The organism is Gilliamella sp. M0320, assembly GCF_016101635.1.
Taxonomy (GTDB): domain Bacteria; phylum Pseudomonadota; class Gammaproteobacteria; order Enterobacterales; family Orbaceae; genus Gilliamella; species Gilliamella apis.
In genome coordinates this window covers 1-57671 of record NZ_JACFQD010000009.1, presented here as the reverse complement: position 1 = coordinate 57671, position 57671 = coordinate 1, and the positions used below count along the sequence as shown (strand labels likewise).

The window sequence follows — 57671 nt, the reverse complement described above, 5'->3', positions numbered from 1 at the left end:
AAGATTTAATTGATTTTTATAAAAGTACTGTTATTGACCAAAAAGGTTTAGTAATAGCATCACAAGTGATAGGAAAAACGGAAAAAGGAGAAAAAGAACCTGAAGCTATCACTGACTATACTGAATTTAAAAATGCATCATCATTACAAAATGAATTATTAAAATAAAAGACTCAAACACGCATTTAATCTGAAATATCATTACATTAAATTGGCATTGTACCTACCATATGGTACACTGCCAAAATCCCAATAGTTTGAGTGTATTATGATTACTGGATCGATTGATTATTGTGCTATCGGACAGCGGTTGCGGGCTTACCGTATCGCTGCTTCTCTCAGAGCTGAAGATGTTGCAGAAAGTCTTAAAATTTCTAGAGCTGCGGTTTACCGTTTAGAAAAAGGCGAAATTGTTAAAATAGAAACACTTGAACGGTTAGCCTCATTATTAGATACTTCATTTGCTAGTTTGCTAGGTATTGATACCGAATACTATTCTAGCGGTGATGGTTTTTTTGAACGTATGCGTCAATTAGAAGAACAATCAACGCACATCTATTCTCATTTTGATCCTTTTTCTTTTCTATTAACTTCACCCGATTACCTTTCCCATTTAGGTATGATGTTAAATGAGTCGAGTGAATCCATTGCCGCGCAACGATATGCAACATCATTATCGATTTTAAATGAGCGTAAGACACAATTTTATCAATCTATACCTAAAGTGATTAATCTAATCAGTTTACGTAATGTTGAGCGATTTTTGCATATTGGTTTGGTTGGTAATTTAACCATTTCCCCAGGTAAAAAGTCTGAAAGAATGTTGTTGGCTCGTAAAGAAATTTATCATTTGATCAAATTGATAGAAGACCAAGCTTATGCACCAACAATTGCGATTACAGAACAAGCTATCCCATCCATCGCTTTTCAAATATTTTATCAAAATGAAGAGGCATTAGCATTGGCAATGAGTCCTTTCCGATTAGGTGAACTACCTAATATAACCACAGGGATTGCCTCAATAACATCTTCAGAAGATGCAATTAAGCGTTATCGCCACTTATTTGATAAGCTGTGGCAAAATAGCGCAAAAGATCATAAAGCAATTGATCTATTAAAAACCACCTTAGAAAATTTTTAAAGAATATTAAAATTACTAAAGAGAGTCATTATGTTATCTTTGACATTACAACCGATAAAAAAATTTAGTGGTACTATTAATTTACCAGGTTCTAAAAGTGTATCAAATCGTGCACTATTATTATCTGCACTTAGTCAAGGCAAAACAAGATTAACTAATTTACTTGATAGTGATGATGTTCGCTATATGCTTGACGCTTTAAAAGCGTTGAATATCAAATATCATCTGTCAGATGACCGAACAATTTGTGATATAGAAGGGGTTGGCGGTAAATTACATTCTGCTCATCCATTAGAATTATTTTTAGGAAATGCAGGGACAGCTATGCGTCCTTTAGCAGCAGCACTTTGTTTAGCCGATAATAATATTGTATTAACAGGTGAACCTCGTATGAAAGAGCGTCCAATTGGTCATTTGGTCGATGCATTACGTCAAGGTGGCGCTAAAATTGATTATCTTGAAAATAAAGGTTATCCGCCGCTTCATATCCATGGTGGTTTTACTGGAGGTAAGATTGCTGTAAATGGCTCGGTATCAAGTCAATTCTTAACTGCACTATTGATGGCAGCCCCTTTAGCTAGCAATGATACTGAAATTACTATTATTGGCGATCTAGTTTCTAAACCATATATTGATATTACAATAAAAATGATGGCAATATTTGGTGTATCGGTTATCAATAATCAATATCAGACATTTGTCATTAAAGCTAATCAAACTTATCAATCTCCTGGTAGCTATTTGGTAGAAGGTGATGCCTCTTCAGCATCTTATTTCTTAGCGGCAGCAGCAATTAAAGGCGGCACTGTTCGTGTTACTGGAGTTGGTAAAAAAAGTTTACAAGGTGATACTCAATTTGCTCATGTGCTGGAAAAAATGGGTGCCAAAATAACTTGGGCTGATGATTATATTGAGTGTTCTCGCGGGGAATTAAATGGTGTGGATATGGATATGAACCATATCCCTGATGCAGCGATGACAATTGCAACAACTGCACTCTTTGCTGATGGAACAACGACAATTCGAAATATTTACAATTGGCGAGTAAAAGAGACCGATCGCTTATCGGCTATGGCTAACGAATTGCGTAAAGTTGGTGCTACTGTTGAAGAAGGAGAGGATTATATTTCTATAACTCCTCCTGCAAAACTCAACCATGCAGAAATCAAAACTTATAATGATCATCGTATGGCTATGTGTTTCTCATTAGTTGCACTTTCTGATACGCCGGTAACTATTTTAGATCCGAAGTGTACAATGAAAACATTCCCTGATTATTTTGAACAATTTAAACGATTAAGTGAAATATAACATGACAAAAAATATTCCTGTTATTGCTGTTGATGGGCCAAGTGGTGTAGGTAAGGGTACATTATGTCAAGCGTTAGCAAATCACTTCAACTGGCATCTTTTGGATTCAGGTGCTATCTATCGAGTGTTAGCGCTAGCAGCGTTAAAGAAAAATATTGCTTTAGATGATATTAATCAGCTAACTCAGCTCGCATTGAATTTGCCGTTAACATTTGATAGCAGTCATGATGATGTCAAAGTATTGTTGGCTGGGGTTGATGTTTCAAAAGAGATTCGTACCGAACAAACTGGTGGAGCAGCTTCAAAAGTAGCTGCAATAAATGAAGTAAGAACAGCTTTATTACAGCGTCAACGTGATTTTCGACAATTGCCTGGATTAATTGCCGATGGCCGTGATATGGGTACAGTCGTGTTTAGCGATGCTCCCGTTAAAATATTTCTTGATGCTAGCGCTCAATCAAGAGCAGAAAGAAGAATGAAACAGTTGCAAGATAAGCAAATTCATGCTAAATTCCCCGAAATTTTGCAGGAGATAACTGCGCGTGATGAGCGAGATCGAAATCGAGCGGTTGCGCCCTTAAAGCCTGCAGTTGACGCATTAATAATTGATACCACATCTCTCTCTATCGAAGATGTTTTTAATCAAGCTATTATGTATATAAAAGAAAAACTTGCGCTATAAGTTTATATTGTAAGTAAACTTATTGTGTGAACGAAGCTCCATTATAAGGATATAAGTGGAGTAACATAAACAACCCCACAAGACAGGATGTAATGTGGACGTTAATATTAATTTAAGTATATAAAATATGACTGAATCTTTTGCTCAACTCTTTGAAGAGTCTTTAAATCAACTAGACACTCGTTCTGGTAATATGATCCGTGGTACTGTCGTTGCAATCGACAAAGATGTTGTTTTAGTTGATGCTGGTTTAAAATCTGAATCAGCAATTCCAGTAGAGCAGTTTAAAAATGCCCAAGGTGAATTAGAAGTTCAAGTTGGCGACGTTGTTGACGTTGTTCTTGATTCTATTGAAGATGGCTTTGGCGAAACAATCTTATCTCGTGAAAAAGCTAAACGTCATGAAGCGTGGCTAACATTAGAAAAAGCAGTTGAAGATGCTGCAACAGTTTTAGGTGTTATCAATGGTAAAGTTAAAGGTGGCTTTACGGTTGATCTTAATGGCGTTCGTGCGTTCCTACCAGGTTCGCTTGTTGATGTTCGTCCATTACGCGATACTTCTCATATTGAAAATAGAGAGATCGAATTAAAAGTTATTAAATTAGATCAAAAACGCAACAATGTAGTTGTTTCACGTCGTGCAGTAATTGAATCTGAAAATAGCGCAGAAAGAGAACAACTTCTTGAAAACCTACAAGAAGGTTCTGAAGTTAAAGGTATTATCAAAAATCTTACTGATTACGGTGCATTCGTTGATCTTGGTGGGGTTGATGGTTTACTACATATCACTGATATGGCTTGGAAACGTGTTAAACACCCAAGTGAAGTGGTTGAAGTTGGTCAAGAACTACTTGTTAAAGTTCTTAAATTCGATAAAGACCGTTCACGTGTTTCTCTTGGCTTAAAACAATTAGGCGAAGATCCTTGGGTTTCAATTGCTAAACGTTACCCAGAAGGTACTAAAGTAACAGGTAAAGTAACTAACTTAACTGATTACGGTTGTTTCGTTGAAATCGAAACTGGTGTTGAAGGTTTAGTACACGTTTCTGAAATGGATTGGACTAACAAAAACATTCATCCATCTAAGGTAGTTAGCTTAGGTGATGAAGTTGAAGTTGTAGTTCTTGAAATTGATGAAGAACGTCGTCGTATTTCTCTTGGTCTTAAACAATGTAAACCAAATCCATGGTTACAATTTGCTGAATCACACAATAAAGGTGATAAAGTTAGCGGTAAGATCAAATCAATTACTGATTTCGGTATCTTCATCGGCTTAGATGGTGGTATTGATGGTCTAGTACATCTTTCTGATATTTCTTGGAATATGCCAGGTGAAGAAGCTGTTAAAGCTTATAAGAAAGGTGACGATATTGAAGCTGTTGTTCTACAAGTTGATGCTGACCGTGAACGTATCTCATTAGGTATCAAACAACTTGAAGACGATCCATTCAGCAGCTTTGCATCTAACTTCAAAAAAGGCGCAATTGTTAAAGGTAAAGTTACTGCAGTTGATGCTAAGGGTGCAACAGTTGAAATCGCTGACGGTATCGAAGGTTACTTAAAAGCACAAGATATTGCTCGTGAACGTGTTGAAGATGCAACTACTGCATTAAATGTTGGTGATGAAGTAGAAGCGAAAATTGTAAATATCGATCGTAAAACTCGTGCAATTTCACTATCTGTACGTGCTAAAGATGAAGCTGATGAAAAAGAAGCATTAGCAGCTGTAAATAATACTGCAACTCAAGAAGATGCATCATTTACTAACGCAATGGCTGAAGCATTTAAAGCAGCATCAAAAACTGAGTAAAAAATATTTATTCAAAGAGTAAAGAGGGCTTGCCCTCTTTTTCTTTTGTGGTATAAAATGAATAAAATATATACCACATAAAATAAATTAGGAGTGACCATGAACAGATCCGATTTAGCAGAAAGAATAGTCAACTGGCGGGCACACCTTCCTGTGCAACTTGTTGATGATGCTGTTAGAGACATTATTGAACAAATTGCTTTAGCGATGGAAAGTAATGATCGCGTTGAAATACGCGGTTTTGGTAGTTTTAGTCTTAACTACCGTGCACCACGTAAAGCTAGAAACCCTAGAACAGGAGGAAATGTTGAGGTTAAACACAAATATATTCCTCACTTTAAACCTGGGAAAGAGTTACGTGAACGTGTAAATAATGCAGCTAAAGCATAATTTCAATCCAATTAATAAAATAGCCTTTGAGTAGAATCAAAGGCTTTTTTATTTGTTAATTAGATGAATGATTCTCAATAGAAACAGAAATAGTAATCTTTAAACTGGGATGTAGCTCTAAAATTAAAGATAAAATAATTCGTAGAAAGTTCGAACATATTAGATTGATTATTTAAACAATAATAATATGTAGAAATTGATGCGGCACTACGGTTCAATAGATTTAATGGCAATTGTATTTATCTTAGGATGTGTGCCATTAATGTTTTTGCCATCATTGCCATCTGAAACGATTTGGTTTGTTTTGGCTGGAGTATTCATTGTTATTATTTTAGTATGGCCGATACGGCGTCATTACTATCTTTGTTTGATTGCTGTGTTTATATTAAGCTTTCTCTGGTCTACAGCAAATGCAAAACAATACTTAAGTCTAATTGAACCATATATTGACCAGACATTAGTCGTTACTGCAAAAGTTGAAACTATTAATACTCAAATTCACTCCCAAAAACAAACCAATCCATATTATGCAGAATTTTCCATTTTAAAAATTTCAGATCAGATTTTATCATCACCAGTACCTGTAATTATTTATTGGCAACAATCAGATTTAATTAAAGCAGGGCAAATTTGGCAATTAACCATAAAAACTAAAGTGACGCATAGTTATTTAAATGAAGGCTCATTTGATAAACAACGTTTTGCGATTGCTAATCATACTTTGCTAAAAGCTAAAGTTATTAAATCAGTTTTACTCGAAAAAAAGTTTAATATTCGACAAAGTATTGCTGATAAATGTTTAGCTTATATTAATTTGTTTAGTTATCGAGGAATTTTATTAGCATTAGGATTTGGTGACCGTTCACAGATTTCTGATCATAATCGTTTAACTATGATGCAAACCGGTGTTGCTCATTTAATGGCAATTTCAGGAATGCATATTCTGTTAGTATTCTATATTAGTTATTTTTTGCTAAAAGGATTAGTGTTTTTTTTACCTCAACGCTATAGCCCTTTATTGTTACCCATATTAATTGGTTGGTTAATGACGTTATGTTATACATGGTTGATTGGTTTTAATCCTCCAGCATTACGTGCTATTTTAGCTTTATCAATTTGGATATATTTGCGCTATAAAAATAATCACATTAGCGCATGGCAGAAAATTAACCGTATTATAGCGTTATTATTAATTTTTGACCCACTAATGATACTATCTGAAAGTTTTTGGATGTCCTGTTATGCTGTGGTTAGCTTGATTTTTTTATTTGAATGGTTGCCACTAGCCAGCACGTTAAAAAATAAAAAACGATGGTATTTTATTAGATTATTACATTTACAATTTGGTTTAACATTATTATTGCTTCCTATCCAATTATTTATTTTTCATGGTATAAGTGTTGTTGCATTGTTAACTAACTTAATTGCAATTCCCATTGTTTCGTTAATCACCTTTCCTGCGATTTTATTGGCATTATTTTTTAGTTTAATGGACTGTTTTTATCTTGCTTTATGGTTATGGTTTGTTGCGCAAACTTCACTAGAATGGCTTTTTTATTGCTTAGAATATTTAAATATTTTATGGCTAAATATACCGGCGGATTTTTATTTGTTTAGTGGTATTGGTTGGATAACTATAATCATTATTCGGATAGAATTTTGGCGTCGATTTAGCTTTACTATTGTGATTATTATAATAATGTTATTTTCACCAATTTATAAACAACCCGATTATCTATGGAGAGTTGATATGTTGGATGTTGGACATGGATTGGCGATTGTGATTCACAATGGTAAATCAGCTATTTTGTATGATACTGGCGCAAAATGGGAAGATAGTTCAGCTGCAGAGCAAGTAATTATCCCTTTTTTACAATGGCATAATCTGAACGTTGAAGGAATTATTATTAGCCATAGTCATAATGATCATATCGGTGGCTTAAGCTATTTACAACAACGTTATCCTAATGCATGGTTAATGAGTTCATCTACTAGTTTGAGTAATGATTATAACTGTTTAGCTGATCATAATTTTTATTGGAAACATTTACGCTTTAATGTGTTATGGCCGACCCAATTAGTGAGCGATCCTAATAACGGCGATTCATGTGTAATACAAATTACTGATGGTCAATTTTCAGTGTTATTGACTGGCGATTTAGAACGTAAACAAGAATATGATTTAGTGGTTAAATATAAACGCAGTCTACACTCAACCATTCTACAAACTCCTCATCATGGTAGTACTACTTCATCAAGTTATCCATTCTTAAATTATGTTAATCCCTCTAATGCGCTAACTTCAACATCACGTTATAACCCATGGCGATTGCCTTCAAATAAGATAACTAATCGTTATAAAGCGCTAAATATTAATTATTATATTACAGGCAAGGAAGGGCAGATTAGTCTATTTTTTTATCCAACATCATGGCAACAGAAAACGATGCGACAAGATATCAATCCAAGATGGTATCATGATTGGTTTGGTAGTTTATCATTTTATGAGTAAAATAGAATTATTGTTAATATGGTGTACAAATTATATATTCATTCACTATATAAAAATAAAATTATTGGAACTAGCGAGCATAATAAAGTTATGATTGAGAAATTATGGTATGGTAAAAATAAATCATTTTGGTTGTTGTTGCCATTTTCATTATTGTATGGATGTATTAGCTTTATTCGTCGTCAATTATACAAGTTTGGTATATTCAAAGCATGGCAATCTCCAATTCCCATTATTGTCATTGGTAATTTATCAGCAGGAGGTAATGGTAAAACGCCTCTGGCAATTAGTTTAATTGAAGCTTTAAAGGCTAAAGGTCTGAAGGTTGGATTAGTCTCTCGTGGTTATGGTGGAAAATCCGACCATTATCCATTAATTTTAGATGAAAATACTACCACTGCGCAGGCTGGTGACGAACCAATTTTAATTTATCAAAGAACTCAAGTACCAATTGCGGTCGCACCTAAGCGAGTCGAGGCAGTTAAAGAATTATTAAAATCATATCAATTGGATGTTGTTTTAACTGATGATGGTTTACAGCATTATGCATTAGCTCGTGATATTGAGATCGTAGTCGTTGATGGTAAGAGACTATTCGGAAACGGTTGGTGGATCCCAGCTGGCCCGATGAGAGAGCGAATAAATCGGTTGAAATCAGTAGACTTAATTATGATAAATGGTGACAGTTTAGGCGATATATCAAATCAGTATCCAGATAAAACTTATACTATGCAACTAACCCCTAGTTACGCGGTAAATCTACTGACTAATGAAAAAAGCCAGTTATCGGCATTACATCATATTTGTGCTATTGCTGGTATTAGTAATCCAAAGCGATTCTTCGATATGTTAATTAAAATGAATGCAGATTTGTTACATACTGAATCTTTTGCCGATCATCAAAATTTTAGCTTGCCATTATTAGAGAAAGTTGCTGCAAGTAATCAAACACTTTTAATGACCGAAAAAGATGCAGTGAAATGTCGACAATTTGCATTACCTAATTGGTGGTATTTACCAATTGATGCTACGATACCCGATCAGGCTATTGAAAAGATTTACTCACTATTTGTAGAAAGAAAATTACAAAGAGAAAAAAAATGAAACAACTGTTATTAAGTGCTATTGCTTGTCCTAAATGCCATGGACAATTAGAATACGATAAGCAACACCAACAATTAGTTTGCCAAAATGATAGGTTAGTTTACTCAATAAAAGAAGGGATACCGGTATTATTAGCAAGCGAAGCAAATTCATTAAATCAATCTAATTGTGATAAAGAATAATTAAAGTTTTGAGGTAATTTTATGAGTTTTACAGTAATTATTCCTGCTAGATATGCTTCCAGCCGTTTACCGGGAAAACCCCTTGCTGATATCCATGGCAAACCGATGATAATTCGAGTGATGGAACAAGCACAAAAATCATCGGCTAGTCGAGTCATCATTGCGACTGATAACCAACAAGTTTTTGATGTAGTGCAAAGCTATGGTGGTGAAGTCGTTTTAACGAGTGATAAGCATAACTCAGGAACTGAACGTTTAGCTGAAGTCATTAATACATTTCAACTGGCTGACGATGAAGTTATTGTAAACGTTCAAGGTGATGAACCATTAATTCCACCGATTATTATTGATCAAGTTGCTGATAATTTAGTGAATTATAAAACCGGCATGGCAACTTTAGCTGTACCGATTGATTCTGTTGAAGAAGCATTTAATCCAGGTGCTGTAAAAGTGGTTATGGATAAAGATGGTTATGCACTCTATTTTTCACGGGCGACTATTCCGTGGGAGCGTGATCGTTTTGCTAAATTGAGTGAACAACATCAACTTGATTCGATTGGTGATTTTTACCTACGTCACATTGGTATTTATGCATATCGTGCGGGTTTTATTCGTCAATATATTCAATGGGCACCTTCTGCTTTAGAACAGATAGAAATGTTAGAACAATTAAGAGTTCTTTGGTATGGTGAGAAAATACATGTAGCGGTGGCCAAACAAGCTCCAGCTATTGGGGTTGATACCCAAGAGGACTTAGATAAAGTTAGAGCATTATATCAGGAGTAATATATGGCAAATTTTACTGGCTTTACTCAAGAAGGGTTAAATTTTTTACAAGATGCTTGGATTAACAATAGTAGAGTTTGGTTTGAAGAGCATAGATCAATTTATGACAATGATTTGATCAAACCTTTTCGATTATTGGTTGAGCAACTAACACCAACCATGCTTAAAATTGATGAATGGTTTGAAACGCGTCCAGCTATAGGTAAAACAATTTCACGAATTCATCGTGATACGCGATTTTCTAAAGATAAGTCATTATACCGTAGTCGTTTATGGTTGACGTTTAAACGCCCTAATCGTGATTGGAAAGAAGCTCCAGCCTATTTTTTTGAAATTGGTCCAGATAGCTATAGATATGGTTTAGGTTATTATTGTGCTTCAAAAACTACTATGGATATCTTTAGAGAAGAAATATTAAATGACCCTTCTAAATTTTTGGCGGTAGTTAATTGTGTTAAAAAACCATTTGAATTAGTAGGGGAAATGTATAAAAGACCATTAATCAAAGATCAAGATGAAAAATTATCGACATGGTACAATCGAAAGAATATTGCTGTAATGGTAACCAATAATCATATTGAAGATGTCCTAAATGGTGATTTACCGAATAAACTTGCTAAAGGTTTTAAACAGCTTTTACCTCTATATGATTATTTGATGCGAGTAGAAATGATAAAAAATATCCCAAATCTTTAGTTAACCAATACGGTAGTTAACCAATACGGTAAAAATTCGTAATAAAAAAATAGCCTTCCTCAAATATTTGGGAAGTTTAATATTAATTCTTTAACACCATTTATAATAAATTGTGTACCAACACAGACCAGTAAAAAGCCCATTATTCTTGATGTGGCTTCTATACCACTTTTACCCATAAAGCGCATTATATTACCAGCACTACGCATACATAACCATAAAATAATACATAATAATAAAGGTACAAGTATTGATGAAGTATAAACAACCCAAGTCGATACATTATATCCACCACTTTTTACAGTGGAAGCCATACTGATTATCATAGCAATGGTTCCCGGCCCAGCAGTACTTGGCATTGCAAGTGGTACAAATGCGATATTATTGGAAACTTCTTTCTTTTTTGCATCTGCTTCTAATGTTTTATGCGAGGGTTGTTGAGGAAAAAGCATTCTAAAACCGATAATGCCAACAATCATGCCTCCAGCGATACGTAAACCAGGGATAGATATACCGAATGTGCTCATGACCAATTGTCCACAATAAAATGAAACAATCATGATGATGAAAACATAAATACAAGTCATTTTTGACTGGTAATTACGTTCCTCATTGGTCATATCACCTGATAGACCTAATAGCAGTACAACGGTAGTTAACGGATTAGTTAATGGAATAAACAGAATTAAACCAAAACCGACTGTTTGTATAAGTTCCAACATAACTTCAATCCAAATTGTAATAAAAGTTCTAATTAAGTATAGATGAAATATATAAAAAAGATACATTAAGTTAGGTGAAAACTAAATAAATATTAGCGCAGTACTGGTTAGTTATGAATCTTTATCTGAAGCCTTTATTTTAAACAATGGCGCTTTTAAGTTTTGTGCTAATATTACGCCGATAAATGACATACCGCCACCTCTTCGTTTAGCACAAGTGTTAATCGATCAACTCTTAATGGAATCTAACCTTACATTCTATTTGCCAAGTTCGAACGATAAATATTTAGCTCCTATTTTAAAAGAGTTAGAATTAGATCCAGCTAATAATAAGACCCTTGAACAGTGGGCTCAAACAGTATTTACAACTGAACGAACCCTTGCAAGACGTTGCCAACAAAAATTAGGTATGTCATTTAGAATGTGGCGGCAACGGTTACGATTTTTGTATAGTATCTCGCTTTTAGAACAAGATAAATCGATTCAAGATATCGCATTTTCTGTTGGTTATAGTTCAGTATCCGCTTTTATTACTATGTTTAAAAATATCGCAGGAGTTACACCTGATCTTTACCGTGCTAACACAGGTTTTAAGAAAAGTTAAACATAATAAGTTGTCGTTATTTGAGAAAAGTATGAATGAATATGGATTGAAAAAAGGCGTAATTTATACGCCTAGATAATATAGAATTGAATAAATAACCATTAAAATGGAATATCGTCATCGAAATCCATTGGTGGTTCAGGCATAGTTGGTTGACTTGCTGCTGGTTCATTTGTTGTTGAAGGACGTGATGTACTAGGAGCAGACGAAGTATTATTAGCACTTTGTCCCCAGTTTTGTGAGCCATCATTAAAACTATCTCCTGAACGAGAGCCTAAAATTTGTAATGTTCCACCTACAGCATTGATCACTACTTCAGTAGAATAACGATCATTACCTGCTTGGTCTTGCCATTTACGAGTTTGTAATTGTCCTTCTAAATAAACTTGAGTACCTTTTTTAACATATTCGCCAGCAATTTCAGCTAATTTACCAAATACAACAACGCGATGCCATTCGGTACGATCTCGGTTTTCACCAGTTTGTTTATCTTTCCAAGTTTCTGATGTAGCAACACTAAAATTTGCGACAGCGTTACCGTTTGGCATGTACCGAACTTCTGGATCTTGACCTAAATTCCCTACTAAAATGACTTTATTAATACCTCTATTTGCCATTATACACTCCTAACAATTACATAAATATTTAATATGTATTATTGTATCATGAGACTTAATTAACATCACCGAATTTAATTTAAATTTGGAATTAAGTATCCAAAATTTTAAAATACAGAAAGATTCGCTTTATCATAGGAATTTTTTACTATAACGAGTATAATGCCTGCCATTTGTAGATATTATATCTTAAACATTTTTTCTCCTGGAGGCCTTATGATTAATGCGTTTGGATTAAAAAACAAACAATTAGTAAAAATTAATGAAGGCGATATTAAAAATGCGATCTGGATTGACTTAATTGAACCAGAAGAAGCAGATCGTGAAGTCATTTTGACCAATTTAGGCCAAAATCTAGCAACAAGTATTGAACTTGATGATATTGAGGCATCAGCCCGTTTTTTCGAAGATAATGAAGGACTACATGTTCACTCATTCTTCTTTTATGAAGATGCGGAAGACCGAGCCGGTAACTCAACAGTAGCATTTACGATACACAATGGTCGCTTATTTACATTGCGTGAACGTGATTTACCTGCTTTCCGTCTATACCGAATGCGTTCACGTTATCAAGGCATGAATGATGGTAATCCATACGAAGTATTATTGGATTTATTTGAAGTTAAAGTTGAGCAATTAGCTGATCAGATCGAAAATATTTATAGCGAGCTTGAAGAGTTAAGCTTAATTATTATGGATCGTTCATCTCAGGAACATTATGATGAGGCAATTACATCTTTAGCTGAATTAGAAGATACTGCTTGGAAAGTACGACTTTGTTTGATGGATAGTCAACGTGCGGTTAATTATTTAGTGCGCCGAGCAAAAATGCCTACAGATCAGTTAGAACAAGCACGAGAAGTAATACGAGATATTGAATCATTAGTACCACATAATGAATCTTTGTTCCAAAAAGTAAACTTTTTGATGCAAGCGGCTACCAGTTTTATCAATATTGAACAAAGCCGAATAATTAAAATTTTCTCAGTTGTTTCGGTAGTATTCTTACCACCAACAGTGGTTGCATCGGCTTATGGAATGAACTTTGAAAACATGCCTGAACTGAAGTGGGAATATGGCTATCCTTTATCCTTATTATTGATGTTACTAGCAGGTATTGCCCCTTACATTTACTTTAAAGTTAAAAAGTGGTTATAGTAGGTTATTTCCTTCAAATTCTAAATATCATCCGCTAACATTTTGTTAGCGGCAATAATTCCATTAGTGAATTCAGTTAAAGCAATCTAGTTAAATCAATCTAAATAGTCCATAATATTACTCATTATGTTATAGCATTAATTGAATTGATTAAATTAGTGTTTATCTAGAAAGATTTTATTTTTTAAAAGGGAATAACATGAGTAAATATGCACTAGTTACTGATATTGGTGGAACCAATGCCCGATTTGCACTTTATAATTTAGATAGTAATGAATTATCAGCGATAACTAAAATCCTCATTTCAAAAGATGATGTATTGCTTAATTTGATTAAGACTTATTTAACATCACAATCTGTAACTATTGAGATGGCTTGTATTGCTATAGCATGTCCAATTAATGAAGGTGATTTAATTGAAATGACGAATAATAATTTGTCATTTTCTCGCTCTGAATTGATTAGAGAATTGAATTTAACTAAGCTTGAAGTTATCAATGATTTCACTGCAGTGTCGTATTCCATCCCTCGATTATCATCAGATGATGTGATAAAAGTTGGTGGTGGTGAAGCTAATCTTAATTATCCAATAGCAATCTATGGTGCAGGAACGGGTTTAGGCGTTTCACATTTAATTAAATTAAACGAACATTGGCTTAGTTTATCTGGTGAAGGTGGACATACTGAATTACCAATGGTTAATGAAGAAGAAGATCGAATTTTACAACAGTTACGTAACAAATTTGGTCGGGTATCTTCAGAAAGATTTCTATCTGGTAATGGTATTGTTAATATCTATCAAGCATTATTACAAATCAATAATCAACCGATTGAAGATATCACGCCAGATATAATCGTTAATAAAGCATTGTCGAATAGTTGTCCGATTTGCTTAGCTACTTTAAATTATTTCTGTACTTTTATGGGACGATTTGGGGGCAATTTGGCTTTAACACTTAATACCCAAGGCGGTGTGTATATTGCGGGCGGTATTGTTCCTCGATTCATCGAATTTTTTAAGTCATCACCATTTAGAGAAGCATTTGAGCACAAAGGTCGTATGTCTTTTTTAGTTAAAAAAATACCTGTTTATGTCATAACGCATAACGATCCAGGATTATTTGGTGCTGGAGTTTATTTACAAAATAGCCTGAAATAATTGAGAGGTAAGATGTAATTTTATGATGTGGTGTTATATCTATAGAAGTAGCAAAAAAGAAAACTGTTATTTATATATGGAATGTGAAAATGATTTTTCACATATACCGGAAAAGATAATGTCAATTTTTGGTGCGCCAGTCTTTGTTATGAAAGTATTGCTTGATGGTAAAAGGCGATTTGTTGTTGGAACAGCAAATGAAATTGAAGAAAAGATCAAAGAGGATGGATTTTTTTTACAAATGTTAAATGAAGATGATTTTAAAGTATGATTGAACCTTTTTGGGAACATAAAACCTTAGATCAGATGAGTGATGATGAATGGGAACAACTTTGTGATGGTTGTGGTCAGTGTTGTCTGAATAAATTAATGGACGAAGAAACTGACGAAATCCTATATACGAATGTTGCCTGTAATTTGCTTGATTCAAATACTTGTCAATGTAAGCATTATCATACCCGTTTTGATTATGAACCTGATTGCATAAAATTAACACGGGAAAATTTACTGACTATCGAATGGTTACCAAAAACTTGTACTTATCGTTATTTTTCCGAAACAGGAGTATTACCAGAATGGCATCCGCTGATTGTCGGTAATAAAAAATTAATGCATAAGTTAAAAATATCGGTTAAAAATAGAATTGTTTATGAAAAGGATGTTATTTTCTGGGAAGATCATATTATTTAAAAGAGAGCATAGGCTCTCTTTTAATTTTTAGAATGCCAGCCACAAATTACCGAGAAGATCGATTGCCAATAAATTCAAAAACATCAATATAAAAACAACTACCATAAATGAAAGATCAATCATGCCAATTGGTGGGATAATTCGGCGAATTGGTGCAATTAAAGGTTCGGTTAGCTGAGCAAGCAATTCATCTGCGACTGATTGGCCTCGACTAACCCAACTTAAGATAGCCCTAAAGAATAATAACCAAAATAATAAATGTCCAAAAGCATGTACCATGGCAGCTAAAGCAAATAAAAGATAATAAGGGCTCCAAATAGGTGCATCAATGCCTTCAAACCGGTAGATAAACATAACTTTAAGTAATGCAATCAGATAAAAAACGAGCCAAGTTGCTGTATCAATACGCCCGATAGATGGAATTAATCTTCGTAACGGACCAATTACCGGTTGGGTAATACGTACAATAAACTGGGTAAATGGATTATAAAAGTTGACTCTTGCCTGTTGCATCCATAACCGTAGAATAACGACGTATAAGCAAAGAATTAAAATAGCTCTTCCTAAGAAGATTAACGATATCATTGATTACTCCTAAAATATAACTTACTCGGCAATATATCATACATATTGTCTGGCGCCAAAAATTGCGCTACCAATACGAACCATTGTACTTCCTGCCTCAATAGCAGCTTGCATATCACCAGACATCCCCATAGATAATGTATCTAAAAATGGATAATCAGTTTTTAAAGATTCCAAAAGCTGATTCATCTGTTTAAAAACAGCAAATTGTTTAGCAAAATCATTTTCAATCTCAGGGATAGCCATTAAACCGCGTAGTCTTAAATTCGGTAATGTAATAATCTGTTTTATCAAATCAGCTACTTCATCTATTGCAACGCCAGATTTGGTCTGTTCATTGCTGATATTTACCTGAATCAGGACATTTAATTTATCCATATTTGTTGGGCGTTGTGAATCAAGACGTTGGGCAATTTTGAAACGATCAATGGTATGCATCCAATCAAAATTTTCAGCTACTAATTTAGTCTTGTTTGATTGTAATGGACCGATAAAATGCCAAACAATAGGGGAATCAGGCATACTTTGTTTAAAGTGTGCAATCTTCTCAACACCTTCTTGAACATAATTTTCCCCAAATGATAATTGACCAGCATTTATCGCTTGTGAGATTAATTCTACAGGTTTGGTTTTACTAACTGCAATAAGTTCGATTGATTTGGGATCTCGGCCGCAATCTAGAGCAATTTTGTTAATTTTGTTTTTAATTGTTATTAAATTGTCATGTACTGTGTTCATGTGAATTCCCAATAAAAGAGTGGTTAGTTAAAAATAATGTTAAATTCAATGTTGGCCTTTAGTGTAACGCAAAAAGCCTCTGATTTGCATCTTTCTAGTGGTGAAGTGCCGTGCATTCGCATTAATGGAAACTTGAAATTTATCTCAAGTGATAAATTATCACCAATTAAGCTAAAAATTGAGTTATTAAATTTACTCGATGATGAGCAAAAAGTAACTTTACAACAACATCAGCAGATTGATTTTGCTTATTATCTTGAGAATGTGGGAAGATTTAGGGTGAATATTTTCTATCAACAACGGGGAATTTCAGCTGTATTTAGAATTATTAACCAACAAATCCCAACTTTATGTGAAATTGAGGCACCGGAAATATTGAAAAAACTGGTAAATGTAGAATCAGGAATTATTTTAGTTACTGGTGCAACTGGTAGTGGGAAATCAACAACATTAGCGGCTTTGATTCAATATATTAATCAGATTGCAGCTAAACATATTATTACATTAGAAGATCCTATTGAGTTTATTTATCAAAATGAAAAGTCTCTAATCCAGCAAAGAGAAATCTCACATTTTAGTGAAGCAATTGATAGCTTATTAAGACAAGACCCAGATATTATTATGTTCGGTGAATTACGTAATAAAACTACGATTCAAGCCGCATTAATTGCTGCTGAAACTGGGCATTTAGTTTTTGCTACTCTACATACTAACTCAGCAATTGAAACTATTAATCGTATAATTGATGTATTTGAATACGGATCACGTGAGTTAATACGAACTCAATTATCTAGTAGTTTACAAGCAATTATCTGTCAAAAACTAATCCCATATAATGATACTCGCAAAGCGATATTCGAAGTGCTTATTAATACACCTGCAGTGAGTAATTTAATCAGTGAAGGTAAAATAAAACAAATATTGTCGTTAATGCAGACTGGTCAAAAAAGTGGAATGAAAGTGATGAGTGGGGAAAAATAGCAACTTTAAGAATCTTAACAAAATTTAACAAATTGAGTTTGCTGGATTTTGCAAATTTAATTATAATTCATGAATCGAATAGTTTATGAAAATTTGATCAAGTCGTAAAATTAACATTATGACAAAGGACTGAAAATATGTTAAAATACAGTTGTTTAGAGGCCAGCCAGCCAGCCAGCCAGCCAGCCAGCCAGCCAGCCAGCCAGCCAGCCAGCCAGCCAGCCATAGTCCTTCATCGAGTTTAGTTTCTTCTTTTTATAGAATTTTAATTGAATTCCCGTTATTTTTACAAAAAAAGATAGTTTCAAAATTTAATACATATCTATTTTCAATATTTAATTCTAACATCTATTTTTTATTCAGTAGCTTTCTGAGCGACAAAATTTATAAATTTTGCTTCACATTGCAAAAAAGGGGGGAAAATAAGCGAAAATTTTCAATTGCATTATTTATCTTACTATTACTAAACTTATTAATGATAGAAGAGGTATTTGCTTTAACTTCCCAAACTGCGAATGTGGTACATGGTAGTAGCCCTTATATTAGTTTTGACGGAGGATATACAGCTACGGATTCCGTCTTACCATTAATATCAATAACATTACCAGAAAATAAGGTAATAAATTCTGTAGAGGATAGATCAACACCTTCAAATCCAATATTTATAAATAAAGTATCTCCAGTATTTAGTGATATTAATACTTATTTGCCTCATGATAAATATCCGTCAGTGGGGTTGTCTAATATAATATTAACCAATGATTTTTGGGCTGATAATGATGGAGATGAATTAAGTTTTATTACCGGCAATTTCAATGTGAAATGGCAAAATTCATTAGGTGAGGATGTAACTGAGTTTATCAAATCAAATCCAAATAGTGATTTAGACGCTTGTAAATCTCCTTATAAATTAACAATTACTGTAGATGACGGAATTTTAGTTACTAATTATGGTATTCCTAATCAAGGTACTTTTATCGGAGGTAGCCATAGTTATTATATTTCTACAAATTCACCAAAAGCATGTTATGCAAAACCAAGTATTTTAAATGGTACAGGAGTTTTTTTAGGTCCTCCTGAACAATGGGATGCAAATAAAGGTTTTAAACGTCAAAATATTACAATTCCTGATAGCAATTTTCCGACTACAGGTTCACATGGTTTGGATTTTGAACTATTGCTTGAGGGAGTAACTTCTCAACAAGTGATATTAGTTAATGGTACAACTATTTCGCCGATATCAGGAAATGGGGTTTCTTTATTATTAACACCTAAAAGTAATAATGTACTAAATATTAAATTACTTGGCCCTAATCATAAATCAGCATCTAAAATATTTTCACCATCATTATTTAAAATTTATGCTGATAATGCAAAAAAACAGCTATTGTATAGTTTTAATCTATCTCGTTGGTATATCGCTAATTCTGAAGGACCAAGAGAAAAAGGGGATGTCAATACAACCTTTGAGACTGCTAAAATTTATTGTCAACAGTTAGGCGCCTATCGATTACCTAGTGTTCGAGATTATAGCAATGGTAATAGTGCAGACTGGCATGAAGGGATACCTAACTTTAATCATTTTGAATATCAACGCCGCATTAGTTATAAAAATACTCAATCACAATGGGTTGGTGGAATTTTTAACGAATGGGGGATGACTTATACTGATGAAGGTGAATATATAGATAGTGATTGGCTTTATTGGCATGGCTATTGGAGTAGTGATGTATATGTTGATGGGAATCCATATTATGTAGATCCAAGTGTTTTAGGTGGAGGTAGTGGTATTGTTCATGCCTATCCTGCTACTTATCCAAATATCAGAGTTGCATGTGTAAATGCATATTAGTATATCAATTAGTAAGCTTGTAGTGCGTAGCACACCAAGCATTGAATTTAGTAACAAATGTATTACGAACCTTATTGTGCATAGCACGGTAAGGTTCGCCATGTCATCTACTTAAAAAATATACAGTTAAAATAATTAGTAATGAATATTGAAGATAAAATTAAATTAACAGAACAATCTTTAGCAATATACTTTATCAAGGATAGTGGGATATTTTGTCGAATGTATAATGAGTCAGCGTATATAGTGACCCATTTACTAAAGCATAAACTAAAATTGCAAGTCAAACAAATTAAAAAAATGAATAACCAATTTATTATAAGTTGTGGGCTTCCAATAGATAGCGTTTTAAGCCGTTTTCCTGATGTAAAACAGACTGACTGGGGATATATTTTATCTAAAAAGTTTGATATGAGTTGTTATCAGGACTGGCGTTTATATCAAATTCGTCAGGCTAAAGCTAAAATGGTAAAAGATAGCCAATACTCTCAATATGAGAACATATATAATAATCAAAAAATCAATGGGATAGAGTTATTAAGTGAAAACTTTAGATTAACAGCGGAACAAGTAGTATATTTATTAAAGCGAAAAGAGGGTAAGTATCCAACCAACTTTGATCATAACTTTTTATCGGAGCTAGCATTAAATATTAGATCATTTTCTCAAAAACATTTATCGGGTAAAACTAAATAGCAAACTTTGAGTATTTATTGAAAAATGTACTATAATTATCCAACTGACTTTTTTGATAGAGGTGTAAATAAATGGAACAGCGCATAGGTTTTATCGGTATAGGTAATATGGGGAATGCTATTTTACAAGGTATTTTGGTAAGTAATATTGTACCTGGCTCGCAAATTTATGTTTATGACCCTCACCTTGAAAAAGGCCAAGCTTTAAATCAGTCTTACTCAATTAATAATTTGGCTTCGGCAAGGGATGTTGCACGAGAATCGGATATTGTCTTTGTTGCCGTCAAACCTAACATTATTGCTGATGTATTAAGTGATATTCAAAAAGAATTAAAAAAGAATACTATTGTTATCTCCATTGCAGCTGGTGTAACAATTAAAACTATAGCGAAATGTGTAGGTTATGAGCAAAAAATAGTGAGGGTCATGCCAAATACTCCAGCATTAGTCAATGCCGCTATGTGTTCAATAACACCTAATACAGAAGTTACTGATGAAGAATTAGCTATTGTGCAGAAATTATTAAATTGTATCGGTGAAACAGAAGTCGTACCTGAATATTTAATTGATGCCGTAGTAGGAGCAAGTGGTTCCTCTCCCGCTTTTGTGTTTATGTTTATTGAAGCGCTTGCTGATGGAGCAGTTAAAGGTGGTTTATCTAGAAAACAAGCGTATAAATTTGCCGCACAGGCAGTATTGGGCTCGGCAAAATTGCTACTTGAAACAGGTAAGCATCCTGGCGAGTTAAAAGATATGGTTTGTTCACCCGCTGGTACGACAATTGAAGGTGTACAAATGTTAGAGGCAAAAGGATTTAGGGCTGCCATCATTGAGGCTGTAGATGCAGCTATTAAAAAATCTAAAGAATTAGCAGAAAAATAAAAAAATTAACATGATTAATAACAATTGGTTACTAATCATGTTAGGAAAATTTACAAATTAAAAAAAACATTGCTTGTATTGTTCATCTTTTTATGAGTTAATAGTCGCCAGCATATTACATGCAGATTTATTTTGTAACATTTAGATTTATGCAGTTTGTAGTTTACTTTAATCACGTTTGTATTAGTTTTCTTCAGTCTTGTCTTCTCTTTGTTAATAAGTAGTCTAGGTTTTATGTTTTCAAGTATTGCCTTTTATGGTAGAGATTAATTTATTTATTTATAGGAAGATTATTATGTCTAAAAAAACTGGTCAAGTTAAATGGTTCAATGAAAGTAAAGGTTTTGGTTTTATTTCTCCTTCAGACGGAAGTAAAGATGTGTTTGTTCACTTCTCTGCGATTTCTGGTGATGGTTTTAAAACTCTAGGCGAAGGTCAACAAGTAGAATTTTCTATCCAAGATAGTGCTCGTGGTCCAGCTGCTGCTGATGTTACAATCATCTAACTGATTATTTAATCTTGCCAGTAATTTTTTACTGGTAAGATTCTCTTCTATTATAGAACTTACCTTATTCCATTCTTCATTCTTATATTATCCCGATAACATCAATAAAATTTTAATTTTATAAAATTAGTGATTTAGAAATAAAGATTCAAAAAAATAAGTCCTATTTTTAACTTCATTTGGTTTATCTTCGGTCTGTATGGCTGAATTAATTCAAAATTGTAAAATTTATTTTGATAAAGTGGATAGTATCTGATGATGAACTTAATTAACGACAAACGGCTTTAATTAAGCAAAATTTAGAATTATCCAAATAACTGATTTCGGCGATTCCAGCTGAAAAACAAGGGGAAGGTTATAAACAAAAGAAACATTACAACCATTTGAAGCTATGTTATCTAGTAAAAAATAAAAAATTTAAAATCATTTATTACGATAACGAAATTCCCACGGCGCTATAGGATGTTTATCTTTCCATAGTCCTTTTTTATTTTGTTTAGCTTTTGACTCAAGTTTCAACATATCTTTATTTTTTACGACGCCTTTATAGCGATAAGCCCATGCAAAACCATTTTCTACCATTTTTGCATTAATATTGATTTTTGCTAGGTATATGGTTCCTAGTGTACGCTGATAGATATCTTTATTGCTTTCTTGAACAAAAACATTTTTTCCGGCAATTAATGAAGCTAAATATTTTCTTGACGCATTACCATATGCTTGACGGCTTTCTGGTGCATCAATATCAAGCAAACGAACGCGTATTTTTTGTTTTTTTAGCGTGAGTATATCTACAGTATCACCATCAATAACTTTAACCACTTTACCGTTAAAATCTGCTTGAACTTGACTAATTACAATTAAGGATAATACAAATGAGAGTAAAAATTTTCGAAAAAAGTACATTATAGGCCAGCTTTAGAATAGCAAATAAAAAAATACTCCCTGCCAATATTCAGTTAATCACTGACACTAAACAAGGAGTTATATTTTCAGGAATTAAAATTCAGAAGTATCTTTAAATAATCCTACTTTAAGATCAGTTGCTTCGTAAATTAATTTACCATCAACATAAACTTCACCATCACCGATACCCATAATTAATTTACGGTTAATAACGCGTTTAAAATTAATTTTATAAGTAACTTTTTTATTATGAGGTAATATTTGGCCTTTTAATTTTAATTCACCAACACCAAGTGCCCGACCTTTACCTTTACCACCAATCCAACCTAAATAAAATCCGACTAATTGCCATAATGCATCAAGCCCAAGACAACCAGGCATTACTGGATCATTTTTGAAATGACATTTAAAAAACCATAAATCAGGATTAATATCTAATTCAGCTTCAACATAGCCTTTACCAAAACTACCACCGTCTTCGTTCATTTCGATAACACGATCCATCATTAGCATTAAATCAGAAGGTAATGGAGGTCCATCATGACCAAATAATTCACTATTGCCTGATTTAATCAAATCTGCTTTATCATACGAAGATTTACGTTCAAATGTCATAAAAAAACCTTTTATTTTGTTGTCATTACATGATTGCATATAAAATAATTATCAAATATAAAACAAATAATTATTATAATCTGTAAAATTTTACATTAATATTTGATTGATTCCATCAATGGAATTTGGGTTTCAGTTTATTGTGTATTGTTACTTTTTGCAATTTTTTTCCAGCGACTGAGCCAACCATCGTGTTTTCTATCTTGAACTAACATTGATTGCATACGCGCATGGATCAATTTATAAAGACTAATTTGGTTTTCATCCTTAAAAGGAATACCGGTTAATAAATAGAGTGCCTCAGCGACATGTTCTACAGCCCAAATTGAAAATTTATCATTGTTAATAGCCTCAATAACCTCATCACTTAAACTCAAATGACGTTGATTGGTAGCTGGAATGATTACACCCTGTTGACCAGTTAAACCTTGATGCTGACAAACAGCAAAAAAGCCTTCGATTTTTTCATTTACACCACCAATTGATTGAACATGACCAAATTGATCAACCGAACCTGTGACCGCTAATTGTTGATCGATAGGTTGATTAGACAGTGCACTAATAAGAGCGCAAAGACCGGCAAGAGAGGCACTATCGCCATCAATTTCACTATATGATTGTTCAAACACCAAAGATGTAGAAAATGGCAGTTGATGATTAATGGCAAACTCCGACATAACAAATGCTTGCATAATCATCATTCCTTTCGAATGAATATTACCTGCAAGATCGGTTTTACGTTCGATATCAATCAATTCACCGTCACCAAAATGAACTAAACAGCTTAAACGTGTTGGTTCGCCGATGGCTTTAGGATAGCCCGGGTACTCAATAACCGATAAGCCATTAATCTGGCCAACTACTTGCGATTTAGTATCAATCATGATTTGATTGGTAAAGAATTCATCATGGAATCGTTCGGTTAAATAATTTTCTCGCCATGTTTGCTGTTCTAAAGCTTTGCTGACTGCTAATGTATCAATATTCTCATTTTGCACAAAATAAGATGAATTTAGTAATAATGATTGAATCCACTCAATGCTGAGCGGTAGATAATATTGATCACCGGTATATCTTGTTGCATGCTTGTAAATTTTAGCAAAAGCTGTTTTTTCAATTTTTGGTAATGCTAGTTGGCGACTAATAAATTGTAAGTAATTCATCCAATCATTGATTTGCCGAGGTTCAGTTACTTTTAATTCACTTTCAAATTCAGCATAAATAGAAGATGAATAAAATTCAGGTTCAAATTCCTGTAATTCAGCTAAAGATAATCTATCACCAACTAAGATGATGCGTAGATCTAACGGCATGGCTGGAATCGATAATGGTAATGGGTGCGAATCATCTGCTGAAAACCATTCAAAGGTTTGCGACATAACCATTTGTTTTAATTTAGACCAAACATGTGGTTGAGCAAGCAGAGAACGTAAGCCTAAAATTAAAACGCCACCATTAGCTTGGTGAACTAATCCCGCTTGTAATTTAACTGGACTGTTTTCTGGTTGGCGAACACAACCAAAAAGTTTTTCAATATCAACTACTGTTGCCGTTAAACAATCATCTTGAACTGCAAAATTATCTTGTTTACTTTTCGCTTGCGTTAGTGTGATTTTATTTTCACTAAAATAATAACTATAACCTAGAGTTGTAGTAGTTAAACTTGGTTTTACGGATTGTTTAAGGAGATCGAAAAAAAGTTCGTTTTCGGAAGCTTTTAGTAACATAAAACGCGAACGATAATGTGCATTATTATTTTTACATAATAGTGACACGGCAGCAGCAACGCGAGGTTGCCATGATAGTACATTTGTTAATCCTTCACTGAATAAATCGGTTTTAATATCGTTATTATTTAAAATGTAATTTATATCAGGTTGGACTTCTTGAGAGTTGAGTTGTTTGATTGCCAAAGTATTGTCTTTTCTATTAGCTATATTATTAAATTAAATTATAACAAGTATCGATTATAACGCCAACAAATAACCAATCCCTTTGTGCTAACAAATAAAAAAATTACAGAAAGATTTTTAAAAATCAGTTAAACTGTGGGGTAAATTTAGTTTAGTTTTTCTTGATTACTACCACTAACAACAATTAAATATGCTCAAACTCAAAAATAATCATATCAAAGACGACCAAACCTCGCAGATAGTCAGTTGGGGGCATTGGTTTACCCTATTTAATATTTTTGTTGTTATTGTCCTTGGTAGTCAATATTTGTTAATTGCTGACTGGCCTCGAACTTTTATGGGGCGTTTTTATGCAATCATTAGTGCTATAGGACATTTTAGTTTTCTCACCTTTATAGCCTATTTAATTTTACTGTTTCCACTAAGCTTTTTTATTCACTCTTCTCGTTGGCAACGAATCATTGCTACTGTCGTCGCTACAATAGGAATTAGTTTACTTCTGATTGATATTGAAGTGTTTTCTCATTTTAGAATGCACCTTAATCTATCTATATGGCAATTATTTACTTCGGACAAAACCTCTTTTTTAAATAGTGCTTTTATTCTTATCCCTTTTATTCTTTTAATTGAGATATTATTTGCCATTTGGAGTTGGAAAAAGTTACGTAGCTTAAGTAAACGGAAACGTTATGCTAGACCAGTTGTTATCGGTTTTATTCTTTGTTTTGTTTCATCACATTTAATTCATATTTGGGCTGATGCTAATTTCTATCGCCCAATAACTATGCAACGTTCAAGTTTACCACTCTCTTATCCATTAACTGCCCGTCATCTTTTGGAGCGTTATGGATTTATTGCCGAAAATGATTACCGAAATAGAACTATTCAGGAAGGTAATCCATTTGCAATTGCTATTGAGTATCCATTGGATCGAATTAGTTTTGATGAAAAACAAAATAAGCAGAATGTTTTAATAATCAATATTGATGGTTGGAATAATCAATTATTAGCGAACAATATGCCTTGGCTTAAGGAATTTGCTAATCAGAATATTAATTTTATTAATCATTATGCTGCCAGTAGTCAGGCTTATTTAAATAATTTCTCACTATTTTATGGTTTAGATCCTAATTACTATAATAGTATCCTTGCTGGTCATAAGACATCGGTTTTATTCGACACAGTAACAAAACAGCATTATAACCTCGGTTTATTCTCTGCTGACGGTTTTTCTGAGCCTCTTTACCGTTATGCATTATTGTCTAACTTCTCAATCCCTGATAGTAAAAAACAAAGCAATAAGCTTACCACTGATTATTGGATGGCATGGCATGACGAACAAAACAAACTTGAGAATCATGCGCCTTTATTTTCAGTCATACAATATTCTCTTGTTACTAAAAATAAAAAAATACCAGTAATGGAATTAGAATCAGAGGCTAAAAAACTCGATCAATATTTAGAATCTTTGATTGCTTATTTAAAATTATCCAATGCATATGAGGACACGATAATAATTATTACTGGTTCAAATGATCTAAAAATAGATGAAGCCAAAAAATTAGTACAACGTAATTCTGAAAATAGCTTTAATCGTGAGGTATTGAAAGTGCCATTGATTATTTCATGGCCAGGTAGGGAAATAAAACAAATTAGTACTATTACCTCACAAACAGATATCTTAAGAACATTAATGCAAGATGCATTTAATGTTACCACTCCAGCGCAGCAGTACAGTCAGGGTCGAAATTTATTTAATCAGTCTAATCGGGAATGGATTTTAGCTGGTAGTGAAAATCAAATTGCTGCGCTTTATGATCATAATACTGTGGTTATTGATGCATTTGGGCGGTCTAAAATTTATGATTTAAACGGTAAACAATTGAAAGGCGAAAAAATTAGCTTACCAATCTTCTTACAAATTGTTACCGAAAATCGTCGCTTTATTGTTGTTGATAATTAATTGCTAAATTTGTAAGAGGTGATATTTATTTCACCTCTTTTCCCATTGCTTGCAAATCGGCATGATAAGAAGAACGGACAAACGGGCCACAAGCAGCATGGGTGAATCCCATTGCTAAAGCAGTCTGTTTTAATTCTTCAAATTCTTGAGGTGAAACATAACGCTCCACTGGTAAATGATATTTACTCGGTTGTAGATACTGACCTAAAGTTAACATAGTCACGCCATTACTGCGTAAATCTTTTAGTACTTGAATGAGTTCTTCATTTGTTTCACCTAATCCAACCATTAAACCTGATTTTGTTGGAATATCTGGATGTCTTTCTTTGAAAGAAGCAAGTAATTTTAGCGATCCTTCATAATTAGCTCCAGGACGAATTTTTTTGTATAAACGAGGAATGTTCTCCAAATTATGGTTAAACACATCTGGTGGATTTTCGCTTAAAACCTCTACCGCTTCATCAATACACCCTCTGAAATCAGGTGTTAATGTTTCAACTTTGATATTCGGACTTAATGCGCGAATTTCTTGAGTACAAGATGCAAAATGGCTAGCCCCTCCATCTTTTAAATCGTCTCGGTCAACAGATGTTATGACTACATAACGTAATTTCATCTCTTGAATCGTTAAGGCAAGTTTATTTGGTTCTTCACGGTCAGGTGGTAATGGACGGCCATGAGCAACATCACAGAAAGGACAACGGCGAGTACAAATATCGCCTAAAATCATAAAAGTAGCGGTACCGTGATTAAAGCATTCGGCCAAATTTGGGCAAGATGCTTCTTCACACACTGAATGTAATCCATGCTTACGCATAGTGTTTTTAATATGGGCAATATTATCGTTATGAGCAGATAATTTAATTCTCATCCAATCAGGTTTTTTTAATGGCGCGACTTCCTCAACCGTAATGGTTGGGATGAGGCGCGTTTTATCAGCGTCACGATATTTGGAACTACGGATTTGATTTTCAGTATTTTGCATATTTAATATCTTAGTTGTTTGGTAACTGATTAATAAAATTATCAGTTAATAACTGGTTAATTTCTTGACGATCAATTTGTGCAATATGATGCTTCATATGAGTCATTTTTAAACCTGCATAACCACACGGATTGATATAATTAAACGGTGTTAAATCCATATCAATATTCAACGCTAAACCATGTAAAGTGCATCCATGTTTAATATGCAATCCTAGTGAGCAGATTTTTTGTTGATTGATGTAGACACCAGGCGCATCTGATTTTGAATAGGCGGTAATACCAAAGTGTTTTAATGTTTGAATAACACTATTTTCTAGATAATTGACGACATCACGAATACCTATTTTACGCCTTTTTAAATCAAGTAAGATATACATAATTTGCTGTCCGGGGCCATGATAGGTAATTTGACCGCCACGATCAGTTTGTACCACTGGAATGTCAGTAGCGATTAGTAAATGTTCAGGTTTACCTACTTTACCTTGAGTAAAAACCGGTAAATGCTCAACAAGCCAGATTTGATCTATAGTTTGTGCATCACGCTGATTAGTAAAATCGTGCATAGCTTGATAAGTCTGTAGATAAGGCAACATACCTAATTGTTTAATAACAACGTCTTTATTTGGCATATCTAACATTGGTTAAGTTGTAATTTATCAATAAATTTACATCTATATAGCAGATTTTACTATAACTTGACAACCATCATATATTCAATGTATAACTCTTAACAAGAGATTCTTACTATACCCACAAATTAAATTTGATTTTTATCAAATAATTATCATTTTTATCAAATTAATAATTGAAATGGTTGATTAATTTAATAGGAATTAACATTCTTTTATAACCGTCAGTTTACTTTACTTTTTAATGGAAAATGGCAGACTGATATCATTAAAGCATCCGTAATGCGAAAGTTGGAGCTTGTAATTTTAGTTATGGCGTCTGTTATAGCTAAGGATAGCAAAAACTGCATTTTTTAAAACAAAAAAGAGGTTTTTATATGTCGGACATGCAAATGAATGATATCGATCCAGTTGAAACTAAAGATTGGCTGGAAAGTTTAGATTCTATTATTCGTGAAGAAGGCGTCGAACGTGCCCAATATATTATTGAGCAAATTGTCAATAAAGCTAGAGATGGAGGCGTTCCTTTACTGTTCGGTTCATCAACTAGTAACTATATTAATACTATCCCTGTCGATGAACAACCAGTCTATCCCGGTGATTGGGAAATTGAAAGACGTATTCGTTCTATTGTCCGCTGGAATGCAATGATGATGGTTCTTCGAGCTTCTAAAAAAGATTTAGAACTGGGTGGTCACATGGCATCATTCCAATCTGCAGCGACATTTTATGAAGTCTGTTTTAACCATTTTTTCCGTGCTCGCAATGAAAAAGATAGTGGTGACTTAATTTATTTCCAAGGTCATATCTCTCCAGGTATTTATTCTCGCGCATTTATTGAAGGCCGATTAACCGAAGAACAATTAGATAATTTCCGTCAAGAAGTGCATGGTAAAGGATTATCATCTTATCCTCATCCAAAATTAATGCCTGAGTTTTGGCAATTTCCAACTGTTTCAATGGGATTAGGCCCAGTTAGTGCTATTTACCAAGCTCGCTTTTTAAAATATCTGAATCATCGTGGATTGAAAGATACCACTGAACAAACCGTTTACGCATTTTTAGGTGATGGCGAGATGGATGAGCCAGAATCAAAAGGTGCAATTACAATTGCTACACGAGAAAAACTGGATAACTTAGTATTTGTCATTAACTGTAATTTACAACGCTTAGATGGTCCAGTTACCGGTAATGGCAAAATTGTTAATGAATTAGAAGGCGTATTTGCTGGAGCCGGTTGGAATGTAATCAAAGTGCTTTGGGGTGATCGCTGGGATAAATTATTACAAAAAGATAAATCAGGTAAATTAATTCGCTTAATGAATGAAACACTTGATGGTGATTACCAAACCTTTAAATCTAAAGATGGTGCTTATGTTCGTGAGCATTTCTTTGGTAAATACCCAGAAACTGCAGAATTAGTAAAAGATATGTCTGATGAAGAAATTTTCAGACTTAATCGTGGTGGTCAAGATCCAGAAAAAATGTTTGCTGCATTTGCTAGAGCAAAAGAAACCAAAGATCGTCCAACAGTGATTTTAGCACATACTATTAAAGGTTATGGTATGGGTGCAGCAGCAGAAGCTAAGAACATTGCGCACCAAGTGAAAAAAATGAATATGGATGGTGTTCGTCATGTTCGCGATTTCTTCAATATTCCTGTTACCGATGATGCTTTAGAAAAATTACCATATATTAAATTTGAAGAACATACTCCTGAATACAAATATATTCATGAACGTCGTCAAGCCCTACATGGTTATGTGCCGTCAAGATTGACTAAATTCTCAGGAACTGTATCAATTCCTCCTTTAACTGAATTTGCACCATTACTTGAAGCGCAATCGAAAGAAATTTCAACCACAATTGCCTTTGTTCGTGCACTTAACATTATGTTAAAAGATAAAGAATTAGCGCCTCGTTTAGTGCCGATTCTTGCTGACGAAGCTCGTACTTTTGGTATGGAAGGTCTATTCCGCCAAATCGGTATTTATAATCCGCATGGTCAACAATATACGCCACAAGATAGAGAACAAGTGGCTTATTATCGTGAAGATGAAAAAGGCCAAATCCTTCAAGAAGGCATTAATGAATGTGGCGCAACTGCATCATGGATTGCCGCGGCAACATCGTACAGCACTAATGATTACCCAATGATTCCATTTTACATCTATTACTCAATGTTTGGTTTCCAACGTATTGGTGATTTGATGTGGGCAGCTGGTGATCAACAAGCGCGTGGCTTTATGATCGGCGGTACTTCTGGCCGAACAACCTTAAATGGTGAAGGCTTACAACATCAAGATGGGCATAGTCATATTCAAGCGTTAACTATCCCTAACTGTGTATCTTATGATCCGGCTTATGCATATGAAGTTGCTGTTATTATGCAAGATGGTTTACGTCGCATGTATGGTGAACAAGAAAATGTTTACTATTATATTACTACACTTAATGAAAACTATGCTCAACCTGCAATGCCAGAAGGGGCAGAAGAGGGGATCCGTCGTGGTATTTATAAGTTAGATACTGTTGAAGGACAACAAGGTAAACCTACTGTTCAATTATTAGGTTCTGGTTCAATATTACGTCATGTTCGTGAAGCTGCAGATATTCTAGCTAAAAATTACGGTATTAGCTCAGAAGTGTATAGTGTAACTTCATTTACCGAATTAGCTAGAGATGGACAAGATTGTGAACGTTACAATATGTTACATCCGAGTGAACCAGCGAAAGTTCCTTATGTTGCTCAAATAATGAATAATAATCCAGCAGTTGTTTCAACTGATTATATGAAACTTTATGCAGAACAAATTCGTGGATTTGTACCCGCAGAAAGCTACAGAGTATTAGGTACTGATGGATTTGGTCGCAGTGACAGCCGAGAAAATTTACGTCATCATTTTGAAGTCGATGCATCTTATGTTGTGATTGCCGCATTAGGAGAACTAGCTAAACGTGGTGATATTCAAACAAGTGTTGTTGAAGACGCGATTAAAAAGTTCGACATCAATGCTGATAAGCTCAATCCACGTAATGCATAAGAGGTAAAAATAATGACTATTGAAATAAAATTACCTGATATCGGAAGTGATGAAGTTGAAGTAACAGAGATTTTAGTTAAAGTTGGCGACAAAGTGGATGTAGATCAATCGCTATTGACCGTCGAAGGTGATAAAGCGTCAATGGAAATTCCTGCTCCACAAGCAGGAATTGTAAAATCAATCATTGTTAAAATCGGCGATAAAGTTACCACTGGTGTAAGTATTATGGAATTTGATGACAGCGAAACAGAGGCTGCAGCAGATAAACAAGAAACGACCGCACCAGTTGCCGCACCATCAGCAGCCCCAAGCGCAAGCCAAGTGGTTGATGTTAATGTACCTGATATTGGTGGTGATGAAGTTGAGGTCACTGAAATTTTAGTTAAAGTTGGTGATTCAGTTTCCGTTGATGATTCTCTTATAACAGTAGAAGGCGATAAAGCCTCAATGGAAGTGCCTGCTACTATTGCCGGTGTTGTGAAAAGCATTTCAGTAAAAATTGGTGATAAAGTTAAAACTGGCTCAAAAATTATGGAATTTGAGACAGTAGCTAGCAGTGCACCAGTAAAAACTGATGTCGCACCTGTGGCAGCAGAAAAACCAGCTACTGCAGCTCCAGTTGTGAATACCAACAATAATTCTGCTGCGCCAGCCACACCTGCAAATACCAATGAATTTGTAGAAAATGATGCTTATGCACATGCAACTCCTTCTGTTCGTCGTTTAGCTCGCGAGTTTGGTGTTAACCTTGCTAAGGTACAACCGACTGGCCCTAAACATCGTATTTTACGTGAAGATATCCAAGCGTATGTTAAAAATGCGGTCAAACAAGTAGAAAGCAGTGCTGCAGGTGGTGCTCTACCTGGCTTATTACCTTGGCCAAAAGTTGATTTTAGTAAGTTTGGTGAAATAGAAAGCTTACCATTGACCAAAATTCAAAAGGTATCGGGTGCAAATTTACATCGTAACTGGGTAATGATTCCACATGTTACTGAGTTTGATGAAACAGATATCACTGAATTAGAAGCTTTCCGTAAACAACAAAATGCCGAAGCTGAAAAGAAAAAACTGGATCTGAAAATTACGCCACTAGTGTTTATTATGAAAGCAGTAGCCAGCGCTTTAACCGCTTATCCGCGTTTTAATAGTTCATTGTCTGAAGATGCACAAACTCTTATCATCAAAAAATACATTAATATCGGTGTAGCTGTTGATACGCCTAATGGTTTAGTTGTGCCGGTATTTAAAGATGTGAATAAAAAAGGCATTATTGAACTTTCTCGTGAACTTGCAGAAATTTCTAAAAAAGCACGCGATGGCAAATTAACAGGTAGCGATATGCAAGGCGGCTGTTTCACCATTTCTAGCCTAGGTGGTATCGGAACGACTTCATTTACACCAATTGTAAATGCACCTGAAGTAGGTATTTTAGGTGTATCTCGTTCTAGTATGAAACCAATTTGGAATGGTAAAGAATTTACACCACGTCTAATGTTACCTTTATCATTATCATTCGATCACCGAGTAATTGACGGGGCTGATGGTGCACGCTTCTTAAGCCATATTGTTAATGTTTTATCCGACTTACGTCGATTAGTGATGTAGTGGGGGGAAATTAATTATGAGTCAAGAAGTTAAAACACAAGTTGTTGTCTTAGGAGCTGGTCCAGCGGGTTATTCCGCTGCCTTCCGAGCTGCCGATCTTGGATTAGATGTTACCTTAGTAGAACGTTATTCAACTTTAGGTGGTGTGTGTCTAAATGTGGGTTGTATTCCATCTAAAGCATTACTCCATGTTGCTAAAGTTATGGATGAAGCCAAATCATTGACTGCGCACGGCATTCATTTTGGAACACCAAAACTAGAATTGGATAAAGTACGAGCTTGGAAAGAAAAGGTTGTTAATCAATTGACTAACGGCCTTGCTGGCATGGCTAAAATGCGTAAAGTCAATGTCATTCAAGGTGAAGCACAATTCACTGGTAGTCATACCATGGATGTTACTTCATCCAAAGGTATAACTAAAATTACTTTTGATAATGCTATCATTGCCGCTGGTTCAAGACCTATAACTTTACCTTTTATCCCACATGAAGACCCTCGCATTTGGGATTCGACAGATGCATTAGCATTAACTACTATTCCTAAAAAACTACTTTTAATGGGTGGTGGTATTATCGGTTTAGAAATGGGGACGGTTTATCATGCATTAGGCTCAGAGGTAGATGTGGTTGAAATGCTTGATCAGGTCATTCCAGCAGCCGATAAAGATGTGGTGAAAATCTTTACTAAACAAATTCAAAAGAAATTTACTTTAAGATTAGAAACTAAAGTAAGTACTGTTGAAGCAAAACATGATGCAATTTATGTCACCATGGAGAAAAAAGACGGAACCATTGAAACTCATACTTATGATGCGGTATTGGTTGCAATAGGCCGTACTCCAAATGGTAAACTGATCAACGCTGAAAAAGCTGGTGTAAATGTGACTGATCGTGGCTTTATCGAAGTCGATAAACAGATGAGAACAAATGTGCCTCATATTTATGCTATTGGTGATATTGTTGGTCAACCGATGCTAGCGCATAAAGGTGTTCATGAAGGTCATGTGGCAGCAGAAGTTATTGCTGGTAAAAAACATTATTTTGATCCAAAAACTATACCATCAATTGCTTATACTGAACCTGAAGTTGCTTGGGTAGGTTTAACTGAAAAAGAAGCAAAAGCAAAAGGTTTAGATTATGAGGTTGCTATATTCCCATGGGCGGCATCAGGTCGAGCGATTGCTTCTGATTGTTCAGAAGGGATGACTAAATTAATCTTTAATAAAGCTGACAATCGTCTTCTTGGTGGTGCTGTAGTTGGGGCAAATGGTGGTGAATTACTTGGTGAAATTACACTAGCAGTTGAAATGGGTTGTGATGCTGAAGATATTGCATTAACTATCCATGCTCACCCAACGTTACATGAATCAATAGGTTTAGCGTCTGAGATTTATGAAGGATCGATAACTGATTTGCCGAATGCGAAAGCAGTTAAAAAATAGAGACTTTTTATTTTATTGTTATCATTGAAATAATGCCGTTAGTTTGCTAACGGCATTTTATTTTTCTAATCAAGATTTTCAAAAATTTAAAATATTCAATATATTGGGTTATTGCTTAAAAAGCATCCAAATCAATAACATAATCAATCATAATGATGTTCATCATAGGGATAAACATTAAAGCCAAATTAAATACTACAGAGTCCTACGAAATTATCTGTACCAAACTCATTTAATCTTAATAGAAAATTTTGAGGAAAGGGGTTTTTTAATCAAAAATAACCAACTAATTTTAAAATAAATATAAAAAATAACCTTATATTAATGATTATTTCGCTATTATAAGTAGGAACTGTATTTTAAAGGCAATTAAGTATATAATGCCGGGCTAATTCATTTAATCATTAGCCAAAATACAGAGTTATGAAACCTTCAATTATCAGTAAGTTGGAAACGCTACAAGAGCGTTACGAAGAGGTTCAAGCATTACTATCTGATGCAGCGGTTATAGCCGATCAAAACCGATTTCGTACCCTTTCAAAAGAATATGCACAGTTAACCGATGTGGTTAAGTGCTTTGCTAATTGGAAGCAAACACAAGAAGATATTGAAACCGCAAAAATGATGCTTTCTGATCCAGAAATGAGTGAAATGGCTCAAGAAGAGTTAAACGAAGCATTAAGCCAAGTAGAACAGCAAGAAAAACAGTTACAAGTTCTATTGTTACCTAAAGATCCAAACGATGATTACAACTGTTTTGTTGAGGTGCGCGCTGGTACTGGTGGTGATGAAGCGGCTATTTTTGCTGGTGATTTAGCCAGAATGTATACTCGCTATGCTGAATCTCGCAATTGGCGTGTCGAAATCATGAGTTCAAATGATGGAGAACATGGCGGATATAAAGAAGTTATTATGTTAGTAAGTGGTGATGGTGTATATGGCCAGTTAAAATTTGAATCTGGTGGTCACCGAGTTCAACGTGTACCAGAGACTGAATCACAAGGACGAATACACACATCGGCCTGTACTGTTGCTGTTTTACCAGAAATTCCAGAAGCTGAAATGCCAGAAATCAATCCTGCAGATTTGAAAATTGATACTTATCGATCATCAGGGGCAGGTGGTCAGCATGTTAATACTACCGATTCAGCAATTCGTATTACCCATATTCCAACTGGCATTGTAGTTGAATGTCAGGATGAACGTTCACAGCACAAAAATAAAGCTAAGGCGATGTCGGTATTGGCTGCCCGTATTCAAGATGCTGAAATGCGTAAACGTCAACAAGAGGAAGCATCAACCAGACGTAATTTACTTGGTTCAGGTGATCGTTCAGATCGTATTCGAACTTATAACTATCCTCAAGGTCGAGTTACAGATCATCGTATCAATCTTACTATTTATCGTCTTGATGAGGTCATGGAAGGTAAATTGGATATGTTGATTGAACCAATTGTACAAGAATATCAAGCAGATCAACTTGCAGCGTTAGCGGAACAGGATGAATGACCTATTTACAATGGCTTAAATCTGCATCACAAACTTTAACCGACAGCGAAAGTCCAAAACGTGATGCTGAAATTTTATTAAGTTTTGTCACACATAAAACACGAACCTTTTTGATGGCTTTTAGTGAAACATTATTAACTGATGATGAACTAATTGCTTTAGATGGTTATTTAAAAAGACGTCAAGAAGGGGAACCGATTGCCTATATCACTGGAGAAAAGGAATTTTGGTCATTGAAGTTTAATGTTTCAAATTCGACCTTAATTCCAAGACCAGATACGGAAAAAGTTGTTGAATTAGGTTTAGAGTATTTGCCTAAAGTCCCTTGTGAGGTTTTAGATTTGGGAACTGGAACTGGTGCTATCGCGATTGCTATGGCCACTGAGCGACCAGATTGTTTATTTACTGCGATTGAGAAAAATAAAGATGCTTTGATTTTAGCCCAAAAAAATGCTAATCAAATAGGCGTGAACAATGTTTATTTTTTGCAAGGTGATTGGTATAAACCAATTAAAAATCGTAAATTCTCAATGATAACCAGTAATCCTCCATATATTGAGCCAACTGATATTCACCTATCTCAAGGCGATGTTCGCTATGAACCAAGAAGTGCCTTAGTTTCTGAGGATGATGGCCTTGCTGATATTAAAGTAATAATTCAAGGGGCTACCAAGCATTTAAATCAATATGGTTGGCTGCTTATCGAACATGGCTGGAAGCAGGGCTTAGCGGTACAAACTATCTTTAAACAACATGGATTTCAATTAGTTGAAACCATAACCGACTATAGTGGCAATGACAGAGTCACCCTAGGTCGTTGGTTTAAACCTTAACTAGGAATAAATTTATGATTAAACAAAAAAGAGTAAAAGTCGGTAATATTACGGTAGCTAATGATTTACCATTTGTATTATTTGGTGGTATGAATGTGCTTGAATCTCGCGATTTAGCGATGAGAATATGTGAGCACTACGTAACAGTAACCGATAAATTAAATATTCCTTATATCTTTAAGGCTTCTTTTGATAAAGCGAATCGTTCATCGGTTCACTCTTATCGAGGACCAGGATTAGAAGAAGGAATGAAAATATTCCAAGAATTAAAACAGCAGTTAGGGGTTAAAATTATTACTGACGTTCATACTGAAGAACAGTGTCAACCTGTGGCTGATGTTGTTGATGTTATTCAATTACCGGCTTTTTTAGCAAGACAAACTGATTTAGTTGTTGCAATGGCTAAAACAGGTGCTGTAATTAATGTAAAAAAACCGCAATTTGTAAGCCCAGGCCAAATGGGTAATATTGTCGAAAAATTTGAAGAAGCAGGTAATGACCAAGTGATTCTTTGTGATCGTGGTAGCTGCTTTGGTTATGATAACTTAGTGGTTGATATGCTTGGCTTTAATGTCATGAAGAAAGTCAGCCATGGATCGCCAGTGATTTTCGATGTAACTCATGCTTTACAATGTCGTGATCCAATGGGGGCAGCATCAGGTGGTCGTCGTGGTCAAGTTACTGAGCTTGCTCGTTCGGGAATGGCAGTGGGTATTGCAGGACTATTTTTAGAGTCTCATCCAGACCCGAGTAGTGCAAAATGCGATGGTCCTTCCGCATTACCATTAGCCAAACTCGAACCTTTCTTAAAACAGATGAAAGCCATTGATGAACTCGTTAAAAGCTTTGCAGAGCTTGATACTGAAAACTAATTTTAGTTTAACTTATTAATTATTAAGAGAAATGCTATGCATTTCTCTTTTTTATTGCCTGTTTTTTATCAGCGACTTGTTTTTAATTATTACTCTTTGCTAATTCCTTTCTTAATGTCATCGCCATGTCATCACTCCAAAAGTTATAAAAAATAATTAATTTATTCTGTAAAAAAAGCGTGGCGAATTTCACAAAAAAAAGCCAAATTTTTATTTTTTTGGTGATTCAGATCACGAATTTAGATCAATTAATTTGCGAACTAAAATATGTTTATGCATTATAAAAATGCATATTTATCCTATTTCTACCTTAAATATGTTCCAAAAATGTTGTTTAGATAGCAATTCAAAGTAGTAATAAATTCAGTTTGACTTATAAAAACCAATTAGTTATTAGGGAATTTAGTGGTCAGTTACACAGTATAATTTTAGGGAAGCAACTATGAATCATAATAATTTACCGGTTTTACCCTGTCGTTTTAATCTTTTTACTAAACTTTTTTTATCTATTACCGTGTTAACCAGTATATGTCCAGCACAAGCTGAGTATGTCAGTAATTTTGTCGATGATGCATCATTAACTGGAAACATATTTTTCTGGAATCGTGATCGCGAAAGAAAAAATCTTGACGAACATAAATACCAAAAAAACCTCAGACATTCATCATTTAATACCAATTTAGACTTTAGGTCAGGTTATATTGCCGATCGACTTGGTATTGAATTAGGTGGTTATGGCGCTTGGGAAGTCAGTAATGGCGGTAACGGGCATCCAAATGAGATTGGTTTTAGTGGTGCTAATACTCGTTGGAATGAAGATTGGAAAAAAGATGTTAGTGGCTTAAGTTTTTATAAAGCACAACTTAATTTTAAACTTGATGAGTTGTTTTGGATCAAGGCCGGTTATATTCAACCTTCTGGACAAACTTTATTAGCACCGCATTGGAGTTTATTACCTGGTACTTATCGTGGAGCAGAAGTTGGCACCGTACTTGATTTTGATGCTGCTGGTGCTTTATCCATGTCCTATATGTGGACAGATAAATACAAAGCGCCTTGGTATAAACGCCTCTATGAATTCAAACGCTGGGGAAAAGGCAAAAAAATCGATTTTTTACACTCAGCCGGTATGAAATATGATTTTAAGAATGATCTTGTACTCGAAAGCGCCTTTGGCCAAGCTCAGAATTATATGAATCAATTTTTTGCGAAAGCTTCTTATAAAACAGATGTGTTAAATAATCCATTAACCATGAGTTATCAGTTTTATGGCGCTAAAGACCAATCTCATAAAGGTGCCAATGTTTATGATGGTTTAGCGTGGTTGCAAGCAGCGACTTTAGGTTACCAAGTTGGTCCTGTTGGTTTACGACTTGAAGGTGTGTCTGTAAAAGCAGAAGGTGAACAAGGATTCTTCTTACAACGTATGACGCCCGATTATGCATCATCTAATGGGCGATTAGATGTTTGGTGGAATTCTCGTTCTGACTTTAATGCCAATGGCGAAAAAGCCGCATTTTTTGAGGTGACATATGATTTAGGCCATCTAAATCATTATTTGACTGGTTGGAAAACCGGTGCATCTTATGCTTATGGTTGGGATGCCAAACCAGATTCAAAAGCAAAAAATCAAAAAAATCGTTTAGTAGAATCGGCTTATAATTTTGATTTAGGTTATACAATTCAAGATACATGGGCTAAAGATACTTCATTCCAATTACACTACACTAAATATAACAACCATGAAAATCATATCAACAGCTGGGGCGGTGGTTATGGCAACATTTTCCAAGATGAACGTGATATTAAATTTATTGTTACTTTCCCTTTCACCATTTTCAATGCTAAACAAAAATAGGTAACCGATATGAAAAAGTTTAAATCAGCTATACTTGCTACTTCGATCACATCATTATTAACTCTAGGAGCCAGTCAATCAGTTAATGCTTCACAACAAATAGTTGATACGATGAGTTCACAACTGCGTTTAAATTATCAAATAGTCGATAATAATGCCGTTAATGATGGGGTAGATTGTGCAGCATTGGGCGCAGATTGGGCTTCTTGTAACAAAGTGACCCTAACGCTTAAAAACAACGGTCCAGCAATAACCAGTAAAGATTGGGCTATCTACTTCCATAATATTCGCATGATTTTAGCGGTAAATAATGACCAGTATAAAATTACCCACGTAACCGGTGATTTGCATAAATTAGAACCAACAGAAAAATTTACCAATATTCCTGCTAACTCACAGGTAACTATCCCAGTTATTGGTGAATATTGGCAAATAAGTGAAAGTGATGTGATGCCTCGCTGGTATGTAACTTCAACGGATGCTAAACCTAAAATAATTGCCAACACCAATACTGATTCTGATAATTTATCGGCATTTGTGGCTCCATTAGGTGAACAATGGAAGATATCACCTAATGACCATAATATACTGATGACTCCCGAAAACCGCTATCAACGAAATAATGATATTCAAAAAATTGATGCTGATTTATTAAAAGGTCAAATTTTACCAACACCAGTTAAATTAACGGTTGGTAAAGAATCTATTACCCTAAATCAAAGTGGTGTTAATCTCATACTTAATGGCTTAGCAAAACCAAGCCAATTAGTATTAGAAAAGCATTTCAAACAATCAAATATTGCTGTGACAAAGCAAGGGTTTAAAGTCAATGCATCAATTGATAAAACTGCATTTGAAAAAGGTGTAAATGGCAGTTATAAACTAGATATAACCCCACAAGGTGCAACTATCGTAGCATTTGATGAAAGTGGAATTTTTTATGCTGTAGAATCGATATTATCGTCAATAACAGTTAGTAAACCGCAAATTATTAACACACTTTCAGTTGAAGATGCCCCTCGTTTTGATTATCGAGGTATGATGCTAGATACCGGTCGAAATTTCAAAAGCAAAAAAGCGGTATTACAGTTACTTGATATGATGTCAAAATATAAGATGAATAAATTCCACTTCCACTTAAGTGATGATGAAGGGTGGCGAATTGAGATCCCCGGCCTACCAGAACTCACGGATTTTGGTAGTAAACGTTGTCATGATTTAACTGAAAAACAGTGTCTATTACCACAACTTGGATCTGGGCCAAATAGTGACAATAATGGCAGTGGCTACTTTACTCGCGCAGATTATATCGAAATCGTTAAATATGCCAATGCGCGATTTATTGAAGTTATTCCAGAAATCGACATGCCAGCCCATGCCAGAGCAGCTATTTTGTCAATGGAAGTGAGATATCAACACTTAATGAAGCAAGGAAAAACCGAAGCTGCGAATGAATATCGATTACTTGATCCTACCGATACTTCGAATACTACTACGGTGCAATTCTACAATCGCCAAAGTTATCTAAATCCATGTTTAGATTCTTCGAAAAAATTTGCTGATAAAGTAATTAGCGAAATAGCCAAAATGCACGTTGAAGCTGGACAACCGATTTCAACATGGCATTTTGGTGGTGATGAGGCTAAAAATATTCACTTCGGCAACGGTTATCAAGATATCCATGCAGCTAAAAAAGAGGCGGGTAAAGGTTTAATCGATCAAAGTGTCGAAGATCATCCATGGGCAAAATCACAAGCGTGCCAAACTTTTGTTAGTAAAGGTGTGGTAGAAAATATCGAGCATTTGCCAAGTTATTTTGCTATTGAAGTAAGTAAAATCATCAAAAATAATGGTATTAATCGCATGCAAGCTTGGCAAGATGGCGTAAAATTCGCTACCAATGCCAAAGCTTTTGCCACTGATGATGTTGTTGTCAATTTCTGGGATAATTTATATTGGGGCGGATACGATTCAGTCAATGAGTATGCCAATAAAGGCTACAAAGTGATAGTTTCAAATCCTGATTATGTCTATTTAGATATGCCTTATGAAGTTAATCCTAAAGAAAGTGGCTACTATTGGGCTGCGCGCTTTAATGATGAACGCAAAATATTCAGTTTTGCACCGGATAATTTACCACAAAATGCGGAAACCTCATTCGATCGCAACGGTGACGCCTTTGCAGCCAAAGGTACCATGGATTGGCCAGGCGCCTATGGATTATCAGCACAAATCTGGACGGAAAATATTCGTACCGATGATAAATTGGCCTACATGGCTTATCCTCGACTATTGAGTGTTGCCGAGCGGGCATGGCATAAAGCTGATTGGGAAACTAATTATCAAAAAGATCGCGAATTTGAAAAAGGTAAAACACAATATGTTGATCAGCAAAAACTGCTAAATGATTGGAATCAATTTGCTAATTTAATTGGCCAACGAGAATTAGCTAAATTAGATCTTGCTTCAATTAACTATCGCCTTCCTGTTCCTGGAGCGAAGATTGAAGATGGCAAATTAGTTGCTAATGTTGTTTTTCCTGGCTTAACTATCGAATATTCAACCGATAAAGGCGAAAATTGGCAGGCTTACAACGGCCCTGTAGCGATAAATAACAACGCTTCGGTTTCGCTTCGTACAGTAACCGCTGATCATAAACGAACTAGCCGTGTTGAACAATTAAATTAAATGTTAACACTGTTCTTATCCGTCTGGTGGCGGATAAGAATAGTCATAATTAACCGCGGATTATTTATTAATGAATGGTCTCGCTAACGTCATCTTCATCGAATTGGTCATCACTACCATCTTCAAAATAGGTTCCCCAACCGTCATAATTAACGTTAAATTGGTTTGCTAGAGTTATAATTTCGGCGATTTGCGCATTAATTAATTCAGCATTTAATGGACTTTCAGTAATAATATCAAAACCAATTACCACATTACCTGCATCATCAACGTCTTCGTCAGGATCGGTTGCTTCATAGCCTAATTTATAAGCTTCAACAGCGACTTTTTCTAGTTTATCAAAGTTTTGTGATGAAATATGATGTTCAATAATATACAGCGCATGTGGATCACTTCCATCTTCTAAAAGTTCTTGAATAATAGCTAGCGTATCTTGCTGAGCAAGCTGAATTTGATCTTTCATAATATACCTTTTAGTGGTCGTGCAAATTGTGTGGTATATTACACGTTTAAAAATAATTTTCGAGAAAAAAGTGATCGTTGACTTACATTCGCACACAACTGCATCAGATGGAATTTTAACGCCAAGTGAACTGGTCAAAAGAGCTGTTGATAATCAAATCAATATGCTAGCGATTACCGATCACGATACTATCAAAGGATTGTTAGAAGCGAAAGCGACCATAGAACGAAATAATTTGCCAGTTAAATTAATCTATGGGGTTGAAGTGTCAACAATGTGGAAGAATAATGAAATTCATATTGTTGGTTTGAATATCGACATTGAAAATTCCCACTTGCTTGAATTATTAACTGCACAAGAACAAAGTCGTATTGATAGAGCAATCAGTATTAGTGAAAAATTAGCTAAAGTGAGCATCGACAATGCTTATGAGCAAGCCCAACAATTTTCTAAAGGTGATATTGTATCTCGAGCTCATTTTGCCCGCTTTTTAGTCGCTAATAATTATGTTAAAGATATTAAACGTGCATTTAAAAAATATCTGGGTAAAAGTGGTTATGCCTACGTTCCTGCCAAATGGTGTAGTATTGCTGATGCGGTTAATGCGATACATGCAGCAGGTGGACAAGCGGTTTTAGCACACCCGACACGCTATGATTTGACCTTAACTAAACTAAAATTATTAATTAGTGAATTTAAATCATATGGTGGTGATGGTATTGAAGTTTCTCAGAGCCGCCAAACTCAAGATGATTTACAACGATTAGCAAAATTGGCTAATGAATTTGAATTACTTGCATCACAAGGTTCGGATTTCCACGATTTGCTTAATTACCTTGATCTTGGTAAAACTACGCCATTGCCTGGTAGCGTTACACCTATTTGGCATAACTGGATATAATAAATATATTAAACTAAAATAGTATCAATTAGCGCTATAAACCGTGATGAAAAAGCCCTTTCCTCACATTTTTTTAACCTGCTATCAATAAAGAAGAATATTATGAGCCAAACTTTTTATATTCATCCTGATAACCCACAAACAAGGTTATTAGATCAAGTCGTCAAAATATTAAATGATGGTGGCGTCATTGCATTTCCTACTGATTCAGGTTATTCGCTAGGTTGTTTGCTTGATAATAAATATGGTGTAGATCGTATTTGTCAAATCCGTAATCTGGATAAACACCATAACTTTACCTTAATGTGTCGCGATCTATCGGAACTCTCATCTTATGCATATGTCGATAACACTACTTTTCGATTATTAAAAAATAATACCCCAGGTAAATATGTTTTTATCTTACAAGCGAGCAAGGAAGTACCACGACGTTTGATGAATGAAAAACGCAAAACGATTGGACTGCGTATTCCTGATAATAAAATTGATTTAGCGCTTCTTGAATTATTAGGACAACCTTTAATGACAACTACGCTTATTTTACCTAATGAAAATGAAGCTCAGTCTGATCCCGAAGAAATTGAAGATAAAATTGGTCACCAACTAGATGCTATCGTTCATGGTGGTTATATTAGTGAACAGCCAACAACAGTAATTGATTTAACTAACGATTATCCAGATATTATTCGTCAAGGTAGTGGTGATATCAGACCATTCGAGTAAACAAATTAATAATATATCAATGAGTTATTGAGTTAATAAATGATACCTGAGAAGGTAACAGTGAGGATTATATGAAACAAAATAGATCTGCATTTTCCAAAAAACAACGTGGAGCAGATAAACTAATTGAGCAAGAAAGTGATATCGCTCGTAAAAAAAATACCAAATTAAGCCAAACGTCGAATCGTAAAAGTTCACAATCAGATAATACTGAAAAATTACAAAAAGTATTAGCCAATCTAGGCAATGGTTCACGTCGTGAAATTGAAGCGATGATCGTTGCCGGCAAAATTAGTGTTGATGGTAAAATCGCGACTTTAGGTGATCGCGTAGATGTCAATGCTAGTCCAAAAATTCGTATCAATGGTCATTTAGTTCAGTTAAGAAGTAAAGAAAAAGAGGTTTGTCGTGTTCTAGCTTATTATAAACCTGAAGGCGAAATCTGTTCTCGAAATGATCCGCAAGGGCGAGCAACAGTGTTTGAGCGATTACCTCGCTTAAAAAATGCCCGCTGGATCAACATTGGTCGACTTGATATAAATACATCGGGTTTATTACTATTCACAACGGATGGCGAATTGGCAAATCGCCTCATGCATCCAAGGCATGAAATTGAACGTGAGTATGCTGTTCGAGTATTTGGTAATATTACCGATCAACAACTTAACCAACTTCGCAAAGGTGTTCAGCTTGAAGATGGTCCAGCTGCATTTAACTCCATTAAACCTCAAGGTGGTGATGGATTGAATCAATGGTTTAATGTCGTTATTACCGAAGGTCGCAATCGAGAAGTCCGTCGGATGTGGGAAGCAATTGATGTTCAAGTTAGCCGCTTGCTACGTATTCGTTACGGTAATATTACTTTACCGAAAGGTTTATCTCGTGGCACATGGATGGAATTAGGTATTGATTCTGTTAATTACCTACGAGAGTTAGTTGGCTTACCAGCTGAAATGAAAAGTTTTACAACAAAATCATCGTTTGACAAACGTATTGTTAGACCAAAGCGTATCAAAATCAATCAGTCTAGTCGAACTGCTCGTCAAAAAACGAATAAAAAACCAACACGAATATAAAATTTTGTTAACCCTTAAATAAAAATGATTATTTTATTTAAGGGTAACATCATCCCGCCAATTAATTTTAAACATTTACCAAAACCACTAATAGCATTTATTGTTAATAATTAATAACAAAACGTAAAAAAAGTAGCAATAAAAGTTAATAATTAGCTAAAAGTTTAGCATAAACTCAACCAACAGTTTTTTAATAAACTGATAAAAATAGCCATTTTTATATAAACATATCAAAAAAATGGATATGAAATACTTGAAATAACTAGTAGAAAAAAAGAAGTAAAGAAAGGAAGTTTATGCGCACGATTATTGCTATTTTTTGTATATTTTTATTAACGGCATGCCATACGCGAACAGCCGAAGATGCATTTAAGGAAGGTCGCTATATAGAAAGTATCAATCTTTTAGCTGCCAGTTTGGATGAAAAAGGGCCAGCAAAGTTTGATCAAGAGGATGCTAAGCGCCTACAAACTATTGTTAGTAGTGTAATGCAGTTTTATGAAAAAGACCTAAATTACTTCCATCAATATGATTATCCACAAAAAATAGATGCATATAAGCATTTATTAACTATGAAAGAGATATTAAGTAATCGCTTTTATTCTGATCACATCAGTTTTTTCAATGACAAATATGACACTAGGCAATTAAAGCAAACTCTTGCTAAAGAGTATTATGATTATGGTAATTACATCACTGGCACTGACAGTGAAAGTTATCGAACAAAAGCCGAATTATATAAAAATAGTTTGTCATACGACAATTATAAAAATGCCGCCACTTTATATAAAAATGCCAATACTAAATATATGCAAATGGCAGCCAAAAATTACTATGACCAAGGTAAACAATTCGAACAACAGTTAAATTATAAAGCTGCTGCTCAAGCCTTTAGTCAGGCTTCATTGATATACAAACCACTAGGTAAATATAAAGATAGTGACAAACTTGCGAAAGATAATGACAAAAAATATGCTACCCAGCAGGCTCAAGAGGCTTATCAACAAGCTAAACAACTGGCAATGAATGCGACAAAGCGTTATGAATATCGAGAAGTTGCCAAGTATTATGCGCAAGCAGCATCTATATATCAGCCATATGGACAATATTTTGACGCCAGTTCATTAGCTGATACTTATGCTAAAAAAGGCATAATTAAAGTTTATTACTATGGTTCAAGTTTCACCGATGAAATAAGAGATAAATTAAGTGCAAATTATATTCAATTTGCCAATTACTCGAGTGGTGCAGAGATAGATATTCGAATTGACTTTAAAAGTGATTTTGTCGATCTAGATAAATCAGAAACCAATGAAACTAAGATTGAACAAGTCTTTGATAAATATATTGAAGCAAAAGATAAAAACGGTAATACAACTCAAATCAAAACTTACAAAGATCAACGATATAATTTACAAACAGTAACTCATAGTAACAAATTAACCCTAACGGCTAGCATTGAGGTTCACGGTATCTATAGTTATAGCAAATCATTTAAAATTGAAGAAACCTCAGTTAAACATGACTATATTTATAGTGGTAATGTACCTGCCAAATTTCATAATCACAGTGATGGTCGCTTAAAATCGAAAGATGATTTATTTACTCAAGCCAAAAGAGATTTATTATCCGAGCTAAACTCAAGATTAGACGATATTGCCAAAGATCTTTCATACCTATAAAGGACAATTTTTAATAAGGAAAAACATGATAAGAATTATTATTGCAAGTTTATTAATGTTTTTATTAGTGAGTTGTACTCACGAACGCACATCTCAAGATGCTTATGCTGAAGGGAACTATCTTGAAAGCATCAATCTATTAGCGGCAAAAATAGAGGAAAAAAGTGAAGAAAACTTTAAGCAAACTGATGCAGCCCAGCTGTGTCAGTTAGTCACTGATGTAATGAATAAATATGAGGATGAATTAGCCAGTACCAATAATACTGATTATAAAAAACGCATTGAAATCTATGAAAGACTGTTAGAGATGAATAAGCGCTTAACTAACCGTTTTTACAGTGCGGAATTAGTGAACTTTTTTGATAAATATCCTGCTGAAAGTTTGAGGCAAATTATTGCTAAAGATTTTTATGATTATGGTAAATCAATCACAGGTACTGATTCTGATAGCTATCATACAAAAGCTGAGTTATATAAAAGTGGTTTGTCTTACTACAGTTATAAAAATATTGCTACTTTATATAAAAATGCTAATAGCAAATATATGCAGATTGCCGCTAAAGATTTCTATGATCAAGGTAGAAATTTCGAAAAACAGAAAGATTATAACGCTGCGTCTGAGGCATTTAGTCAAGCATCATCAGTATATCAACCACTGGGTAAATATAAAGACAGTGATAAACGCGCTTATGATAATGCTAAAAAACACGCTACTTTAATGGCCGAAGAGGCTTATCAAAAAGGAAAAAATCTGGCAAAAGGCGCTGATAGACGCTCAACTTTTCGTTCAGTTGGCGAATATTATAGGCAAGCCGCAGACGTATATAGTCGTTTTGGACGTTATAAAGATGCAGCTTCTTTAGCTGAAAAGTATCTTGATAAAGGTTTAATATCGGTTTATTTTCATTCAGACGATCACTGTTCTGATGTAAGCTCGGCTTTTTCTGCTAATTATCTCTCCTTTGTCAGTTCTCCATCTGGTGCAGATATCATAATTAATGTGACTTGTAATAGCCGTTATTATTCCCCTCAACAATCGTATAACATGGAAATAAAACGCGAAAAAGTATTTGATAAATATGTAGAACAGACCGATGCTCAAGGGCATACAACTCAGGTCGAAACTTTTAAAGAAGTGTCTTACAACGAGTCAACCAGAACTTATCGCAATAGCTTAACATTATTGACTGAAATAAGCGTTACAGGACTTATTAATTCAAGTAGCTCATTTACTATAGAAAAATCTTCAGAAAAATATGAGGTTCATTATTGGGGTGGAGATGTACCTTCACATGTACATGACTATAACGAAGGTGTTTTAGAATCTCCAAATGAATTAGAACAAAGAGCTAAAAGCGAACAAAGTGCTGAATTAAGATCAATACTTGATAGTATTGCTCAAGATCTTTCATACCTATAAAGGGAAACTTTATGAAAATTAAAAAATTAATGAAAATTATTTTGGTTTCTTTATCAATATTTTTATTAGTTGCTTGTGCGCACCAACGCACATTTCAAGAAGCATATGCTGAAGGAAGTTATATTGAAAGTATCAATTTATTAGCGACAAAAATAGAGAAAAAAAGTGAAGCAAACTTTAAGCAAACTGATGCCGCCCAGCTGCGTCAGTTAGTTACCGATGTGATGAATAAATATGAAAATGAATTAGCTAATACCACAAAGAGCAATGATGAACAACGCCAAGAAATATATGAGAAATTATTAGAGCTTAATCAGCGTTTGAGTGATCACTTTTACAGTTCCGAATTAGCATTCTTTTTGGACAAATATCCTAGTGAACGTCTAAAACAAAATATTGCTAACTTTTATACTCAACAAGCAAATGCTATCCCAACTAATTCTGCTGGTGATTATGAAGAAAGAGCAGCTTTATTTAAAAAATCTTTAGATAGATATTACGATAAAAATATCGAAAAAGCCTATATTCATGCGGATACTAAATATAGGCAGCTTGCGGCACAAACATTATACAATCTTGCTAAACAGGAAATACGGAGTGGTGATTATAATGCAGCGCTAGCTTGTTTTAGAACTATTAGTGTTATTTATAAGCCATTAGGTCAATACAAAGATACTGAAAAATTAGCTCGTTACTATGAAAAAAAAGCGAGAAACAAAGAAGCGTTTGATTCTTATTCTCAAGGTGAAAAAATAGCTAAAAATGCGACTCGAAGTTATCAATATCGACAAGCAGCAACAAATTATCAACATGCCGCGAATACTTATGCAAAATATGGTAATTATCGAGATTCGGAACAAAAAGCAATAGAATATACCACCAAGGGTCAAATAAGACTATATGTGACAGGTAATACAAATTCATTTTCTAATTTTGTTGAAGATTATTTCAAAAATGATGATGCTATTATATTAGTTAACAACAGTACTGGTAGTGACATTACTATTAATCTTAGTGAAGATGAGCGATATTCTGAAGATGGCGGTTCAGTAACAAATGACACTAAAAAGAATGGTGAAAAAGAATATAATTTACAAACTGAAACATTAGTAAATAATTATAGCTTAAACCTTAGCGTAAATATTTCTGGATTAAGTGGTTATTATGACAGATTTTCAGCTGAAAAAAGTTCAAGGCAAGTTAAGTATACCTATACTGGTGATAAACCTAGTTACGAATTTGATAGTACAGACGGTAATTACTATTCTCGTAGTGAATTAAGACAACAAGCAGAAGATGATATAAAATCAAGTCTTAGCAATTACCTTTCTAGGCTTTCTTCAGCAATTCATCAATTATAAATAATAATCAATAAATATAATCCCACTCAGTTATTCTCTGGGTGGGATTTTTATTTTTAAAGATGATTAAATCTCAGTTAAATTTTTAATCAGACAATTATTCGATGCCTAATACCATACGCCCATTTTTGGTGGCAACATTTACCACATTATCTAAATCTGTATAACGACAGCCAGTGACTAATAATTTAAGCTCTTCCCACATATTACCGGTTGAAAAAGGTAACATATAATCACTGACGTTATCTGTTCCAATAGCAACAGGTATCCCGGCGGTAGCAAGTTCATCGACTGGCGTTAATGAATTGCGGGTAGGGCCATGTTCTTCACGGCGCGGGCTATCAATCCAAGCAAATGGGCAAGCAATTACCATCATTTTAGCTTCTTTCATTTTTTGGTAGAGTTTTTGACGATATTCCAAACTATGAGCGGTAATTGAAATACTATGAATAGCCACCACGCGACCATGCATACCATGCTCAATGGTTTTATCAGTAAGTTGCTCGGTTTCGATTTCATCTGATGAGTTAAACTGGTCAACATGGACATGTACCATTTTGCCTAATGCTTTACCGGTCTTCATTAACACATCTAAATGTTTTAATCCCATTCCTTCACCATGATCTCGCTCATCTCGACGCGGCAAACCACCAATAATATCTACTAAATCAGCACCTTTATCAAACCAGTATCTGGCTTCTTTATCAATAACTCCTTTAAGAGTTTGATTGACTAATTTAATCGTAATATCGTTTTTATATGTTTCACGAGCTCGTAGCGCACCTCTAATTGCTCGCTCTTCGGCAATCGGATCAATGTCAACAAATGAACCCATGGCAGTAACACCTTGTTCAATCATGCGTTCAACCGCCATGCTAAAATGCCGATAATAATCATCTTCGGTCATTGCTGCTTTCACTTTATCAAGCGTGTCCCATTTTTCAATTAAAGTCTGTTTTTGGTAGACATCAAAACTATCTACAGTGATAGTAAAAGCACGATCAGCATGCATATGTGAATTAACCCAACCACCATTTTGTTTAATTTTGTTCATCAAATATGCTTTCAAGCTCTGATCTCGACTGGTTGATAACATTTGTTTATTATCGGTCATAATGCGCCTCTAAAATTTGGTTACTATTAAGTTTTAATAAAAAATGGATAAAAAAAATCCCCCAAAAAGGAGGATCAAAATAAACCTGTTAGGATATTTCTTATAGCAATGAAAACACAAGTTGTCATGGAAGTTTACACTTTATTATTTTTCCCGAAGTGGGAAAGATTTTAATGGATTCATTGTTAAGATCAAGTATTTTAATTTTAAAAATATTTAAATAAATGAAAAGGTTAAAGTATTATTTTTTAGATTTTTCAAACTAAAAAAAGTCTATTTATACTCTTAAAGAGTAAACTTTTAAATTACATATGCCTAACTTACTATTTAATAATAAGTATAATGGTCGAAAAAATGAGATTAGCATGGTTATTAAAAGCTGTTTATTCTTAACAGTAGGATTTCAATCATTACAAAACAAGTTTACTTATAAGGGTAGAATATGTCACAACTAAACATTATTGCCACCATTACGATAAAACCAGAGTATCATGAAGCATTTAAACCTATATTTAAACGATTAGTTATCGGTAGTCGAGCTGAACACGGTTGTGTTCGCTATGAGCTGAATCAAAGTATTGAGAATCCCAATATTTATATAGTAATAGAAACATGGCAATCACAGCAGGCGATTGACTTACATAATACAACGCCACATTTTGTTGAATTTGCTAATTTTGCCAAGGAGCAGGTTGATGGATTATCGATTTGTATAGCTAAACAGGTTGATGTCTAAGCGGATAACTAAATACCAACAAAACCACCGATATTTAATCATATCGGTGGCAAATAAGCTTACATTTTGTCAACGGTTTTAATACCAAGCATATCTAAACCCGTTTTGAGCGTTTTGGCTGTTAATGAGGCCAGTTTCAATCTGCTAACTTTCAAACTTTCATTTTCGGCGGCCAAAATAGGGCAATGTTCATAAAAACTTGAAAATAGGGTAGCGATATCATACAGATACGCACAAAGAACATGTGGGGTACCTTCGGCGGCAACAGTTGTGATTGTTTCATCAAATTGATTCAAACGAATTGCTAACGCTCGTTCCTTTTCAGTACCTAAATCGATATGACCATCTAGATTGTCTTCATTGATATTTGATTTTTTAAATACTGAAAGTACACGGGTATAGGCATACTGTAAATAAGGTGCTGTATTGCCTTCAAATGACAGCATATTATCCCAATCAAATACATAATCAGTTGTTCTATTTTTGGATAGATCAGCATATTTAACCGCACCAATGGCAACTGCATCAACCACTTGAGCAAGCTCGGCATCAGAAAGATCAGGATTTTTGCTTTTAATTAATGTTGCTGCTCGCTCGGTTGCTTCATCGAGTAGATCATTTAGTTTAACGGTATCACCTGAACGCGTTTTAAAAGGTTTACCATCTTTACCTAACATCATACCAAACATATGATGTTCAAGTTTTAAAGATTCTGGGACATATTTTGCTTTATGCACAATCGCCCAAACTTGTTCTAAATGTTGATGTTGACGTGAATCGGTATAATATAAAATACGATCCGCGTGTAAGGTTTCATAACGATATTTTGCACAGGCAATATCGGTTGTTGCATAAAGATAACCACCATCTCGTTTTTGGATGATAACACCCATTGGTTCGCCTTCTTTATTTTTATACTCATCTAAAAACACAACAATAGCGCCTTCACTTTCAACGGCTAATTTTTTCTGTTTAAGATCGGCAACAATACCCGGAAGCATACTGTTATAGATACTTTCACCCATGGTATCTTCTAGTGAAAGTGTGACATTGAGTCGTTTATATGTGGCAATATTTTGCGTCATGGTAATATCAACCAGTTTTCGCCACATTTCACGGCAATACTCATCACCGCCTTGAAGCTTAACGACATAATTACGGGCTTTTTCAGCAAAGACTTCATCTTCGTCATAATGTTTTTTGGCTGCACGATAAAAAGATTCTAGATCCGATAGATCCATATCGTTGGCCTGTTCATTTTGCATTTTTTCAAGGTAAGCGATTAACATACCAAATTGGGTTCCCCAATCACCAACGTGATTAGCTCGAATCACATTGTGACCAAGAAAATTTAAGACTCTAACACTCGCATCACCAATAATCGTTGAGCGTAAATGACCAACATGCATCTCTTTGGCTACGTTTGGTGCTGAGTAATCAACCACAATAGTTTGTGGTTTAGCTGGTAAAGTGATATTCAATTTATCGCTACTTAACGCTACTTCGTTCTGCTCGGCAATCCAACTATTTTTTAAAAAGATATTAATAAAACCCGGGCCAGCTATTTCTACTTTATCGGCAATATCTTCAATATCCAGATGTTGTAATACTTTTTCTGCCAATGCGCGTGGTGGCATAGCCAATTTTTTAGCGGTAGCCATGATACCATTTGCTTGATAATCACCAAATTGAACTTTGGCTGATTGCTTGATTAAAGCATCACAGTTTTTATCTGCACCAGCCATAATCATTGCTTGCGAAACTCGTTGCGTTAATAGTTGTTGAATATTCACATTGTACCTAATCAATAATCATAAAATGAGGCATATAATACCGACAAACACAACAATTGTCACTGATTGCCTGTAATCTTACCTTGTTTTAATATGTATAAATTTGTATTTATCAACACCTCGCCTGTTTACAATTCTATTTGCTACCACTAAACTACTCATCGTTCTCAACGGGGTGCCCTGAAGGGCTGAGAGTGTCAGAAAAACTGACATAACTCGTCGAACCTGAACTGGATAATACCAGCGGAGGGATTTGAGTTATTATATCTGCTCAAACCTTTTGTCTTTTACACATTACTTTGGAGGCAAAATGTTTCGTAAAAACTTTTTACTATCTGTTATATTTTCATTTTCACTATTTAGTCATCTAGCTAATGCACAACAACCAACCCTAACCGTTTATAGTTACAATTCATTTATGTCACAATGGGGGCCGGGTGAAGCAATAAAAAAAGGCTTCGAAGCGCAATGTCATTGCCAACTTGATGTTGTCACATTGGGGGATGGCGTATCTGTTTTAAATCGCATTCGCCTTGAAGGCGACAAAACAAATGCGGATGTTATTTTAGGATTAGATAACAACCTATTAGCACAAGCCAAGCAAGCGGATATCTTAATTCCGCATCAAATTAGTAAACCCGATAACCTCAATACCGATTGGTGGGATGATAGTTTTATTCCTTACGATTTTGGCTATTTCGCTTTTATCTATAATCAAGATAAGATCAAAAATCCTCCTCATTCATTACATGAATTGGTCGAAAACCAAGCTAATTGGAAAATCATTTATCAAGATCCTAGAACCAGCACTCCAGGACTAGGTTTATTGTTTTGGATGAAAAAAGTCTATGGTGACGAGGCGGCAAATGCGTGGCAACAAGTTGCTAAACATACAGTCACAGTAACTAAAGGTTGGAGTGAAGCCTATGGTATGTTCTTAAAAGATGAGGCTGATTTGGTATTAAGTTATAGCACATCGCCGATAGCACATATTATTAATGAAAATAACCATAGCTACGCAGCCGCGATTTTTGCTGAAGGTCACTATCGCCAAGTCGAAGTGGCTGGCATCATTAAATATAGCCAAGAAGTCGATTTAGCTCGACAATTTTTACGTTACTTACTAACACCTGAGATACAACGACAATTTGCTGAAAAAAATGTGATGTATCCAATTATTAAAACCGATCTACCCGATGCCTATAAGCAAATTAATACCATTGATAAATCGCTAGAATTTACACCGGAAGAGATTGAAAAACATCAAAAAGGCTGGATTCGTGAGTGGCAGTCAGCAATAAGTAACTAGTTAAGTATTATTAATGTTAAAATTCAGATCATTATTACCAGGTATCAGTGCTGCTAGTTTAATTTTAATCATATTAAGTTCAGCACTTCTCGCTATCTGGAAATTTGCCTTGCAGTCAGGAAATTTAACCATCTATTTTGATAGTTACATATTGCATATTATATGGATAACTTTTTACCAAGCTGTATTGTCGACGTTATTATCACTAATCGCAGCTATATTAATGGCTAAAGCATTATCTTTAGTCGATTTTAAAGGTAAAAAGTTGTTATTGAAAATGATGCCTATTACCTTTATCTTACCAACACTAGTTGTTGTGACTGGTTTACTATCGGTTTACGGGCGACAAGGTTTATTATCAAATATCTGCCAAATATTACACATACCATTCTCATTTTCAATTTATGGTTTACAAGGCATTTTATTGGCGCATGTATTCCTGAATTTCCCTTATGCCTGCTGCCTATTTTATCAAACCTTACAAAGCGTACCTATTGAACAAAAACATTTAGCTGCGCAATTAAATTTTAGCAATGTAACTTTTTTTAAAATTATTGAATGGCCATTACTGCGTAGACAAATATTACCTATGGCGGCATTAATTTTTATGTTATGTTTTTCAAGTTTTGCCATTGTTTTAGCATTAGGTGGCGGGCCAAAATATACCACGCTTGAAGTTGCTATTTATCAAGCAATTCGTGATTTTGATCTGTTACAAGCAGCATTACTTGCCTGTTTACAATTAGTTTGTTGTATTGCCTTCATTGGATTAATGCAAAAGATAAACAGAATCGATAAAAAATTAACGCTAAAATTTACTCAAACAGACTATCGTTTACCTCTACCCAAAGGATTAAAAATTGTTAGTTCAGTGCTAGTTTTGATTGGTGGATTGTTTATACTGTTACCGATGCTGACCATCCTTTTTCAAGGTATCTATTTCTTTCAATTTTCACTGTTGACCTTCTCATTACAGCAAGCTTTACTTTTTTCAATCATTATTGCAATTGGTTCATCAATTATTGCCATGACACTAGGGTTACTATTACTTTGGACCAACAGTCGACTACTGATAAATAGACAACCGCGATTGAGTAATGGACTATTATTAATTGCATCACTGATTCTAGCCATACCAAGTATGGTATTGGCATCAGGATTATTTTTATTACTATTTGACTATAGTAATAATACCGTTTTTATCTGCTTATTGATGATGGTTTGTAATGGATTGATGGCTTTACCATTTATTACAAAAAATCTTACCGTTCCAATGTATGATATTACTGCTCAATATTGGCGACTTACCCAATCACTGAATATTAATGGTTTAACTCACTTTTATCTAATTGATTTTAGAGGGTTAAGAAGAACAATATTAATGAGCTTTGCATTTGCTGGCATCTTGTCATTGGGCGATTTTGGTGTAATTGCTTTATTTGGTGGGCAGTCAGTCACCACTTTACCTTATTATTTATATCAGCAGATATCGCATTATCAATACAAAGAAAGTATAGTAACAGCAGCAATTTTATTAATTTTATCATTTAGCTTATTGGTTGTTATGGATTATGATCGAACTTCAAAAAACTGAGTATCAATATGATAACTTCAACATGCACTTTGTGCTTAATATTGCTGCTAAAGAAAGAGTAGTGATTGTTGGCCCAAGCGGTGCAGGCAAAAGTACATTACTCAGTTTAATTGCCGGATTTATTTTTCCTCATTCAGGGCAAATTATCCTAAATCATCAAAACGTCACCACGACTTTACCGGGTAAACGGCCGGTATCGATGCTATTCCAAAACAATAATTTATTTAGCCATCTCACTGTCGAACAAAATATAGCGTTAGGTATTAAACCATTATTAAAACTTAGCCGAGCAGAACGGACAATAATTGGTGACATATTAGTGCGTGTCGGATTAGAAGGCTTTAACCAACGTTATCCCGAACAGCTCTCAGGTGGTCAACGGCAACGCGTTGCACTGGCACGCTGTTTAATACAACATCGTCCAATTTTACTCCTTGATGAACCATTTTCTGCCCTTGATCAAGCATTACGTTTTGAAATGCTAGCTCTTGTTAATCAAGTATGTAGCGAATTCAACCTTACTTTAATGATGGTCTCGCATTATTTAGATGATTCTCTTCACCACTTCTCACGTTGCCTTGTTATTGATAATGGAAAAATTATTTTTAATGCAGCACCAAAACAGTTATGGCATTCGGAAAATCAAAAAATTGCCAATTTATTAGGCATTGAAAGTTAGAATTTTAAGTTGAAAAATTTTGCGGAACGGGGTTTTTAAAGTCAAAATCCATCCAATAAATCGCTAACGTTAGTTATAACATCAGCTAGTTCCAATAATAAAAGTTTATTTTTATCAATCAGTTTGATGCTTCTCATTTAGCGACATTCGCAATGT

Annotated in this window: 52 protein-coding genes, 1 pseudogene and 1 riboswitch (1 of these 54 running past the window's edge); of the genes and pseudogenes, 40 read left to right on the top strand and 13 right to left on the bottom strand. The window is 34.5% G+C overall.

Features of this window, described 5'->3' with window-relative positions; genetic code table 11:
- The 11 genes from ptrA to H3T83_RS10595 all read left to right on the top strand — a co-directional run.
- Positions 1-167, top strand: partial view of a pitrilysin gene (gene ptrA / locus H3T83_RS10645; RefSeq protein WP_198215735.1) — the 3' portion only. It extends 2713 nt beyond the left edge of the window; only the last 167 of its 2880 coding nucleotides appear in the window; its start codon lies off the left edge, out of view; it ends in the stop codon at positions 165-167.
- Positions 168-267: 100 nt separating this feature from the next.
- Entirely contained in the window at positions 268-1140 is an 873-nt protein-coding gene (locus tag H3T83_RS10640; RefSeq protein ID WP_065651838.1) for a helix-turn-helix domain-containing protein, read from the top strand.
- 27 nt (positions 1141-1167) lie between these two features.
- Positions 1168-2451 carry a 3-phosphoshikimate 1-carboxyvinyltransferase gene (gene aroA, locus H3T83_RS10635; RefSeq protein WP_370528042.1) on the top strand — a complete coding sequence of 428 codons (1284 nt, stop codon included), beginning with the start codon at positions 1168-1170 and terminating at the stop codon, positions 2449-2451.
- 1 nt (position 2452) lies between these two features.
- Complete coding sequence (gene cmk / locus H3T83_RS10630; protein WP_198215733.1) at positions 2453-3133, top strand: (d)CMP kinase; 681 nt, start codon at positions 2453-2455, stop codon at positions 3131-3133.
- Positions 3134-3260: 127 nt separating this feature from the next.
- The gene (gene rpsA, locus H3T83_RS10625; protein ID WP_034901981.1) at positions 3261-4943 is read left to right on the top strand and encodes a 30S ribosomal protein S1; all 1683 of its coding nucleotides are present in this window, start codon (positions 3261-3263) and stop codon (positions 4941-4943) included.
- Positions 4944-5042: 99 nt separating this feature from the next.
- The gene (gene ihfB, locus H3T83_RS10620; protein ID WP_034901983.1) at positions 5043-5333 is read left to right on the top strand and encodes an integration host factor subunit beta; all 291 of its coding nucleotides are present in this window, start codon (positions 5043-5045) and stop codon (positions 5331-5333) included.
- Positions 5334-5559: 226 nt separating this feature from the next.
- A complete protein-coding gene (locus H3T83_RS10615) occupies positions 5560-7845 on the top strand; it encodes a DNA internalization-related competence protein ComEC/Rec2 (protein ID WP_198215732.1) in 2286 nt (761 codons plus the stop codon).
- A 90-nt stretch (positions 7846-7935) separates the two neighbouring features.
- Positions 7936-8949, top strand: a complete 1014-nt coding sequence (gene lpxK, locus H3T83_RS10610; protein ID WP_198215731.1) for a tetraacyldisaccharide 4'-kinase — start codon at positions 7936-7938, stop codon at positions 8947-8949.
- Entirely contained in the window at positions 8946-9131 is a 186-nt protein-coding gene (locus H3T83_RS10605; protein WP_034903640.1) for a Trm112 family protein, read from the top strand. The genes lpxK and H3T83_RS10605 overlap by 4 nt, the downstream gene beginning before the upstream one ends.
- 21 nt (positions 9132-9152) lie before the next feature.
- Entirely contained in the window at positions 9153-9917 is a 765-nt protein-coding gene (gene kdsB, locus H3T83_RS10600; protein WP_065651841.1) for a 3-deoxy-manno-octulosonate cytidylyltransferase, read from the top strand.
- A 3-nt stretch (positions 9918-9920) separates the two neighbouring features.
- Positions 9921-10613, top strand: a complete 693-nt coding sequence (locus tag H3T83_RS10595; protein WP_034903634.1) for a DUF2461 domain-containing protein — start codon at positions 9921-9923, stop codon at positions 10611-10613.
- A 59-nt stretch (positions 10614-10672) separates the two neighbouring features.
- On the opposite strand, the gene H3T83_RS10590 is transcribed toward H3T83_RS10595, so the two are convergent.
- Complete coding sequence (locus H3T83_RS10590) at positions 10673-11335, bottom strand: MarC family NAAT transporter (RefSeq protein WP_065579264.1); 663 nt, start codon at positions 11333-11335, stop codon at positions 10673-10675.
- Positions 11336-11537: 202 nt separating this feature from the next.
- Between H3T83_RS10590 and H3T83_RS10585 the strand changes: the two are divergent.
- A pseudogene (locus tag H3T83_RS10585) lies at positions 11538-11939 on the top strand (helix-turn-helix domain-containing protein); the annotation flags it as partial.
- Between the two features lie 101 nt (positions 11940-12040).
- On the opposite strand, the gene H3T83_RS10580 reads toward H3T83_RS10585, so the two are convergent.
- Positions 12041-12556, bottom strand: coding sequence for a single-stranded DNA-binding protein (locus H3T83_RS10580; RefSeq protein ID WP_065579262.1), 516 nt, complete (start codon positions 12554-12556; stop codon positions 12041-12043).
- A 216-nt stretch (positions 12557-12772) separates the two neighbouring features.
- Here H3T83_RS10580 and corA point away from each other — a divergent pair, with 216 nt between their 5' ends.
- The 4 genes from corA to H3T83_RS10560 all read left to right on the top strand — a co-directional run bounded on the left by corA (position 12773) and on the right by H3T83_RS10560 (position 15563).
- Entirely contained in the window at positions 12773-13714 is a 942-nt protein-coding gene (gene corA / locus H3T83_RS10575; protein WP_065613307.1) for a magnesium/cobalt transporter CorA, read from the top strand.
- A gap of 199 nt (positions 13715-13913) precedes the next feature.
- Positions 13914-14873: a glucokinase gene (locus tag H3T83_RS10570; protein WP_086365601.1), complete on the top strand. Its 960-nt coding sequence runs from the start codon at positions 13914-13916 to the stop codon at positions 14871-14873.
- A 22-nt stretch (positions 14874-14895) separates the two neighbouring features.
- Complete coding sequence (locus H3T83_RS10565; protein WP_081298923.1) at positions 14896-15144, top strand: YcgL domain-containing protein; 249 nt, start codon at positions 14896-14898, stop codon at positions 15142-15144.
- On the top strand, positions 15141-15563 hold the full coding sequence (locus tag H3T83_RS10560) for a YcgN family cysteine cluster protein (protein WP_065579259.1): 423 nt from the start codon (positions 15141-15143) through the stop codon (positions 15561-15563). Before H3T83_RS10565 ends, H3T83_RS10560 begins: the two co-directional genes overlap by 4 nt.
- 27 nt (positions 15564-15590) lie before the next feature.
- Here H3T83_RS10560 and H3T83_RS10555 read toward each other — a convergent pair whose 3' ends face one another.
- Together H3T83_RS10555 and H3T83_RS10550 are read right to left on the bottom strand one after the other, a co-directional pair.
- The gene (locus H3T83_RS10555) at positions 15591-16148 is read right to left on the bottom strand and encodes a YggT family protein (RefSeq protein ID WP_065613304.1); all 558 of its coding nucleotides are present in this window, start codon (positions 16146-16148) and stop codon (positions 15591-15593) included.
- 36 nt (positions 16149-16184) lie between these two features.
- Complete coding sequence (locus tag H3T83_RS10550) at positions 16185-16886, bottom strand: YggS family pyridoxal phosphate-dependent enzyme (protein ID WP_086357164.1); 702 nt, start codon at positions 16884-16886, stop codon at positions 16185-16187.
- 48 nt (positions 16887-16934) lie between these two features.
- On the opposite strand from H3T83_RS10550, the gene H3T83_RS10545 reads away from it, so the two are divergent.
- A complete protein-coding gene (locus H3T83_RS10545) occupies positions 16935-17867 on the top strand; it encodes a type IV pilus twitching motility protein PilT (protein ID WP_198215729.1) in 933 nt (310 codons plus the stop codon).
- A 97-nt stretch (positions 17868-17964) separates the two neighbouring features.
- On the opposite strand, the gene H3T83_RS11460 is transcribed toward H3T83_RS10545, so the two are convergent.
- The gene (locus tag H3T83_RS11460) at positions 17965-18093 is read right to left on the bottom strand and encodes a hypothetical protein (RefSeq protein WP_255518736.1); all 129 of its coding nucleotides are present in this window, start codon (positions 18091-18093) and stop codon (positions 17965-17967) included.
- 177 nt (positions 18094-18270) lie between these two features.
- Here H3T83_RS11460 and H3T83_RS10540 point away from each other — a divergent pair, with 177 nt between their 5' ends.
- The 4 genes from H3T83_RS10540 to H3T83_RS10525 all read left to right on the top strand — a co-directional run bounded on the left by H3T83_RS10540 (position 18271) and on the right by H3T83_RS10525 (position 21801).
- Positions 18271-19719 carry a hypothetical protein gene (locus tag H3T83_RS10540; protein WP_198215728.1) on the top strand — a complete coding sequence of 483 codons (1449 nt, stop codon included), beginning with the start codon at positions 18271-18273 and terminating at the stop codon, positions 19717-19719.
- A gap of 141 nt (positions 19720-19860) precedes the next feature.
- The gene (locus tag H3T83_RS10535; protein ID WP_198215727.1) at positions 19861-20415 is read left to right on the top strand and encodes a hypothetical protein; all 555 of its coding nucleotides are present in this window, start codon (positions 19861-19863) and stop codon (positions 20413-20415) included.
- A gap of 71 nt (positions 20416-20486) precedes the next feature.
- Entirely contained in the window at positions 20487-21296 is an 810-nt protein-coding gene (gene proC / locus H3T83_RS10530) for a pyrroline-5-carboxylate reductase (RefSeq protein WP_065579253.1), read from the top strand.
- A 295-nt stretch (positions 21297-21591) separates the two neighbouring features.
- Positions 21592-21801, top strand: a complete 210-nt coding sequence (locus H3T83_RS10525) for a cold shock domain-containing protein (RefSeq protein ID WP_065579252.1) — start codon at positions 21592-21594, stop codon at positions 21799-21801.
- 423 nt (positions 21802-22224) lie between these two features.
- On the opposite strand, the gene H3T83_RS10520 is transcribed toward H3T83_RS10525, so the two are convergent.
- The 3 genes from H3T83_RS10520 to H3T83_RS10510 all read right to left on the bottom strand — a co-directional run bounded on the left by H3T83_RS10520 (position 22225) and on the right by H3T83_RS10510 (position 25097).
- Positions 22225-22707, bottom strand: a complete 483-nt coding sequence (locus tag H3T83_RS10520) for a thermonuclease family protein (RefSeq protein WP_110453240.1) — start codon at positions 22705-22707, stop codon at positions 22225-22227.
- A 93-nt stretch (positions 22708-22800) separates the two neighbouring features.
- Complete coding sequence (gene fabA, locus H3T83_RS10515; RefSeq protein ID WP_065579250.1) at positions 22801-23322, bottom strand: bifunctional 3-hydroxydecanoyl-ACP dehydratase/trans-2-decenoyl-ACP isomerase; 522 nt, start codon at positions 23320-23322, stop codon at positions 22801-22803.
- A 137-nt stretch (positions 23323-23459) separates the two neighbouring features.
- On the bottom strand, positions 23460-25097 hold the full coding sequence (locus tag H3T83_RS10510; protein ID WP_370528041.1) for an AAA family ATPase: 1638 nt from the start codon (positions 25095-25097) through the stop codon (positions 23460-23462).
- A gap of 328 nt (positions 25098-25425) precedes the next feature.
- On the opposite strand from H3T83_RS10510, the gene H3T83_RS10505 reads away from it, so the two are divergent.
- The gene (locus H3T83_RS10505; protein WP_198215725.1) at positions 25426-27198 is read left to right on the top strand and encodes a DUF3413 domain-containing protein; all 1773 of its coding nucleotides are present in this window, start codon (positions 25426-25428) and stop codon (positions 27196-27198) included.
- A 25-nt stretch (positions 27199-27223) separates the two neighbouring features.
- On the opposite strand, the gene lipA is transcribed toward H3T83_RS10505, so the two are convergent.
- Together lipA and lipB are read right to left on the bottom strand one after the other, a co-directional pair.
- Positions 27224-28183 (bottom strand): lipoyl synthase, encoded by a 960-nt coding sequence (gene lipA, locus H3T83_RS10500; RefSeq protein WP_065579248.1) that lies wholly within the window; start codon positions 28181-28183, stop codon positions 27224-27226.
- 10 nt (positions 28184-28193) lie between these two features.
- Complete coding sequence (gene lipB / locus H3T83_RS10495; RefSeq protein ID WP_198215744.1) at positions 28194-28814, bottom strand: lipoyl(octanoyl) transferase LipB; 621 nt, start codon at positions 28812-28814, stop codon at positions 28194-28196.
- Positions 28815-29191: 377 nt separating this feature from the next.
- Between lipB and aceE the strand changes: the two genes are divergently transcribed.
- The 8 genes from aceE (at position 29192) to H3T83_RS10455 (ending at position 42664) form a co-directional block, all read left to right on the top strand.
- Positions 29192-31858 carry a pyruvate dehydrogenase (acetyl-transferring), homodimeric type gene (aceE, locus tag H3T83_RS10490; protein WP_086357158.1) on the top strand — a complete coding sequence of 889 codons (2667 nt, stop codon included), beginning with the start codon at positions 29192-29194 and terminating at the stop codon, positions 31856-31858.
- Positions 31859-31870: 12 nt separating this feature from the next.
- Complete coding sequence (gene aceF, locus H3T83_RS10485; protein WP_198215724.1) at positions 31871-33463, top strand: pyruvate dehydrogenase complex dihydrolipoyllysine-residue acetyltransferase; 1593 nt, start codon at positions 31871-31873, stop codon at positions 33461-33463.
- A 16-nt stretch (positions 33464-33479) separates the two neighbouring features.
- Positions 33480-34904, top strand: coding sequence for a dihydrolipoyl dehydrogenase (gene lpdA, locus H3T83_RS10480; RefSeq protein WP_198215723.1), 1425 nt, complete (start codon positions 33480-33482; stop codon positions 34902-34904).
- A gap of 423 nt (positions 34905-35327) precedes the next feature.
- Positions 35328-36413: a peptide chain release factor 1 gene (prfA, locus tag H3T83_RS10475; RefSeq protein WP_065579244.1), complete on the top strand. Its 1086-nt coding sequence runs from the start codon at positions 35328-35330 to the stop codon at positions 36411-36413.
- Positions 36410-37246: a peptide chain release factor N(5)-glutamine methyltransferase gene (gene prmC / locus H3T83_RS10470; protein ID WP_065579243.1), complete on the top strand. Its 837-nt coding sequence runs from the start codon at positions 36410-36412 to the stop codon at positions 37244-37246. The genes prfA and prmC overlap by 4 nt, the downstream gene beginning before the upstream one ends.
- 17 nt (positions 37247-37263) lie before the next feature.
- The gene (kdsA, locus tag H3T83_RS10465) at positions 37264-38118 is read left to right on the top strand and encodes a 3-deoxy-8-phosphooctulonate synthase (RefSeq protein ID WP_086320205.1); all 855 of its coding nucleotides are present in this window, start codon (positions 37264-37266) and stop codon (positions 38116-38118) included.
- Between the two features lie 442 nt (positions 38119-38560).
- Entirely contained in the window at positions 38561-39976 is a 1416-nt protein-coding gene (locus H3T83_RS10460; protein WP_198215722.1) for an OprD family outer membrane porin, read from the top strand.
- A gap of 9 nt (positions 39977-39985) precedes the next feature.
- Positions 39986-42664 (top strand): beta-N-acetylhexosaminidase, encoded by a 2679-nt coding sequence (locus H3T83_RS10455; RefSeq protein WP_198215721.1) that lies wholly within the window; start codon positions 39986-39988, stop codon positions 42662-42664.
- Between the two features lie 67 nt (positions 42665-42731).
- On the opposite strand, the gene rraB is transcribed toward H3T83_RS10455, so the two are convergent.
- Positions 42732-43127, bottom strand: a complete 396-nt coding sequence (gene rraB, locus H3T83_RS10450) for a ribonuclease E inhibitor RraB (RefSeq protein WP_065579240.1) — start codon at positions 43125-43127, stop codon at positions 42732-42734.
- A 28-nt stretch (positions 43128-43155) separates the two neighbouring features.
- On the opposite strand from rraB, the gene H3T83_RS10445 reads away from it, so the two are divergent.
- The 6 genes from H3T83_RS10445 to H3T83_RS10420 all read left to right on the top strand — a co-directional run bounded on the left by H3T83_RS10445 (position 43156) and on the right by H3T83_RS10420 (position 50290).
- Complete coding sequence (locus H3T83_RS10445; protein ID WP_198215720.1) at positions 43156-44028, top strand: PHP domain-containing protein; 873 nt, start codon at positions 43156-43158, stop codon at positions 44026-44028.
- 102 nt (positions 44029-44130) lie between these two features.
- Positions 44131-44751, top strand: a complete 621-nt coding sequence (locus H3T83_RS10440; RefSeq protein WP_086361781.1) for an L-threonylcarbamoyladenylate synthase — start codon at positions 44131-44133, stop codon at positions 44749-44751.
- A 71-nt stretch (positions 44752-44822) separates the two neighbouring features.
- Positions 44823-45827 carry a 23S rRNA pseudouridine(2605) synthase RluB gene (gene rluB / locus H3T83_RS10435; RefSeq protein ID WP_198215719.1) on the top strand — a complete coding sequence of 335 codons (1005 nt, stop codon included), beginning with the start codon at positions 44823-44825 and terminating at the stop codon, positions 45825-45827.
- A 296-nt stretch (positions 45828-46123) separates the two neighbouring features.
- Positions 46124-47509 (top strand): hypothetical protein, encoded by a 1386-nt coding sequence (locus H3T83_RS10430; protein ID WP_198215718.1) that lies wholly within the window; start codon positions 46124-46126, stop codon positions 47507-47509.
- 25 nt (positions 47510-47534) lie between these two features.
- Entirely contained in the window at positions 47535-48929 is a 1395-nt protein-coding gene (locus H3T83_RS10425; protein WP_198215717.1) for a hypothetical protein, read from the top strand.
- Between the two features lie 11 nt (positions 48930-48940).
- Positions 48941-50290: a hypothetical protein gene (locus tag H3T83_RS10420; protein WP_198215716.1), complete on the top strand. Its 1350-nt coding sequence runs from the start codon at positions 48941-48943 to the stop codon at positions 50288-50290.
- A 97-nt stretch (positions 50291-50387) separates the two neighbouring features.
- Here H3T83_RS10420 and H3T83_RS10415 read toward each other — a convergent pair whose 3' ends face one another.
- Entirely contained in the window at positions 50388-51404 is a 1017-nt protein-coding gene (locus H3T83_RS10415) for an amidohydrolase family protein (protein ID WP_198215715.1), read from the bottom strand.
- Positions 51405-51846: 442 nt separating this feature from the next.
- Here H3T83_RS10415 and H3T83_RS10410 point away from each other — a divergent pair, with 442 nt between their 5' ends.
- Positions 51847-52140 carry a putative quinol monooxygenase gene (locus H3T83_RS10410; protein WP_198215714.1) on the top strand — a complete coding sequence of 98 codons (294 nt, stop codon included), beginning with the start codon at positions 51847-51849 and terminating at the stop codon, positions 52138-52140.
- 59 nt (positions 52141-52199) lie between these two features.
- Here the strand turns inward: H3T83_RS10410 and argS are convergent, their stop codons facing one another.
- A complete protein-coding gene (gene argS, locus H3T83_RS10405) occupies positions 52200-53933 on the bottom strand; it encodes an arginine--tRNA ligase (protein WP_065651861.1) in 1734 nt (577 codons plus the stop codon).
- A gap of 161 nt (positions 53934-54094) precedes the next feature.
- Positions 54095-54203, top strand: a riboswitch (TPP riboswitch).
- A 40-nt stretch (positions 54204-54243) separates the two neighbouring features.
- Between argS and thiB the strand changes: the two genes are divergently transcribed.
- The 3 genes from thiB to thiQ are packed head-to-tail and all read left to right on the top strand — an operon-like array spanning position 54244 to position 57515.
- On the top strand, positions 54244-55242 hold the full coding sequence (gene thiB, locus H3T83_RS10400) for a thiamine ABC transporter substrate binding subunit (protein ID WP_086354236.1): 999 nt from the start codon (positions 54244-54246) through the stop codon (positions 55240-55242).
- Positions 55243-55255: 13 nt separating this feature from the next.
- Complete coding sequence (thiP, locus tag H3T83_RS10395) at positions 55256-56836, top strand: thiamine/thiamine pyrophosphate ABC transporter permease (RefSeq protein WP_198215713.1); 1581 nt, start codon at positions 55256-55258, stop codon at positions 56834-56836.
- Positions 56814-57515, top strand: coding sequence for a thiamine ABC transporter ATP-binding protein ThiQ (gene thiQ, locus H3T83_RS10390; protein ID WP_086320183.1), 702 nt, complete (start codon positions 56814-56816; stop codon positions 57513-57515). The genes thiP and thiQ overlap by 23 nt, the downstream gene beginning before the upstream one ends.
- Positions 57516-57671 lie beyond the last annotated feature (156 nt).

What these genes read in the sequence shown, in the direction of transcription:
- H3T83_RS10640 (WP_065651838.1), top strand. Translation starts at nt 268, where the DNA reads ATGATTACTGGATCGATTGATTATTGTGCTATCGGACAGCGGTTGCGG.
- cmk (WP_198215733.1), top strand. Translation starts at nt 2,453, where the DNA reads ATGACAAAAAATATTCCTGTTATTGCTGTTGATGGGCCAAGTGGTGTA.
- rpsA (WP_034901981.1), top strand. Translation starts at nt 3,261, where the DNA reads ATGACTGAATCTTTTGCTCAACTCTTTGAAGAGTCTTTAAATCAACTA.
- ihfB (WP_034901983.1), top strand. Translation starts at nt 5,043, where the DNA reads ATGAACAGATCCGATTTAGCAGAAAGAATAGTCAACTGGCGGGCACAC.
- H3T83_RS10615 (WP_198215732.1), top strand. Translation starts at nt 5,560, where the DNA reads ATGGCAATTGTATTTATCTTAGGATGTGTGCCATTAATGTTTTTGCCA.
- lpxK (WP_198215731.1), top strand. Translation starts at nt 7,936, where the DNA reads ATGATTGAGAAATTATGGTATGGTAAAAATAAATCATTTTGGTTGTTG.
- H3T83_RS10605 (WP_034903640.1), top strand. Translation starts at nt 8,946, where the DNA reads ATGAAACAACTGTTATTAAGTGCTATTGCTTGTCCTAAATGCCATGGA.
- kdsB (WP_065651841.1), top strand. Translation starts at nt 9,153, where the DNA reads ATGAGTTTTACAGTAATTATTCCTGCTAGATATGCTTCCAGCCGTTTA.
- H3T83_RS10595 (WP_034903634.1), top strand. Translation starts at nt 9,921, where the DNA reads ATGGCAAATTTTACTGGCTTTACTCAAGAAGGGTTAAATTTTTTACAA.
- H3T83_RS10590 (WP_065579264.1), bottom strand. Translation starts at nt 11,335, where the DNA reads ATGTTGGAACTTATACAAACAGTCGGTTTTGGTTTAATTCTGTTTATT.
- H3T83_RS10580 (WP_065579262.1), bottom strand. Translation starts at nt 12,556, where the DNA reads ATGGCAAATAGAGGTATTAATAAAGTCATTTTAGTAGGGAATTTAGGT.
- corA (WP_065613307.1), top strand. Translation starts at nt 12,773, where the DNA reads ATGATTAATGCGTTTGGATTAAAAAACAAACAATTAGTAAAAATTAAT.
- H3T83_RS10570 (WP_086365601.1), top strand. Translation starts at nt 13,914, where the DNA reads ATGAGTAAATATGCACTAGTTACTGATATTGGTGGAACCAATGCCCGA.
- H3T83_RS10565 (WP_081298923.1), top strand. Translation starts at nt 14,896, where the DNA reads ATGATGTGGTGTTATATCTATAGAAGTAGCAAAAAAGAAAACTGTTAT.
- H3T83_RS10560 (WP_065579259.1), top strand. Translation starts at nt 15,141, where the DNA reads ATGATTGAACCTTTTTGGGAACATAAAACCTTAGATCAGATGAGTGAT.
- H3T83_RS10555 (WP_065613304.1), bottom strand. Translation starts at nt 16,148, where the DNA reads ATGATATCGTTAATCTTCTTAGGAAGAGCTATTTTAATTCTTTGCTTA.
- H3T83_RS10550 (WP_086357164.1), bottom strand. Translation starts at nt 16,886, where the DNA reads ATGAACACAGTACATGACAATTTAATAACAATTAAAAACAAAATTAAC.
- H3T83_RS10545 (WP_198215729.1), top strand. Translation starts at nt 16,935, where the DNA reads ATGTTGGCCTTTAGTGTAACGCAAAAAGCCTCTGATTTGCATCTTTCT.
- H3T83_RS11460 (WP_255518736.1), bottom strand. Translation starts at nt 18,093, where the DNA reads ATGGCTGGCTGGCTGGCTGGCTGGCTGGCTGGCTGGCTGGCTGGCTGG.
- H3T83_RS10535 (WP_198215727.1), top strand. Translation starts at nt 19,861, where the DNA reads ATGAATATTGAAGATAAAATTAAATTAACAGAACAATCTTTAGCAATA.
- proC (WP_065579253.1), top strand. Translation starts at nt 20,487, where the DNA reads ATGGAACAGCGCATAGGTTTTATCGGTATAGGTAATATGGGGAATGCT.
- H3T83_RS10525 (WP_065579252.1), top strand. Translation starts at nt 21,592, where the DNA reads ATGTCTAAAAAAACTGGTCAAGTTAAATGGTTCAATGAAAGTAAAGGT.
- H3T83_RS10520 (WP_110453240.1), bottom strand. Translation starts at nt 22,707, where the DNA reads ATGTACTTTTTTCGAAAATTTTTACTCTCATTTGTATTATCCTTAATT.
- fabA (WP_065579250.1), bottom strand. Translation starts at nt 23,322, where the DNA reads ATGACATTTGAACGTAAATCTTCGTATGATAAAGCAGATTTGATTAAA.
- H3T83_RS10505 (WP_198215725.1), top strand. Translation starts at nt 25,426, where the DNA reads ATGCTCAAACTCAAAAATAATCATATCAAAGACGACCAAACCTCGCAG.
- lipA (WP_065579248.1), bottom strand. Translation starts at nt 28,183, where the DNA reads ATGCAAAATACTGAAAATCAAATCCGTAGTTCCAAATATCGTGACGCT.
- lipB (WP_198215744.1), bottom strand. Translation starts at nt 28,814, where the DNA reads ATGCCAAATAAAGACGTTGTTATTAAACAATTAGGTATGTTGCCTTAT.
- aceE (WP_086357158.1), top strand. Translation starts at nt 29,192, where the DNA reads ATGTCGGACATGCAAATGAATGATATCGATCCAGTTGAAACTAAAGAT.
- aceF (WP_198215724.1), top strand. Translation starts at nt 31,871, where the DNA reads ATGACTATTGAAATAAAATTACCTGATATCGGAAGTGATGAAGTTGAA.
- lpdA (WP_198215723.1), top strand. Translation starts at nt 33,480, where the DNA reads ATGAGTCAAGAAGTTAAAACACAAGTTGTTGTCTTAGGAGCTGGTCCA.
- prfA (WP_065579244.1), top strand. Translation starts at nt 35,328, where the DNA reads ATGAAACCTTCAATTATCAGTAAGTTGGAAACGCTACAAGAGCGTTAC.
- prmC (WP_065579243.1), top strand. Translation starts at nt 36,410, where the DNA reads ATGACCTATTTACAATGGCTTAAATCTGCATCACAAACTTTAACCGAC.
- H3T83_RS10460 (WP_198215722.1), top strand. Translation starts at nt 38,561, where the DNA reads ATGAATCATAATAATTTACCGGTTTTACCCTGTCGTTTTAATCTTTTT.
- H3T83_RS10455 (WP_198215721.1), top strand. Translation starts at nt 39,986, where the DNA reads ATGAAAAAGTTTAAATCAGCTATACTTGCTACTTCGATCACATCATTA.
- rraB (WP_065579240.1), bottom strand. Translation starts at nt 43,127, where the DNA reads ATGAAAGATCAAATTCAGCTTGCTCAGCAAGATACGCTAGCTATTATT.
- H3T83_RS10440 (WP_086361781.1), top strand. Translation starts at nt 44,131, where the DNA reads ATGAGCCAAACTTTTTATATTCATCCTGATAACCCACAAACAAGGTTA.
- rluB (WP_198215719.1), top strand. Translation starts at nt 44,823, where the DNA reads ATGAAACAAAATAGATCTGCATTTTCCAAAAAACAACGTGGAGCAGAT.
- H3T83_RS10430 (WP_198215718.1), top strand. Translation starts at nt 46,124, where the DNA reads ATGCGCACGATTATTGCTATTTTTTGTATATTTTTATTAACGGCATGC.
- H3T83_RS10425 (WP_198215717.1), top strand. Translation starts at nt 47,535, where the DNA reads ATGATAAGAATTATTATTGCAAGTTTATTAATGTTTTTATTAGTGAGT.
- H3T83_RS10420 (WP_198215716.1), top strand. Translation starts at nt 48,941, where the DNA reads ATGAAAATTAAAAAATTAATGAAAATTATTTTGGTTTCTTTATCAATA.
- H3T83_RS10415 (WP_198215715.1), bottom strand. Translation starts at nt 51,404, where the DNA reads ATGACCGATAATAAACAAATGTTATCAACCAGTCGAGATCAGAGCTTG.
- H3T83_RS10410 (WP_198215714.1), top strand. Translation starts at nt 51,847, where the DNA reads ATGTCACAACTAAACATTATTGCCACCATTACGATAAAACCAGAGTAT.
- thiB (WP_086354236.1), top strand. Translation starts at nt 54,244, where the DNA reads ATGTTTCGTAAAAACTTTTTACTATCTGTTATATTTTCATTTTCACTA.
- thiP (WP_198215713.1), top strand. Translation starts at nt 55,256, where the DNA reads ATGTTAAAATTCAGATCATTATTACCAGGTATCAGTGCTGCTAGTTTA.
- thiQ (WP_086320183.1), top strand. Translation starts at nt 56,814, where the DNA reads ATGATCGAACTTCAAAAAACTGAGTATCAATATGATAACTTCAACATG.